The following is a 57,320-nucleotide window of genomic DNA, read 5'->3' as shown; positions in this document are numbered from 1 at the left end:
GCTGATCGTCAACACCGGCACCGGCAAAGGCAAGACTACGGCCGCGTTCGGCATGGCCGTGCGGGTGCTCGGACACGGCATGCGCCTTGGCGTCGTGCAGTTCATCAAGGGCGCGCTGCATACGTCGGAGCGCGACTTCCTCGGCGCGATCGCCAATTGCGATTTCGTCACGATGGGCGATGGCTACACGTGGAACACCCAGAACCGCGACGCCGACATCGCGACCGCGCGCAAAGGCTGGAACGAAGCGCGCCGGATGATCGAAAGCGGCGACTACCAGATGGTGATCCTCGACGAGCTGAACACGGTGCTGAAATACGAATACCTGCCGCTCGACGAAGTGCTGTCCGTGCTGAACGCGCGCCCCGCGATGCTGCACGTGGTGGTGACCGGCCGTCACGCGCCGGACGCATTGATCGAAGCCGCCGACCTCGTCACCGAGATGCGCATCGTCAAGCATCCATATCGCGAGCAAGGTGTGAAAGCACAGCGCGGCGTGGAGTTCTGAGCCATGTCCGCCTGCCCGGCCCTGTTCATTAGCGCGCCCGCTTCGGGGCAAGGCAAGACCACGATCACCGCGGGTCTCGCGCGTTATCACCGGCGGCTGGGGCGGCGCGTGCGCGTCTTCAAGACCGGGCCGGATTTTCTCGATCCGATGATTCTCGCGCGAGCGAGCGGCGCGCCGGTGCTATCGCTCGATCTATGGATGGTCGGTGAAGCGGCGTGCCGCACCCTGCTCGCGCAGGCGGCGTCCGAAGCCGATCTGATCCTGATCGAAGGTGTGATGGGGCTATTCGACGGCACGCCGAGCAGCGCGGATCTCGCGACCACCTTCGGCGTGCCGGTGCTCGCGGTGATTTCGGCGAAGGCGATGGCGCAGACTTTCGGCGCGGTCGCGTTCGGCCTCGCGCGCTTCAGGCCGCAGGTGCCGTTTCATGGCGTACTCGCCAATCGCGTCGGCTCCGCGCGGCACGCGCAGATGCTCGAAGTGGCGTTGCCGCCCGGCGTGCGCTGGTGCGGACACATCGCGGCCAGCGATGAAATCGCGCTGCCCGACCGCCACCTCGGCTTGCACCAGGCGGCGGAGATCGACGATCTCGACGCGCGGCAGGACCACGCGGCCGATACGCTCGCGCACACCGCGCTCACCGCATTGCCGCCGCCGGTCGACTTCGGCGCCGCTGCGCCGCAAGCATTGCCGCGCCTGCTGGAAGGCAAGCGCATCGCGATCGCCCGCGATGCCGCGTTCTCATTCATCTATCCGGCCAACGTCACGCTGCTGGAAGCACTCGGCGCGCGGATCGACTACTTCTCGCCGCTCGCGGACGAAGCGTTGCCTGAGCAAACGCATGCGCTCTATCTGCCAGGCGGCTATCCCGAACTGCACGCCGCGACGCTCGCCGGCAGCATGCGCAGCGCCGCCTCGATCCGCGCGCATGCGGCAGCCGGCAAGCCGGTGGTCGCCGAATGCGGCGGCATGCTCTATCTGCTCGAACGATTGACCGACACGCGCGGCACCAGCACGCCAATGCTCGGCCTCCTGCCTGGCCATGCAACGATGCAAGCGCGCTTCACCGCGCTCGGCATGCAACAGCTCGACAGTCCGCACGGCCCGCTGACCGGCCACACGTTTCACTACTCGACGCTGAGCACCTCACTCACACCGTTGCGCTCAGCCACCCGGCCGAACGGCGAGCCGCCGGGCGAGGCCGTGTATCGCGCGGGCTCGATCGTGGCGACCTATATGCACGCTTACTGGCCCTCCAACCCGGCCTTCACAGCCGCCCTGTTCCATGGCGAAGCCTTTTAACGACTCGGAGCGCGACGCCGTCTACCGCGCGATTTACGAACGCCGCGACATGCGCCACTTCGTGCGCGATCCGGTCGATCCCGTCGTGCTGCAACGCCTGCTCGACGCGGCGCATCACGCGCCGAGCGTCGGCTTCATGCAGCCGTGGCGGATCATGCGCATCACCGATGCGGCGTTGCGCACCGCTTTGCACGCCACAGTCGAAAGCGAACGGCTCGCCACCGCCGATGCGCTCGGCAAACGCCGCGACGAATTCATGAAGCTGAAAGTGGAAGGCATGCTGGAGTGCGGCGAACTGCTGGTGATCGCGCTGATGGATGGACGCGAGCGGCATATCTTCGGCCGCCGCACGTTGCCGGAGATGGACCTCGCGTCGGTGGCGTGCGCGATCCAGAACATGTGGCTGGCCGCACGCGCCGAAGGTCTCGGCATGGGCTGGGTGTCGCTGTTCGATGTCGACGCGGTCCGCACGCTGCTGCATATGCCAGCGGGCGCGCGGCCTGTGGCGATTCTGTGTCTGGGCCACGTCGACCGGTTCTACAGCGAGCCGATGCTCGAAACCGAACGCTGGGCAAGCCGCCTGCCACTCGCCGATTGCGTGTTCGAGAACCGCTGGCCGGATAGCGGCGCAACGCCCGAATAGTGGCCGCGTTCTAGCGGCTATAAGCGTACGCGGCTACAAGCGGCTACAAGCGACTACACACGTCTTCAGGCGGCTTGATGCGCCCGCTTGATACCTCGCGCCTGATATCTTCTTTACGCGACTTCACGGATCTACCGTTGGCAGCGGCTCGACCGAAATCACATTCGGCGCACCGCCCGCTTCGCCCATCTGGAGTTTCACCCGCCAGTCGGACGGCTCGTCGAACGGCAGCTTCGCCAGCGCGCTTTTCACGAGCAGCGGCATCGCCTGCAGCGGGTCCGCGTTGCGATCGGCGATGACCGCACTAACCTTGTAACGCTCCTCGCCGCCCATGCGGTCGAAAAACCGCAGCGTCAGCGAATGCCGGTACGCACGTCCACCGAACAGCGCGAACGGCGCTTCGGCGCGGCGCTCGCATTCGCCGGCCGCACACTCCTTCCCGCCGACGCTGATCGTGGCCGGCCGCGTGTCGTACGCAGCCGACAGCAGGTAATGCGCCGACTTGTCCGCCGCATTGACGAAGCCATGCTGCGCCAACGCATCGCGTAGCAGCGCCTCGACTCGCTGACGATTCGCGCTGTCGTCCTCCGAGGGCATGCGCGCGAACGCGTAGCTCGGTTCGCCTTGCAGCGCACGCGTGGCGCTGGCGGCGCCAGCGGTTCTGGCGGTATGCACGTCGGCATTCGGACCCGCGCAACCGGCAAGACTCGCCGCGGCCAGCGCGGCACAGATCAGGGTGACTTTTATCATCTTCGAGCTTAGATAAAGTGCATGTTGATACCTTAGGAGTGCGGCGCGACGGACGCACCGGACTGCGCGTCGTCGAGCGCCGGCAGGCAAATGGTGAAGGCCGTGCCTTCGCCGGGCGCGCTGACCACCACGACGTCGCCGCCATGGCGCGTCACGACGGTCTTCACGAACGCCATGCCGAGCCCCGCGCCGCCGACCTCCGGCCGCTCCTTTGCATGAAAGCGCCGGAAGCGCTCGAACAACCGCGCCTGCTGCTCCTTCGGGATGCCGTAGCCCTGGTCACGGATCGTGCATGACACGCGCCGCGGCGCACCGGGCACTGCCGTCGCCGTCCGGCCCTCGAGACTGCAGACGATGCGCGTCTCAGGCGGACTGTACTTGATTGCGTTGTTCAGAATGTTGACGAGCGCGCGCGTCATCAGCGAGCGGTCGACGCAGATCCAGTAGCCGTCGTCGGAGCCGGCGTCGACGTGGGCTTCAGTATGCAGTGTGATGTGCTTCGCGTGCGCCTGAGGCCAGACTTCATCGCTCGCGTTGATGATCAGCTCGGCGAAGCTCACTGCTTCGAGCACGTACGCTTGCGACTCGGCGCGCGCCAACTGCACGAAGTCGTCGGCAAGCGTGAGCGCGCGTCGCGCATAGCGTTCGATGTGCTCCAGCAGGCCGCGCGCCACCGCCGATTCGGCCCGGCGGCGCTCGATCTCGACCAGCGCGAGAATCGACGCTTGCGGCGAACGCATATCGTGCGACAGCAGCCGTAGCGCGTCTTCGCGCTGACGCTCAGCCGCGTGCAGCGCCGACACGTCGACCAGACCCGCGATCCAGCCGGTCGTCTCGCCTTGCGCATTGGTGCAGGTCGCAAAGCGCAGCAGATGGTCGCGCTGGTTGGCGTCGCGCACCTCGACGCCCTGTGCCATCAAGGCGGCGAATTCGTCGCGCGTTGGATCGAGAAGCTCGGGCCAGTGAGCATGCGCGAACCGATTGTGTTCCGCGTCCGACGCCGCGCCGTTGTCGATGGTCTTCACCAACGTCAGGCCGCCCAGCACCGCCTGCATCGGCCGGCCCTCCGGCAGCGGCGCGCCCAGGCGCGCGAAATGCGCCTTGGCCGCGTGGTTCGCGATCAACACGACACCTCGCAGGTCGCTGACCAGAATCGGCTCGGGCATGCTGTCGAGGCTGTCCCACACGAAGCGCTTCATGTCCTGCACCCGCTGCGCGGCCTGCGCCATCAGCGCCATATGTTGCGCCAGCACGTCGCCGCTAAACTCGCGGCGGCGCTGCGGTGTTTCCGGCAGCAGATGGGGTTCGTCGGCGAGACGTTGCAGTTCTTCGCGCAGGTAGGCCAGCGTCATTTCAAGGCGCCGCCAGTTCCAGATCGGATACACGATCACCATGCCGATGATCGCCGGCATCGGCGACAGCCAGAGCCGCGCGCCGTGCAGCAATGCGGCGCTGCCGGCCGTCGCGAGCACGCCCAGCCCGACAGTCAGCAGCAACGAACGAAGCGGCGACAACACCAGAAAGCCGGCCAGCAACGCGGCGAGCGGCAGCAGCGACGCCGCCAGCACCACCCAGCGCCCGGCAGGTTCGATCTCACGGCCAGTGAGCAGCGTATCGAGCACGTCCGCATGGATATACACGCCGGGCAGCGGGCCCAGATCGCCGGACACCGGCGTCGCGAACCTGTCGTACAGGCCAGACGCGGTCACGCCGATCACCACGATGCGCCCGCGCAACTTGTCTGCCTGCACGTCGCCGGCGAGCACGCTGGCGAAACTCAGCTTGGTGTAGTTTTCCGCGTTCAGCCCGAACGGGATCAGGAAGCGCCCTTCGTCGCCGTCGTCGCGTCTGCTGCGGCTCGCCGCTTCGAGCTGCGCCGGCCGGCGCGGCGCAGGGTTCAGGCGCAGCGTGCCACGCTCGACCGCGTCGGCGACCGGCACCATCAGTTGCGGCCAGCGTGAGCCGGCGTCGCCCTCGTACTGCGCGACGCTGCGCACGATGCCGTCGCTGTCCACCTCGAGGTTGATATGGCCGAGCCCTGCCGCCGCCTGCGCGAGCGGCGCCGCCGGTTCAATCGCGACGCGGCGCCCGCTGGCGTCGGGCGCGGTGAGCAGCACCGGCAGATAGGTCGGGCTCAGCGCGATCGCATGCGCGAGCTGTTCATCTTCGGGATTGGCCTCGGTGAACAGCACGTCGAAAATCACGGCGGCGGGCCCAGCCTTGGCGATCTCTTCGAGCAGCTTCGCATGGACGCTGCGCGGCCACGGCCAGCGGCCGAGTTGCGCGATGCTCGCATTGTCGATTTCGATCATGACGATGTCGGTCAGCAAAGGCTGCGTCCGCAGACTCAGAAAACGGTCGTACACCAGTTGATCGACGCCCGCACTCAGCCGGCCGAGCGAGCAGAGCAGAATCACCACGATGCCGAAGCAGCCGACGCTCAACCATTCGAACAGGAAACGCCAGCCGGCGCGCCGGCCGAGACGGGCACGCGGATCAAGGCTCAGACGCGTAGGGGTGGTCAACAAGAGGATGCGGGGTCCGGGGCCAGTAAGTGGGCCGGCTGGCTGGTGCGCCGGCCCTGTGAATCTGCCAGCGTCACTGTGCCAGCGTAAACGAGCGGACCGCGCTGCTCTTCTCGTAGAAGCGGCCGTTTTCGAATTGCTCGGCGACTATCGTCCAATAATAGACACCGGCCGGCAAATCGCTGATAACCAGCAGACCGCCCGACAGATCGGTACGGTCGACGAGAGGATGACGCAAATCGGGTGACGCGGCCAGCACAAAACGGAAGCGCGTATCGACGTCGGCGCGGCTGACGAACCAGCGGAATTCGTAGTCGCGGCTCCCGGCGTGCTGCGCCGCCGATACGTCCAGCCTGAACCGGCGTCGTTCGAACCCGTACACTTGCGGCAGGCCATCGAGTCCGTTGGCGGCGGTCGCGGCGATCCGGACAAAGTAGGTGCCGTCGGGCAAATTGCCGAAATCCGCATGCGGCTCGCTAACGCGCAGGTCGCGGATCAGGTCCAACTGGTCGGCGTCGTGCGCGATCTGCACGCGATAACCGACAGCGTGCCCGGCCGGCACGAGATCGAACGCGACCGTCTCACCGTCCTGAACCTTGGCAGGCTGGGCCAGTGTCGGCGCCGGCAGCAGTTCGACCGGCTCGCCGACCGCAGCGCCCGCACGCGTCACGTTGCCAAAGCGCGCCTTGACGAGTTGCTCGGAGGCCTGCAACGGCACGCCGGGCCGCGGTGCGGCGTGCTGACCCGCCGGATCGACGCCGACCGCGCCGTCGAGCACCGCCACCGCGGTGGTCTGTGCGTCGCTGTCGTAGGCCACCTTGAAACGCGTGCCGCGCACGCCCGCCACCACCGACGGCGACCGGATCTGGAAGCGATCGTCCTGCTTTGTCGCGTGAGTGACCTGGCTCTCGACTTCGCCGTGCTGCAGTTCGAGCACGCGGTCGCCAGCGCCAGTCAACCGGGTGTGCCGCAGCGTCCCGATATCCAGTTCACCGTCTGGCGCAACCGTGACGTACGAGCCGTCCGTCAACTCCAGCGTGACAAAGCCGTTCGGCCCGGTGCGCACGTGATCGCCTTCGGCGAGGGTCATGGCTGTCGTGAGCGGCACGTAGGGGCTCCTGCCGAACTTGTGCTCGGCCGTCCCGCTGGTCGCAATCACACGGGCCGTTTCATGGTCCTGCCTGAGTTTGTCGGCCGGCAGACGCAACGCGAGACCGGCCGGCATGCGGCGTGGCGCGGGCACATGGTTGAGGCGGCTCAACAACGCCCAGTCGGCCGGGCTGCTCAGATAGCGCTCGGCAATGTCGTAGAGCGAGTCGCCTTCGCGCGTCGTGTACGAGACATAGACGGGTACCACGGCAATGGAGCGCGGTTTCAAAGCGCGGGATACCGGCGATTGCGCCAACGCCGAACCGCACCAGCTGATTGCGAGCAGGCCGGCCATCGCCAGCCACGCGGCGGCGCGGCGGCTCGGCATTGCTGCGTTGCCGCCTACCGCGATATCCAGGGACAGCGTCACGCATCCCCCGCTTCGCGCGCTTCACCGGCCGCGGCGGGCGGCGTGCCGGCTTCGATCCGCTCGAGCCGGTAGCCATAGCCGTAGATCGGCGTCAGACGATAGCCGTGCTCCGGCCGCAGCCCGAGCTTGCTGCGCAGCATCGACACGTGCGTGTCCATCGTGCGCGACGGGATGTCGGTCGCCTGCTTCCAGATCACGTCGAGAATATGCGCGCGCGACAGCGGCCGGCTCAGGTGCTGGAACAGCAGCAGTGCGAGCTCGAACTCCTTCTGCGTGACGGACACCGTAGCGCCCCGCACCACCACGTGTTTGGCACCCAGATCGAACTCGAACTCACCGAACACTTCTTTCGTGGCCGGCGGTTTCAGGGAATAGGCGCGACGCAGCAGCGAGCCAACTCGCGCCAGCAACACTGCCGACGACACCGGCTTGACCATGTAGTCATCGGCGCCGGTGTTCAGTATCGACGTGATGTCACTTTCGCGGCCGCGGTTCGTCATGAACAGCACCGGCAAGCGCTCGGAGAGGCATTCGCGCACCCAGTGCAGCACCTCTTCGCCAGACATGTCAGGGACGTTCCAGTCGAGCACGAGCAGATCGAAGGTCTGGCGCCGCAACTGCCGCACCAGTTCGCGCCCGGCGGTGTACGTGTGACAGATATGACCGGCAGCTGTCAGCGTTTGGCAAACCAGATCGGCCTGAGCCGAATCGTCATCCAGAACTGCAATTCTCATAAAACCCCGCTACGCGACGTCGTCCTTCGTCACCGGTGGCCGGCTAACCAGCAAATGGCCGGGATGACGGCGTCAGGCCGACGATCCGGCGTGCAATTCGCTCTTTGGCTGCACACTTTTCGACTGGTTGTCCCTTGTCTGGCACACTGCATGACTGCATTCGCGCCACTCAATCAATGGATATATCAACCTTATCGCACTGATTATTAGGACAAGCCATCATATCGAAAACCCCCGCTCTATTTCCGGATGGCAGTCAACAGCCATCCATCGCGGCATCCGAATTGGAAGCCACATTCCGCGCATTCTTCAAGGTCTATCAAGGTCCACCGGCTACGGTATCGGCCTTCAAAGGCGGTCGTTCGGGTCGGCTGCTCTCGCTCGCACGGTAATTCGCCCGTCTGCCTATATCATGTCAAATCGTTCCGCTTCTGCGGTTATTGATTTTACAATTTGCAAGTCAGTATAAGAATAATCTCAAATTAAATCGTTTAAGAATCGTTAAATTCGAGTGGCCTTCATAAGTCCTTTGCGAAGGTCCAATGTGGGATTTTGCGCAGCGTGCGGGCAATATCTCTGGGGTGCGCCGGCTCACTCGCAAGCTTGCATTCAACGCTTAAAGCAAACGCGTCTGGATGGATGGCTGGCGAATGAGCCGATCGCCAGATTCGAGCTCTCTCGACCATACATCAGAAAAAAACGGCGTTACCTCGACCGAGGCCAACGCCGCTCAAACACTACACGCTCGCGGGGTCTAACCGCACGAGTAAATCAAAACTAATCGCTAAAAAAAGCAAGCTCAAGACGAAAGAAGTGCACTTGTAACCGCCGGCGGGTAGTTATTACGCGCGACGTACCCGATGGCAACGCGCAAGCCCCGCTCGGCGGGCCTTGAAATTCGTATGAATCGAAGCGCAGAAAAAGGGGAATTTACATACGCAGACTTTTTGTTACAGTCGGGCGCGGGTCGCGGCCAGGTGTCTGACGTTTGCTCTGCGGCCCAGCAGCGACGCCACTTACTGGCCTTGCTGCTGGTCCCGCTGCTGGCCTCTCGCGAATATGCCCGCTATCTGTCGCCTTCAATCCCCGGCATCGGTGCGAACAGTGCGTCGAGGTCGTCGTCGGAAAACTTGGCGGCGAGCGCCGCGTCTTCGGACAGAATGCTGTCGGCAAGCCCCGCCTTCTGCTCCTGTAATTCGACGATTTTTTCCTCGATACTGCCCGCCGCGATCAGCTTGTAGACGAACACCGGCTTGTCCTGCCCCAACCGATGCGCACGGTCCGTCGCCTGATTTTCGGCAGCCGGGTTCCACCACGGGTCGTAGTGAATCACGGTATCGGCCGCGGTCAGGTTCAGACCGACCCCGCCCGCCTTGAGGCTGATCAGGAACAGCGGCACGTCGCCCTGCTGGAAACGCTCGACCGGCGTGACGCGATCGGCCGTGTCGCCAGTCAGGACAACGTACGGAATCGCGGCTTCGTCGAGCGCTTCGGCGATCAGCGACAGCATGCCCGTGAACTGGGAGAACAACAGCACGCGCCGTCCTTCCTCGATCAATTCCGGCAGCATCGACAACAGCAGATCGAGCTTGGCCGAGCGCATCGCGCGCACGCCTTTGTCGCCTTTTTCCTTTTCCGGTTTCTCGCGCTTCGCAGTCGCACTGACAGCCATATCGTCAGCCGCCGCTTCATCCACCGCTTCATCTACGCGCCCGGCCTTGAGCATCCTGACGAGACGCGGATCGCAGCACACCTGGCGCAACTTCAACAGCGCGTCGAGCACGATGATGTGGCTGCGCGCGAGTCCCTGCGCGCTGACCGCGGCGCGTACCTTCTCCTGCATCGCCGTGCGCACGGTTTCATAGAGATCGCGCTGCGCGCCTTCCAGATCGACCGAGCACACGATGGTGGTCTTGGCCGGCAACTCCCTGGCAACCTCGTCCTTACGACGGCGCAGCATGAACGGCCGGATCCGGCGCGCCAGCAGTGCGCGGCGCACGCCATCGCCGGCTTTTTCGATCGGATTGCGCCAACGCCGGGTGAAGTCCTTCTGGCTGCCGAGAAAACCCGGCAGCAGAAAATCGAACTGCGACCACAGCTCGCCGAGATGATTCTCCAGTGGCGTGCCGGTCAGGCACAGCCGATGCCGCGCACGCAAGCCGCGGATCGCCTGCGCCGCCTTGGTGCTGGCGTTCTTCACGTACTGCGCCTCGTCGAGAATCAGCAGATGATAGTCGTGCTGCGCGAGAACCTTCTGATCGCGCCACAGCAACGCGTAAGTCGTCAGGATCAGTTCGTGTTCGCCGATCCGCTCGAAGCGCTCCCTGCGCTGCGGACCGTTGAGCACCAGCACTTTGAGCTCGGGAGCGAAGCGGCGCGCTTCGTCGCGCCAGTTGTGCACGAGCGTGGTCGGCACGACGATCAGCGCCGGCTGGGTGAGTCGTCCCGCTTCCTTCTCCGCGAGAATGTGCGCGAGCGTCTGCACGGTTTTGCCGAGCCCCATGTCGTCGGCCAGCACGCCGGCCAGATCCTGTTCGCGCAGAAACTGCATCCAGTTCAGGCCCTGCTGCTGATAGGCGCGCAGTTCCGCCTTCAGGCCGCGCGGCACCGGCACTTCGCGCAGGCCCGGTCCGGCTTGCAGACGCTGCGCGAGCTGGCGGATCGAATCGTCGCCGCGGAATTGCCAGCGGCCCGTGCTGTTCAGCGCGTCGAGCCGGCCGGCATCGACGGCGGGCACGCGCAGCGGCGCCCCTTCGGCGAGCGTGCCGCCGAGCGCGTCGAACAGATCGACCAGCACGCGCACCACCGGCTTCAGACGATCGGCGCGCAGGCGCAGACGCTTGTTTTCCTCGGTCTTCAGTTCGATCGGCTCGTCGTCGGCGATGCTTTCGAGCGCACCGCTCAACCAGCGCCGGTCGCGCCGGAACAGGTCGGCGAGCAGCGGCTCGAGCCGCACGTTGCGCTCGCCGATGCGAATCCCCATCTCCAGATCGAACCAGCCGTCGCCGGCCTGATGCGCGCTACCGTCGATCGCGTCGATCTCGATCACGTTGTAGCGGAACGCGGGCGCCATCGTTATGCGCCAGCCTTTGCTCACGAGCTCCGGCACAGCATCGTTGACGAACGCCGACCACGCGTCGGCATCGGGCAGCCCGAGCAGCGTGTCGGGCAGCAGCCGCGACCCGAAGACCCGGCTGGTCGGGACTTTCTGCAGGCCGGTCTTGCGCAGTTCGAGCAGGCGCTTTTTCTCGGCCTCGTAGCGTCGGCGGATATGGATCACGTCGCCGCCCGGCATCGGCACGAGCGTGACACTACTGTCGACGTTGATGCTGACGCCGTCGTAGTCGAAGCTCACGGCGGCCAGTTCGACCGCCTCGGACTTGCGCTGCCCCGTTTTCCCCGTGGACGACGGCGCGTGGCTGTTGAGCGCAAGCACCGGCACCGGCTCGACGTCGATCACGCGAATCGCGGACGCGTCGTGCGTGGGCGGCAGCGGCAGCCCGGGCGCGATCTCGCGCAGCACCGACGCAACCAGCGGCGCCTCGGCCAGCGAAATCGGCGGCATCGCGAGGTAATCAGGTAACTGCTTGAACGGCAGCGACGACTGGACGATGCCCGCTTCGTTCGCGACGCCGTCCACATACCAGACCGGCTCGGTCGGCAGCACCATCGTCGCACGCGGCTCGGTGCACAGCACGGGCCGCAGACGCTGGTCTGCAAGCGGTTCCCATTCGATCCGGCCAGGCCGGTCGGCGGCGCGGGCGAGCGGGGTCGGTCCGTGGTGACCCGGCTCGGGCTTGAACGCGAAGAACAGCCGCCCGGTCGCGATCAGCTTCTGCAGCATCTCCGCGCCGCTCGTGCCGCGCAGGACGAACTGGCCGAAATCCTCGCGTGCGCGGCCGAGCCACAAGCCGCGCAGGATCGACAGGTCTTCGTCGGACACGAATTTCGGTTGTTTGACGAGCGCCGCTTCCACGTTGCCCCAGGGTTCGCCGACTTCGGTGATCGCGCCGTCCGGGTGGCAGCGCGCGCGATACAGCACGACCTCGTGACGCATGTGGAAGTCAGACCAGTTGAGCCGGTAGGCAAGCGTCAGGGTGCGCGCGGCGCCGGCGTCCGCGACCGCATCGGCGGCCTCGGCGCGGGCGCGGAAACGTTCGAGCCAGCTCACCAGTTCGGGACGGACTCCGACCGGCGTGCCGACCTGACCGGGTTGGTCGCCCTGGTTCACGAGCGAGGACCATGAACCGCGCGTGGTCTCGCGGTTGACGTCCACCCTGCCATTCAGCTTGTCGTCGCCCGCGTTCTGTTCGACGCGGGTGATGTGGTCCATTTCGTCGTGATATTCGAGTTCGGCGAGCAGCAGCGCGGCGACGTGCTTGCAATCGCGGCCGACCGGGCATGTGCAGTCGCTCTGTGCCCAGGGCGAACGGCCATCCATACCGAATCGCACCCGGGTCCGGTACGGCAATGGTTGCGTGCCCTGCACGTCGCCGCTCAGCGTCGCGCCTTGCCATTTGACGTGGGTGACGGCGCCGACCGAGCGCGCCTTGGCGACGGTGTGATCACCGAGCCATTCCGCAATCCGTTCCCGATCAAAGAAAATTGACGACATCAGCGTCCCATTCCTCCTAGTCAACCGGCGAAGGCAATCGTGCGCGGACCCAGCGGCTGGCCGGACGCGCGGCGGCGTCGCGGCTGTCGGCGAGATTCTGTGCGGCACCAATTGCCTGTGATAACCGGCCATTTTACGCGTTGGCACGCAATGGCAGTGGCGCGGGTTCCGGATGGGAGCCCCACTCGACAGCGCACGGCCCGCCGCGCGCCGCTGTATGCGCGGCTGCCGGCCACCCTGCATGTGCAGACGTCTTACGATGCGCGCTCGGAACGGGTCGATTGTTAGCGATTCCTGATGGCCTGCGCGAGCCACGCTCGAAAATACGCCGTCGCGGCGGATCAAGCCATGAAACAGCGCCGCCGCGAGATGCAGCAGCAAGGTCGCGAACAACGCGAACGCGAGCCATGTGTGCAACGCGCGCAGCACCGCGAACAGCACGACGTCATGCGGCGCGATCGGCGGCAAATGCAACGGGCCATAGAGCGTGATCGGATGGCCCGCCGCGGACAGCATCGCCCAGCCGATCACCGGCATCGCGATCATCGGCGCATACAGCACGACGTGCGAAACCTTGGCCGCGATGCGGTGCGACGCTGGCATATCGGCGGGTGTTGAGGAAACGTGCGGCGCTCCGACGTGCGGGCGTGAGCCAGCCTGCCGTGTACGCAAAGCCGCCGGCCAGTGCCAGCACGAGCGCGCCGATCGCTGCGAGTCGGCATGGCACGCAGACGGGTTCGGCGTCGGGAATGGGCGGTTGTGTCACAAAGCCTCCTTGTGGGATAGATGCACTGACCGGCCAACCCAGGAGACAGCGATCTATTCCACTCGACGCCGGCGCGCCCGCTCCATTCACGCGCCGGCTGCCGATACTTCAATTGGCGCCACTTGCCGCCGCGCTACCGCTCGCGACGCGGCCGGCGGCCGCCGCTTGCGCGGCGAGCGCTTCCTTGTGCTGCTTAACCTGTTGCGCGAAGATCGGGTTGACATCCGGGTACGATGTGTCCGTGATGTAATCCAGACCGTTCTGCTGCGCCTCGATCAATTCCTGGTACACCTGAGCACGTGTCTTGCCCTCGGCAAAAGCGCTCGACGAAGCGACCAGAACGACAACAGACAAAGTGGCAATTGCAATCTTCTTCATGATGAACTCCGGTGAGGGTTGTGCAGGTTTGCATCAGGGAAAACCAGGGCGTTGCGGCTTTTATTCCTGCATCGACGACACCGAAAAAACATATTCCGAAAGCGGAATAAAAGAACCTGTGCATGGGTTTGCTCGCGATCCGTTGGCCTCGCCAGGACAGCGCGGCAGTGATGCCGCCGCATCGATCGCAGCGTTGCGAATAACCTGCAGAACGCGTGGAATAAACCCGCGCCTGCTTGTGTTCGCCCTTCGATAGCTGTAACCCGACGACTGCCGACACCATGACCTCCACCGATGTCCCTCCCGGCTCGCCACTCACCGAAGCCGACATTCAGGCCTACGCCGACGGCACGCTGAAGCCGGAACGCGCGGCATTTCTGCGCGACTATCTCGGCAAGGACCCAGGCGAAGCGCGCCGGGTAGCGTTTTACGACAGGCTGAACACGCAGATCCAGCAAGCCTTCCAGAGCGCCGACGAACCCCCGGCGACGCGTCGGGTCGACGGATCGCATCGCACGTTGCTGCGCATGAACCCGACCGGACGCCGACGCGGACCGCTCATCACAGTAGTCGTGCTGGTCTTGACACTGGCCGCCGCAAGCGGCTGGCTCGCCGCCACCCAGGTATCCGCGCAGGCGCTCGACAACGCCGCGGTGATGGCGCTGGCGGAAACCGCTGCGCGGCCGTTTTCCACGGCGACGCCGACTCGTACCGCTGCTGCCGCGCCCGATCTCAGCGCAATCGGCCTGCGGCTCGTCGAGCAACGGGTAGTGCCGCAGGGTCCCTTTCAGCGCGTCAACGAATTCATCTATCTGAATGGCGACACCCAGCCGATCGTGTTGATGTCGACGCTGACGCTGTTCGCGACGGCGCAGCCGCAATGGTCCGCACGCCGCATCGGTGCGATCCGGCTCCTGACGTGGACGGCGCACGGCCAGCGCTTCGTGGTGGCCGGTGACGCCCGCACCCACGGCCTGATGCGCGCCGCCGATGCGCTGACGATGCACTGACAGCGCGCAGAGCATCAACGACCCGTCACGCGCTCAACCAGACCAGCGGAATAAAATGTGCTCAGCCGTGTTTGCAACCCGAATGCCTGCCAGCCGAGGCGCCAGTCGCCGGCCCTATGTCTGCACGAGCTATGACTGCAACCAGCCCCACAACCGGAATGAAAAATGGATGTCCGTGACGAGTTGATGGAGCATGTGCCGCGTTTGCGGCGCTACGCACGAGCGCTGATCAACAATCGCGATCTCGCCGACGACCTCGTGCAGGACACGCTCGAACGCGCGCTCGGCCGCACCGATATGTTCCGGCCTGGCACCGACCTGCGCGCGTGGCTGTTCACGATCATGCACAACGTGTTCGCCAATCAGGCGCGCAAGGCATCGGCGCACGCGGTCCACGTGACCGTCGACGACGGCAGCATTGCCGAAAGCGAATTTGCGGTGCCGTCAAGCCAGACCCGCTCGCTGGAAATGCGCGACCTCGACTACGCGTTGCAGCGTTTGCCGCTCGAGCAGCGCGAAGTCGTGCTGCTGGTGGGACTCGAGGAAATGAGCTACGCCGACGTGGCGCTCGCGCTGAACATCCCGATCGGCACAGTGATGTCGCGGCTTTCACGTGGACGTGAGCGGCTTCGGGCATTGATGGCGGGCACACAGCCCGGTGCGAAATTACAGGTGGTGCGATGAGCGAGCAACAGATGCCGATCGGCGAAGAAGACCTGCACGCATATGTGGACGGCACACTCAGTGATGAGCGTCGGGTCGACGTGGAGCGTGCGCTCGAACAGAACCCTGAATTGGCCGCCCGCGTCAGCGATTATTTTTCGCTCAACAACCTGTTCCATCAACGCTATGACCGCGTGCTCGGCGAACCGGTGCCGAAGCGCTTGCGGGCGAGCGCGCGGCGCCGCTGGCGGATTGCCGCCAACTGGCCGCAGTTCGCCGCGCAGTTCGCCGGCATGGCGGCGGCGCTGCTGCTCGGGGTGGGTCTCGGATTCGGCACGCGTATCGGACAGGAGGCCGTCGCGCCGGTCGGCGCGGACCGTTCGGAGACGCGCCCGGTGAGCGCGAATGGCAGCGAGACGTTTGCGCGGCAGGCGGCTTTGGCGCACGTGGTCTATATGCCGGCCATCGACCGGCCGGCCGACATGAACGCCGATCGCGAACAGGATTTCGTGCAGTGGCTCGCTAACCGCCTTGGCACCAACGTGCATCCGCCGATGCTATCGAAGAGCGGGTTCAGTCTGTCGGGCGGACGCCTGTTACCCGGCGCGGATGGACCGACCGCGCAGTTCATGTATCGCGGGCCGAATGGAGAGCGCGTCACGCTTTGCATCTCGCACCGGCAGGCGAACGCGAACACGACCGCGTTCAAGCTGTATCAGGATGGCCCGGTGAATGTGTTCTACTGGGTCGACGGTGACTTTGGTTATGCGGTGTCGGGTGGGATCGATCGCAAGCAGCTATTGCAGCTCGCGCATGACGTCTACGCACAGTTGACCGGTGCCGCGCCGGGTTGATACCGCTTTGCCTTGCCTTGCTCTACCTTGCTTTACCTTGCTTTGCCTTGGTCCGCTACTGGCGTCCCGCATCGACGCGACGATCCGATGACGCAACGGCCGGCCCGGCGCGCAACAGCTCACGCGGCGTGATACCCAGCAATCGTCCCATCCAGTGCGCCATGTGGCTCTGATGCGCAAAGCCGGTGTCGAGCGCGATCTGACTCGCGTTGAGCTTGCCCTCGCGCAGCAGCGTTGTCGCGCGCTCCACTCTGCGCTGCACCACGTACCGATGCACGGGCATGCCAAGCGTGGCGCGAAACAGCACCTTGAAATGCGGCACGCTCAAGCCGGCCTGCGCAGCGAGGTCGCTCAACGTGAGCCGCTGGTCCAGATGCGCTTCGATGAACTCGATCACCCGCGCGGCCGTCTTCGGCGCGAGCGTGCGCCGTCTGTCTTCGAGCGCCGCCGCACCGCCGATCAGGCGCACCACCATCGCCGTGCATAGACTCTCGGCGTAAAGCGGATCGGACGCATCGTCCGCTTCGAGTTCGGCGCGTAGCGCCCAGGCAAGATGCTGAAAGCGCGGGTCGCGCATCTGCAAGCGCGGGCGAAGTTGCGCGTCGCCTGACTTCAGCGCCAGTTGCTCGACCGTGCGTTGCGCGAAATCTTCGCCGAACCAGACGCTGAAAATCGTGCAGTTGGCGTCATCGCTCCATTGCCCGGCGAGTCCGGCCGGAATCACGTCGACGTCGCCGTGCGCCTGAATCCGCGTATGGCGGCGTTCGTCGCAAATACAGTGCGCGTTGACCGGCGCGCCGACATGCACGCCCACCCGATGATGGATGGACGCCGGCATCCGGTGCAGCCCCGCCGACACCTTGACCAGCTCCGCGCCGAAGCCCTGCCAGCCGAGCATCTTGCTGGAGTACACCGCGATGCGTGAACCGCGGTGCGGTTCTGGCTGCGATTGCGTCATGGGTGTCGCGACGTTCATGGCTTCCCTCGTGATTGGCGGCACAACGTACGTGCATTGTGCGGTTTTTTTCGCTGACATGCCTGGCGCTACGAGATTGCACGCGCAACGCCGCGTCGCCGGAAAAAACGATCATCCGGATCTGCGTGAATTCATCCTTGCCTGCGCGCGTGCCGATCGCCGCGTCCCTAACATGACGCCATGTGACGCCATACGCGTCGATCATCAAAGGAGCGCAACGTGTTCGTGATTCTTGGAGCAGCCGGCCATGTGGGCCGGATGAGTGCGACGGCATTGCGTCGCGCGGGCCATGCGGTGCGCGCGGTCGTGCGCGATGAGAAGCAAAGCGCACCGCTCGCGGCGATCGGCTGCGAGTTGGCCGTCGCCGATCTGAACGACGCAGCGTCGGTTGCGCGCGCAATCGACGGAGCGCACGCAGTGCAGATGCTGTGTCCGGTGCCGCGTGCGCACGCCGATCCCGCCGCGGCGATGCGGCACATGATCGAGTCCGGAGTCGCGGCATTGCGCGCCGCGCCGCCGCGACACGTACTCGCACTGTCCGACTACGGCGCCGAACATCCGGACGGCACGGGCATCACGACGCTCTTCCACTACCTCGAAACGCAACTGCGAACGGTCGATTCGCAACTGACGTTTCTGCGCTCCGCCGAGCACATGGACAACTGGGCTCGCGTGATGCCGGCGGCGCTCGAGCACGGCGTGCTGCCAAGCCTGCATCATCCGCTGGACAAGCGGTTTCCGACCGTCGCCGCGCAAGATGTGGGCTTGCTCGCGGCCGAGCTGCTGCTCGACGCAAGGCCTCCACGAATGGCGCCGCGCGTCGTGAGCATCGAAAGTCAAGAGCGCGTGACCGCGCTGGACGTGGCGCGCACGCTTGCGCGTGTGTCGGGCCGACCGATTGCGGCGCGAGAAGTGCCGCGTAGCGAATGGGCCGCGGTGCTTCATCGCGCCGGGCTCGGCGAGCGACACGCGCGCCTGATCATCGAGCTGTGCGATGCGCACAACGCGGGACGCATCGATGTTGAAGCTCATGTCAGCGAACGGCGCTTTGGCGCCACCACACTGGCGCAGGAGTTTGCGGCCATGATGCCGCGCGTGACCCAGGCCGCGCATGTGCCTGCGGTCCGGTGAACGGCAATCGCGACGGGAGAAGATCCATGCAGACCTGCCCCTTGCTGCGCACATCGCCCAGAAACGGATCGCGGAACAACGCGGCTCAGCGCCGCGCGCCAACGCGCGTGAAGGCCCGCGCACGCCGTTGGCTCGCGATATCGGCAACGCTCTCCGAATGGACGGGTTGGCGCGCGCTGCACGATCTGCTCAGCGCGATCCCCGACAGCAATGACGATTTCAGTCTGTTCTGAGCAGGCGCGCCGGCCCGGCTATTCGTTTTCGTCGAAGTAGTGACCGAACTTGAGCTGCTTGGTGCGGATATAGCGCTCGTTCTCCTCGCGCATCGGGATCGCCAGCGCGACCCGCTCGCACACCGGAATGCCGTGCCTCGACAGCGTGTCGAACTTCTCCGGATTGTTGCTCATCAGCCGCACCGAGGTGACCTTCAGCGTGCGCAGGATGCCCGCGGCCGAGTCGTATTCGCGCGAATCGTCGGGCAGGCCGAGATCGAGATTGGCCTCGACGGTATCGCGCCCCTGCTCCTGCAGCGCATAGGCGCGAATCTTGTTCGACAGACCGATGCCGCGCCCTTCATGGCCGCGCAGATAGAGCAGCACGCCGCAGCCTTCGGCCGCGATATAGCGCAAGGCGAGGTCGAGCTGCTCGCCGCAGTCGCAACGGTACGAGCCGAGCACGTCGCCCGTGAGGCATTCGGAGTGCAGCCGCGTCAACACGGATGACTGGTTGGCGACATCGCCCATCACGAGCGCGAGATGTTCGGCGCCGCTTTCGATCACGCGAAACACATAGGAAGTGAACGTGCCGTAGCGCGTGGGAAGCGTGGCAGTGGCATCGAGAACGACGCATTCGCCGTTGATGGCGCCGTCTGCTACTGGCGATGGATCGTGAGACGTGAGCATGGCGTTGGACAAAGGTGCTGACATGAACCCGATCAAACCGGGATTAAGGTATGGACTGGGAGTTTACCGCTAATCCGCGCGGCATACCTGTATGCCCTTGCATGGCGCACGGCGCGCTGCCCGCTGGTGCGCCGCCATGCCACTCGAATGCGCGACGCGCCACGCGCTATTTCCCGGTGTACTGCGCCCGCGCGACGCGCCTATACTGGAATGGCCTGTCCCTCACGACAGCGCGCCGCGTTGGCGTGCTGCACTGCGAAACGGAGCCGCTCCATGACAAGTGTTGCCCAGCTTCTTAAAACGAAACCGACCCACACCATTGTCTACACGATCGGCGCCGACGATTCCGTCTACGAGGCGATCCGGTTGATGGCCGAAAAAGGTATCGGCGCGCTGGTCGTGACGGACGGCGACAGCATCGCCGGCATCGTCACCGAGCGCGACTATGCACGCAAGATCGTGCTGATGGACCGTTCGTCGAAGGCCACGCCGGTGCGCGACATCATGACCAAGGCCGTGCGCTTCGTGCGCCCCGACCAGAGCATCGAGGACTGCATGGCCCTCATGACCGAGCGCCGCATGCGCCATCTTCCGGTGATCGAGAACGAACGGCTGGTCGGCATGGTGTCGATTGGCGACCTGGTGAAGAACATCATCGCCGAACAGCAGTTCACCATTCAGCAACTCGAGTTTTATATTCACGGCGAGCGGCTGTGACGCGCACGCCACGCTGAACGCCGCGCGACCTTCTGCGCCAATGCGCCAGAGCACCCAAAAAAAGCCCAATCTTCTGGAAGGTTGGGCGAAGCTACCTTGCGGCAGCGGAGGTTCCTTGCACTGGCAAGCGCGAGGTGCGAGGTGCGGGCCGCATCGCGCGGCGGGATGTTCGTGCGTGCGGCGCAGCGTGCGCATCGCGCTGGTCAGGTCACTTCACTTCGACTTCACGATGCGGCGAGAACTGGCATGTGCGCCATCGACCATCACGGCGCACACGCCATTGCTTTCACTCCATCCATCACTTCAAGTTGCTGACTGCGTTGCGATGTGACGCCCAGTACGACGTATGCGCCGCACATCATCGGTTACCACCGGAATACACACCCCGCGGATCGGTCATTGACCACCGAAATACACAGCTTGCGGACCGGTCATTGGTTGGGTCATGTGACCCGCTTCCGAGGAACCGCTCATCGGCGCGCCATAACCGCTTGTATTGGCGACCGGCTCGGTCTGCGCCATCGCGGGATTCTGTGCGTCAATGCGGCGCTCGGCTGCCTGGATATCGGCGGGATAGCTGACGTCGTTGGACGCGGCCGGGTTGTAGCCTGCCTGTTGAAGCCGAATCAGTTCGTTGCGAACATCCGCACGGCTCACCGGTTGCTGGCTCGACTGGGCGAACGAAGCGACCGGGGCCGCCAGCACGGCTGCAATGGCGACTGCCTTGATGAGCGATTTCATGATGATTTACCTCCAGAACTGTTCTACTTGACGTCGCTCTCCACGCTGCGTGAGAAGCGAGTGACTTCAGTCTAGTCAGCAGAACGAAGAGGGAAAACCCTAGATTTCGCGATACATAATTGCCTCGTCCAGAAGAATGCTTTATGACTCGCCCAGACATGCGATCGAAACAGCCGATTCGCGGTAATAGTTGTCGGCGCCGCCACCCTTTGCGTCTGACGTTTCGCAAATACATCCGATGTGAGTGGCTTTTGCCAGCACGCACCGCGCCGGCAACCAGTTCTGCGCACGTGTTCACGCCCTGGAATGCGGCGTCAGCAACAGCTTGCGCGGCCCGCTGACGAACGCGCTGCCTGGTTCGAAAAAGCGCAGCGGTCGATGCATCTCGCGCGACAAACCGATGCGCGTCGTCACGCCGACCGACGCCTCGCCCTGCTCGATCACGCCGATCCACAGGCCACGCCCCGTGCACAGATCGTGGCCGTCGAACGATGGGCCGATGCCGCGCGCCATCGTCAGCCGACCGGGCCCGCGGGCGAGATCGCGCAGCGGCGCGCCCGGACGGCGCGCCTCCATGAATGCGAGCCCTTCGAGCGGCTCGATCGCGCGAAACAGGATGCCGGCGCCCGTCTGCTCGGCTTCCGCGGACATGTTGAGCATGTACGAAAGTCCGTAGGTCAGCCGCACATAAGCGTGGCCGGGCGCGAGAAACATCGAGCCGTTATGGGGACGGCGGCCCATAAACGCATGGCTGGTCGAATCGCCGACCGGATATGCCTCGGTCTCGACGACCCGGCCACTGATGCGCCCTTCAGGCAGATCGTGCACGAGGTATTTGCCGATCATGAAACGCGCCAGTTCGATCGTATCGACCGGCAAATCGTCACGATGCAATGGCAGGATGGGAAGTCGCTGATTTCGCATGCGGTCGGCCCTGATTCTGGAAGCGCACTACGCGAGACGTGAAGAATGGCACGGAGGAACGCGGCAAAGCCCGGACAAAACGCGCAACTAGCGCGGAACAAATGCGGAACAAGTGCGGAACAAACGGGCAACAAGCGCGCAACCTCTGCGTCCCGCCGGCCGTCAACTGATCAGTTTCGCATCAGACGATACCGCGAGACAGCGCCATCAACCTGCCTCGATCGGCCGATTCGTTGTACCAAAACCTCACTTCCGTGCCACGTTGCATCAACATGGCACCAATTGAGGTATCGTGTGCTTCGGCCTGCAGCACGGCCTTGCGACGCATGAACGAATTCGCACGGCTGGCCGTATCCGTTCCATTCAGTACTGATCCGATGTATTCGTAGGTGCAGCACACCGTCCCCATCCGGGGAATTAGTCCTTAAGACAACAGGAGAAAATTGAATGAAAGCATTCCCGGCAATCAAGATGATCGGCGGCGCGCTGATCGTTCTGGCGTCCATCAATGCCTACGCACAAGATGCTGCCAGCCCGGCCGAAGCGATGGCGCCGAGCGCCAAGCAGGTTACCAAGGAGGCTCATGCAGCGGACCGCGCTCTGTCGAAAAAGGTCCGCAGCGCGCTGGCGAAGACGAAGGGCGTGAGTGTGGCGCACATCACGGTGCGCGCGCACAGCGGTGACGTGACGCTGGCCGGCTCGGTGCCTGAGCAGTCGCAGATCGACGCCGCGACGCAAGCTGCGCAAGGCGTGGCTGGCGTGAAGTCGGTCAAGAACGCGCTGACGATTCGTGCAGAGGGCGGCCAGTAACCTAGGTAGATCGGCTGTAGAGAAACATGCGGGCGCCCATGTCCGAACGAATGACATGAGCGCCCGCAGTCAGTTTGAACCGGTTTCCGGTTCGCCGCTGCGCATCGCGATCCATCCGGTACGTCCGCGCAGGCCACCGGAACCGCCCCACACTGCAACGCCCGAAGCGCGCCATCGCGTGCAACCGGTCCTGCAAGAAGGTCTTGCAAGCGGGTCTTACACGCAGGTCTCGCAAGAATAACCACCGCGATGCAAGTCGCAGCCCCCATCTTCAGCGTGCCGCGTCGCCCCATTGATCTGGCGCCGCGCCCGCTTCAAACTCGGGTGGCGTCCGTGTGCCCCAGTCGGCGAACAAGCATCAATAGGAAGCCCGAATGACCGCCCCCACGACCGTTCTGCCCCGCTGGACCCTGGCTGTGCCGTTCATCGCGTGGATCGTGCTCGGCGCCGCGTATGCGATGCCGGACAACGTACTGTTGCTCGTGCTGGTCGGCGTGGCGTTGTGTGCGGCCGTCTTCGCAGCGGTGCACCACGCGGAAGTGGTCGCGCATCGCATCGGCGAGCCGTTCGGCACGCTGGTGCTGGCGGTAGCTGTCACCGTGATCGAGGTGGCGTTGATCGTCTCGGTGATGCTGACCTCCGGCCCTGAAAAGGCCGGGCTGGCGCGCGACACGGTGTTCGCCGCGGTGATGATCGTGTGTAACGGGATCGTCGGCATTTGCGTGACGGTGGGCGGCATCCGGCATCTGGAGCAGGACTTTCAGAGCCGCGGCGCGGCGGCCGCGCTGGCGGTGCTCGCGTCGTTGTCGGTGCTGACGCTCGTCATGCCGAACTACACGATCACCAGTGTCGGGCCGATCCTGTCGCCTTCGCAACTGGCGTTCGCCGGGGTTTCGTCGCTGGTGCTGTATGGCGTGTTCGTATTCGTGCAGACCGTGCGCCATCGCGATTACTTCCTTGCCGACGTGCCCGACGAAGATGTCCATGCCGCGCCGCCGGGCGCCAGCCTCGCACTGCTAGCCAGCGTGTTGCTGCTGGTCTGCCTCGTCGCGGTGGTGCTGCTCGCGAAGGTGCTGTCGCCGGTCGTGGAAGTCGCGGTCCAGAAAGCGGGCGCGCCGCCGGCGGTGGTCGGTATCGTGATCGCCTCGCTGGTGCTGTTGCCCGAAGGGCTGGCCGCGGTGCGCGCGGCGCGCGCCGATCGCCTGCAGAACAGCCTGAATCTCGCGCTCGGTTCGGCGCTGGCCAGTATCGGCCTGACTATTCCGACCGTCGCCGGCGTGTTTCTCGCCACCGGTCAGCCGCTCGTGCTCGGCATCAACGGCAAGGAAACCGTGTTGCTCGCGCTCACGCTGGTGGTCGCCACGCTCACGCTCAGCACCGGACGCACGACGATTCTGCAAGGCGCGGTGCATCTGTCGCTGTTCGCAGCGTATCTGTTTCTGTCGTTCGCGCCGTGAGGTGGCGTGGCGTGGCGTGGCGTGACGTGACGTGGCGTGATGTGACGTGACGTGACGTGACGTGACGTGGCGTGGCGTGAGGCCATGCGCCCACTACGCTGCGCCGGCCTACTCTTGCCAATGCGCGGCGATCCAGTCGCGGAACAGATTCAGCTTCTGCTGATGCGCGACTGACTCCGGATAGACGAAGTAATAGCGCCAGCCAGTCTTGAGCACCGTATCGAACGGCCGCACCAGCCGCTTCGCCGCGACGTCCTCGTCGATCAGCGCGAGATCGCTGATGGCGACGCCGAAGCCTTGCAATGCGGCGTTGGTCGCCATGTCGAGCGTGTCGAAGCTCGGGCCGAGTTCGGCGTCGACCGCTCCAGCATTCGCCGCATCCAGCTCGGTCACCCTGGCGAGCCACGTCTTCCAGTCGCGATGATCGCGCGTCGGATGGAGCAGCGTGTGGCGCGCCAGATCGCTCACGTGAGCGAGCGGCTTGTCCTTCAGCAGATCGGGCGCGCAAACCGGCGTCAGACGCTCCTCGAACAACGGCACCGCCTGCACGTCCGCACCCGGTGACGATCCGTAGATGATCGCCGCGTCGAACGGCTCGCTCTGGAAATCGACATCGTGTTGCCAGGTCGTGGTGATCTGCACATGCAGATCCGGGTATTCGCCCTGGAAGCGCATGATCTTCGGCAGCATCCAGCGCATCACGCAGGTCGGCACTTTCAGCGCGAGGTCGGTGCGCTGCCGCGTGAGCCGCAGCGAAATCTCCTCGATGCGCGCGAAGCTCTCCTTGACGGCCGGCAGCAGCATTTCGCCTTCGGCGGTCAGCGTCAAACCTTTCGCGTGACGCTTGAAGAGCGGGAACTTGTAGTAGTCCTCGAGCGCGATGATCTGCCGGCTGACCGCGCCTTGCGTCAGGCACAGATGGTCGGCGGCGCGCGTGAAGCTGCGATGGCGCGCGACGGTTTCGAAAATCTGCAGCGCGTTGAGCGGCGGAAGACGTCGCATCGGGTTATCCAGAATCAGAAAAAATCATTGCGCGGACGGCCCGGCGAAGATCGCCGGACACGCCCGTGAAGCCCACAGGATACGCGATCCGAATTGGCCGCACGAGATGCCTGCGGGCCGCCGCGCATGCATCCGGCTCATGCGGTCGTCCGGCGAGCGGGCGGCGCGCCGCGGCCCGCACCCCGGCGGCGCGCAACGCCGGCGCGAACGCACCAGAACCGAGCTTTGCTCATACCTGGGCGTGGACCACGACGCCCCGACGATGCCTGGACGTTAACCCGCATGCGCCACTGCCCCGGCGTTCCCGACAGTTGGCCGCGATCCGCCACGAACGCTCGCGCGAGAGCCCGAGCATGAGCTTACGTCATGCCGCCCATGCGGATATTTCGTTTGGCGCTGGATTTTGGCAAACCTACAGTGCATCCACACACGAGGCATCCGGCAATCGACGTGTGGCGGGCGGTGGGCAAACGCGCAACGCAGATCGGCGATGCGGCGACAGCGGTCACGGCGAATATCACGAGGCAACAGGCGTTCAACACAAGGAGACCGCCATGCAAGAGATCAAACGCGGTAGAAGGCAGGCCATCAAGACGATCGGTGCGGCGCTCGCGGCATCCACGTTGCCGATGCCGTTCATCAACCTGAGAGCGGCGGAACAGAACTTCAGCGGCAAGACCTTGCGTTTGCTGACCTGGTCGGACGATACCGGCGCGGCCGCGCTACGCAATATCGCCGCCACCTTCACGGCGAAGACCGGCGCGAAGGTGATCGCCGATCGCGCCGACGGCACCTCCGGCATGGTCGCCAAGGTCAAGGCCGCGGGCGAGCGCCCCACGTACGACGTCATCACGCTGGCCGGCGTCGGCGCGGCGGGCCTCGGCGACGCCGGCCTGCTGATGAAGCCCGATCTCGACAGGCTGCCGAACCTGAAGGAAGTCGCGCCGCAGTATCGCACCGGCGCGAACGGCTTCGGCATCGGCTATCTGTTGTGGTCGGACGGCTTGATCTACAACACGGCGACGGTCAAAAGCGCACCGACCTCGTATGAAGCACTGTGGGATCCGAAGTACGCCGGCCGCGTGTTCCTGCCGCCGCCCGAATGGGCCGAAGCGGTCGACCTCGCGATCATCGCCGCGAAGATGAACGGCGGCTCGCAACAGAACATCGAGCCGGGCTTCAAAAAGCTGATGCAACTGAAAGACCACGTGATGACGCTCGGCGAGAATCCGAACCAGGTGGCCGATCTGTTCCGCACCGGTTCGCTCGATATCGGCGGCATCTATTCGCCGGCGTTCTTCCCCGATCAGATCCGCAAGCCCGAGTACAAGATGGGCGTGACCTACGGCATGAAGGAAGGCTTCGCCACGCAATTGATGTTCACGGTGATCCCCAAGTCGCATCCGGGCGACAGCGATCTGATCCACGCCTTCATCAATCACTCACTCGACGCGGGCGTGCAAGGCCGCATGGCCGCCGACGTGCTGAATGGCCCGGTCAATTCGAAAGCGACAATTCCCGCCGCGAGCCGCGCGTTCGTGCCGAGCCCACAGCAGATCGCCGAGAAAGCCGTGCTGCATGACGACAAGGCACTCGCGGCCGTGCAGCCGGCATGGATCAAGCGCTACACCGAAATCTTCGCGGCATGACGATGATGCTCGCGCGCTTTTCGCGGCGTGGCTCATCGGCGTCGGATGCGTCTGCGGATGCGGCTGCGGACGTGGCGTCGGATGCAGCGTCGGCTGCAGCGTCGGCTGCAACGTCGGCTGCAACGTCGGCTGCGGCGTTGGTACCGGGCTCCGGACCGACGCCCGGTGTAGCCTGTGGCGCATCGGACCAACGCGCGGCCACGGCCGGCGCGAAAGCGCGGCCGTGGTTGTTGCTCACGCCGATCCTGCTGTTTCTCGCCGTCCTCGGCGCGGCCGCGCTCGTCGTGCTGCGCATGAGCTTCGGCACGCAAGGCAACGAATGGCGTGGCTTCACGCTGCAAAACTATGCCGACCTGCTCGATGGCTACTTCATCAAGTCGTTGTGGCTCACGTTGAGACTCGCGTTTCAAAGCATGATCTGCGCGGTGCTGCTGGCGATTCCCGTCGCCTTGGCGATGGCGCGCACCCAGTCGCGGCTCGCGCGACGGCTGCTGCTCGCCGGCGTACTGCTGCCGCTGCTCGTCAATCTGCTGCTGCAAGGCTACGGCTGGCTGATCATTCTCGGGCCGGCCGGCTTGCTCAATCATGCGCTGCTCGCGAGCGGCCTCGTGCAGCGTCCGGTGATGTGGTTGTATCGCGAGCATGGCGTGCTGCTCGGACTGATCCAGACGGCGTTTCCGCTCGCCGTGCTGCCGCTGTCGAGTGCGTTGCGCGCGGTCTCGACCGCCTATGAAGAAGCCGCCGCGACGCTAGGCGCGACGCGCTGGCAAACGCTGCGTCACGTGCTGCTGCCGCTCGCGATGCCCGGCCTCGTATCCGGTGCGCTGCTGGTGTTCGCGTACAACGCGAGTGCGTTCGCCGTGCCGTTGCTGCTTGGCGGACGCCGCGTGCCGATGCTCGCCGTGCTGGTTCACGACCAGGTCGCGCCACTGCTCAACTGGCCGGCGGCTTCCGCATCGGGCGTCGTGCTGATGGTCGCCACACTCACGGTGATGGCGCTTTCGCAGCGGCTCGTGCGCCGTACCGAGCGACTCGCCGGAGGGCCTCACGCATGAGCACGCCACTTCGCACCCCGGGCCTGCCGCAAGGTCCAGGTCCAGGTCCAGGTTCAGGTCCAGGTTCAGGTCCAGGTCCAGGTTCAGGTCCAGGTTCAGGTCCAGGTTCAGGTCCAGGTTCAGGTCCAGCGCGTTCGCCACGTTCGTCACTCCTGCCGCGTCTATCGAGCACGATGCCCGGCCAGCTCGGCAAGGTCACCGCGCTCGCCGCCGCGATCGTGCTGTTCCTCGCCGCGCTGCCGATCCTCACGATGATCGCAATGTCGTTCAGCGCGGCCGACACGCTGGAATTTCCGCCGCACGCATACGGCCTGCACTGGTATCGCGCGGCGTGGCACAGCTTCGTGTCGCCGGACGCGAGCGACACGCTGTCGATGGGCGCCGCGCTGACCACGAGCCTCGTCGTCGCGCTCTCGACGATGCTGATCGCTACGCTCGTCTCGGTGCCCGCCGCCTATGCGCTCTCGCGCTACCGCTTTCGCGGCAAGCCCGTGGTCGAGCAGCTGGTCGCGTTGCCGCTCGTCTATCCGCTGGTGATGCTCGGCCTGTCCCTGTTGCTCGTGTTCAACGTGCTGCCGGTCGAACTCGGCGTAGGCCGCCTGATCATCGCGCACGTGATTCTGGCGCTGCCGTTCACGGTGAAGAACTGCGCGGCGTCGGTCGCGTCGATCGGCCCGGAGTTCGAGGAAGCCGCCTGTGTGATGGGCGCGAGCCCCGGCCGCGCGCTCGTCGACGTGGTCTTGCCGTTGATGCGCCCCGGCATTCTGGCCGGCATGCTGTTCGCGTTCATCGTGTCGTTCAACGAGTTCACGGTGACCTTCTTCCTGTACAGCATCGATACGATGACGCTGCCGGTGTGGCTGTACAGCCGCACGGTGTCATCGCTCGATCCGACCGTGTTCTGTTTCGCCGTCGTCATCGTGGCGATCGACTTCGCGCTGATCTGGCTGCTCGAAAAGCTGATCGGCGACGAAGGGGTCGCGCTTTGAGCGCGCCCACTGCACGCGCACTCACGACGACACATTGCTGGAGCATCCGATGACCCATCTAACGTTGCAGGCCGTAACCCGCCGCTTCGGCGCGATCCATGCCGTCGACAGCGTCGATCTGAACGTGCCCGACGGCAAGCTGGTCTGCTTTCTCGGCCCGTCCGGCTGCGGCAAGACCACGCTGCTGCGGATGATCGCCGGGCTCGAGACGCCGAGTTCGGGCAGCATCCACTTCGCCGGCCGCGACATCACGCGACTGCCCGCCAATCAGCGCGACTTCGGCATGGTGTTCCAGTCGCTCGCGCTGTTTCCGCACATGACGGTCGCACAGAACGTCGCCTATCCGCTGAAGCTGCGCAAGGTTGCGAAGGACCAGCAGACGCGCCGCGTCGCCGAACTGCTGGAGCTGATCCAGCTGCCGCACATGGCGAACCGGCCGGTCACGCAGCTATCGGGCGGCCAGCGCCAGCGTGTCGCGATCGCGCGTGCGATCGCATCGCAGCCGCAACTGCTCCTGCTCGACGAACCGCTGTCCGCGCTCGACGCCAAGCTGCGCGAAGCGATGCAGGTGGAAATCCGCCTGCTGCAGCAACGCCTCGGCATCACGACGATCATGGTCACGCACGACCAGCGCGAAGCGATGACGATGGCCGATGAAATCGTCGTGATGGAGAAAGGACGCATCGCCCAGGTCGGCAAGCCGCTCGATATCTATCGCGATCCGGTCAGCGAGTTCGTCGCCGACTTCATCGGGCTCGGCAATATCCTGCCGGTCACCTGCGATGGCGCTGGCGGCGTGAATCTGCCGGGCGGCCGGCGCATCGCCGTCGCGCAGAGTGCGCGCGTGCCGGAACTCAGTACCGACATCCGCTTGCTGATCCGGCCGGAAGACATCTGCGTGAAGGCGGCGTCCGATACCGCCGGCCCGAACCAGCTGGCCGGCACGGTCACGTTTATTCGCGACGTCGGCGCGTCGCTCGAAGCCACCATCGATTGCACGGGCTTCACGCTGACCGCCGCGACCACGCCGCGCGAAACGCCCGGGCTCATGCCCGGCATGCCGGTGCTGGCGGAATTGCCGCCGCACGCATGCAAGCTGATCGCCGCACGCGCCGCGCACTGAACCACGCATTGAACCACGCACTGAACCGCCCATTGGACCGCGCACTGAACCACGCATTGAACCACTCGCACTGAAGCCGCTTATCGCAACCCATTCCAATACCGACGTTTTCGACAGAGGACCCATCATGAATCAGCGCCCCGCTACCCGCTCTTCCACTCGCCGCATGTTTGCCACGCTCGCCGCGACGCTCGCGTTCACCGGCCTCGGCGCGCTCTGCGCATTGCCGACGCCCGCCCATGCCGATGCGCTCGACAGCATCGCGAAGTCGGGCACGGTACGCATCGGCGTGTTCGAGGACTACCCGCCGTTCGGCTCGATCGGTCCGGACATGAAGCCGATGGGCTACGACATCGATGTCGCCAATCTGCTCGGCAAGGCGCTCAACGCCAAGGTCGAACTCGTGCCGGTTACGGGCGACAACCGCATGGCCTACCTCGCGGACCATAAGGCCGACATGCTGCTGTCCGTCGGCCAGACGCCGGAGCGCGAAAAGGTGATCGACTTCTCGCAGCCGTACGCGCCTTACTACCTCGCGGTGTTCGGCCCGAAATCGCTGCCCGTGAAAAACGCCGCCGACCTGGCCGGCAAGTCGATCTCGGTCGCGCGTGGCACGCTGGAAGATCTGAGCGTCACCAAGATCGCGCCGCCGAGCGCCAACATCAAACGTTTCGACGATCCGAACGGCGCAATTTCGGCGTTTCTTTCTGGTCAGGTACAGTTGATGGTAGTCGGCAACGACGTCGGTGCCACGATTCTCGCGCGTCATCCGGCCAACGATCCGGAGCAGAAGTTTTCGCTGTTCAGTTCGCCGGATCACGTCGGCCTGAACAAGAACGAACCGCGCCTGAAGCAGAAAGTCGACGAGACGATTGCCAAGGCTCGCACGGACGGCACGATGAACGCGATCTCGCAGAAGTGGCTGCGTGCGCCGCTGCCGGCCGACCTCTAAACCTTTTTTTGCGCGAATCGCCACGCGGGTCTCCAAAGGGGCTTGCTTCGGGGCGCCCCCAGGGGGACATCCCCGGGGCGCTCCTGCGAGGCTTCCAGTGGGGCGTTCGCGGCGGAGTCTGAACATACATGAGCGCCACACCATGACTTATGCGTTCGATTTCAGCGGCTTCGGCCTCTATGCGGGGATGCTGGCGCGCGGCGTCGCCGTGACCCTCGGGCTCACCGCCGTCTCCACCGTGCTTGGCGGGCTGGTCGGGATTGGCGGCGCGAGCATCGCGGTGGCCGGGCCGAAATGGGCGCGCTGGGTGGTGGCGAGTTACGTGGAGCTGATCCGCAATACGCCGTTCATCGTGCAGCTGTTTTTCGTGTTCTTCGGCTTGCCGAGCCTCGGCATCCATATCGACGAAATCCAGGCGGCGATTCTGGCGATGACCGTCAATCTCGGTGCATACGCGATCGAGATCGTGCGCGCCGGCATCGATTCGATTCCGCGCGGCCAGGTCCAGGCGGCGCACGCGCTCGGCCTGCACGGACGGCAGGTGTTTCGTTATGTCGTGCTGCCGCAGGCGCTCGCCAATGTGTTCCCCGCGCTGCTCAGCCAGGTGCTGATCGTGATGCTCGGCTCGGCGGTGGTGTCGCAGATCTCGGTGCCCGATCTGACCTATGCGGCCAACTTCATCCAGTCGCGCAACTTCCGCTCGTTCGAGAGCTACGTGATCATCACCGCGACCTATCTGCTGATGTCGATCGTATTGCGGCAGATCCTCAACCGGTTCGGACGCCGCCTGTTCGCGGGCCGGCTCGCACGCGGCGCCGACAGCGCGCCGTCCCGCTGGCGCACCCGCCTCACGTGGCGCGGCGCCCGCACCCTGCCGACGGAGCGTTGATCATGGTCGAATTCACGCTGTGGGACATCGCCCGCAATCTGTTGCTTGCCGCGCGCTGGACGGTGCTGCTGTCGTTGATCGCGTTCGTCGGCGGCGGCCTGGTCGGCCTGTTGCTGCTCGCGATGCGCGTCTCGCCGATCGCGTGGCTGCGCCGCATCGTCGTCCTGTATGTGGAAGTGTTTCAGGGCACGCCGCTGCTGATGCAGCTGTTTCTCGCGTTCTTCGGTCTGCCTTTGCTTGGCGTCGACGTATCGCCGTGGGTCGCGGCCACCGTCACGTTGACGCTTTATACCAGCGCATATCTGGTCGATATCTGGCGCGGTTGCGTGGAAGCCGTGCCGCGCGGCCAGTGGGCCGCGGGCGCGAGTCTCGGCATGACGTTCAGCCAGCAGTTGCGCTATATCGTGTGGCCGCAGGCGTTGAAGATCGGCGTCGCGCCAACGGTCGGTTTTCTCGTGCAGGTGGTGAAAAGCACCGCGCTCGCGTCGATCATCGGCTTCACCGAATTGACCAAGACCGGCACCATGATCACCAACGCCGCGTTCCGCCCGTTTCCGATCTACGGCATGGTCGCGATGATTTACTTCGCGATGTGCTTCCCGTTGACGTGGTATGCGCGCGTGCTCGAAAAGCGCCAGAAGATCGGGCAGCATCGTTGACGCCTAGCGAGCCGCTTGCGTCGACTTGCGCAGTTTCGCCACCTCGGCCGCAGTCACCGCTGGCGCACCGTTGTTCCAGCCGGCCCGCATGAAGCTGAGCACGTCGGCGATCTGCTGGTCATCGAGCACCGGCGCGAACCTGGGCATCGGAAACGCCGCCGGAACACCGCCGATCACCAGCTCGCCAGTGCCGTTCAAGGTGACGTTGATCAACGACGACGGGTCCTTCTCCAGCACGTTCGGATTGCCAGCCAACGGCGCCAGCATCGGCGCGAAGCCGCGTCCGTCGACGCCATGACAGTGCATGCAATACGCCGTATAGACACGCGCGCCGGCATCGCTCGCGGGACGGTTCAACGACACTCTGGTCGCTTGCGCGATCGTACGTGTAAGGCGGCGCACCGCTGCCGCCCGCCGGCGGCAATGACTTCAGATACGTCGTCATCGCCGCGACGTCGGCGTCGGTCATGGCTTGCGTGCTGTTGTTGATGACGCTGGTCATCGAACCGAATGACGACGCGTGCCGATTCGCGCCGGTCTTCAGGAACATCTGCAAATCATGATCGTTCCAGCGACCCAGCCCGACGTTGTGCTCGCCCGTCAGGTTCGCCGCGAACCAGCCGTCGAGCGCGGCGCCGGTCAGGAACGCACTGCCGCTCTCATCGAGCGCCTGCTCCTGGAACGCGATGCCGCGCGGCGTATGACACGAACCGCAGTGCCCGAGCCCCTGAACGAGGTAGGCGCCGCGATTCCATGCGCCATCCTTGCCCGGCTTGTCCTGATAGGCGCCCTTCTGCAGAAACGCGATGTTCCAGAGCTTCAGCGGCCAGCGCATGTTCAACGGCCATCCGATGTCCGGCTCGCGGTTCGCTTGCCGCACCGGCGCCACGTCACTCATGAAGAACGCGTATAGCGCCTTCATGTCGTCGTCGTTGACCTTCGCGTAGGACGGATACGGCATCGCCGGGTACAGGTTGTGGCCATCTTTCGCGACGCCCTCGCGCATCGCCCGGGCAAAGTCCTCTTCCGTATAGTTGCCGATGCCGGTCTGCGGGTCGGGCGTGATGTTGGTGGTGTAGATCTGGCCCATCGGCGTGCTCATCGGCAGGCCGCCCGCGAACGGCTTGCCTTTCGACGCGGTATGACAGGCGACGCAATCGCCGAGCTTCGCCAGATAGGCACCGCGTTGCACCGGCGCCGGGTCCATCTGCGCAGCGGCCGCATGAACCGGCGCCTGTGCGAAGAACGGCAGCGCTATGCATAACGCTGCGCCGAAACCCTTCAGTGTGTTTTTCATGACCGGGCTCCCGTCAGGCGGTTTGCAATTGGCGGCCGACCGGCAATTGCCGCAGCCGCTTGCCGGTGGCCGCGTAAATCGCGTTGGTCAAAGCGGGCGCGAGCGCCGCCGTGCCAGGTTCGCCGATCCCGCCTGGCGCCTCGCTGCTCTTCACGAGATGCACGTCGATCGGCGGCGTCTGATCGATGCGCAGCATCCTGTAGTCCGTGAAATTGTTCTGCTCGACGCGGCCGTCCTTGATCGTGATCTCGCCATACAGCGCCGCCGTGATGCCGAAAATGATGCCGCCCTGCACCTGCGCTTCGATCGTGTTCGGATTGACCGCCATGCCGCAATCGACCGCGCACACGACCCGCTTGACCGCGACCTCGCCCTGGTCGACCGCGACATCGACGACGATCGCAAAGAAGCTGCCGAACGCGTGCATCACCGACACGCCCCGCCCTTGCCTTTTCGGCAACGCACTGCCCCAACCCGCCGCCTGCGCGGCTTCGTTGAGCACATTGAGCGCGCGTGGTGTTTTGCCCAGCAAGTCCTGACGGTATTTGACCGGATCGATCTTCGCCTGCGCGGCGAGTTCGTCGATGAAGCTCTCCACCACGAAGGTGCCGCGCGTCGGCCCCACGCCGCGCCAGAACGCGGTGGGTATCGCGTGCGGTTCCTGGCGCACATAGTCGATCAGCTGGTTCGGAAAGTCGTAAGGCAGGTCCGCGGCGACTTCCACGGCGTCGGGGTCGAGGCCGTTCCTGAACGCGGGCGGCGCGAAACGCGCGAGGATCGACGAACCGACGATCCGATGCTGCCACGCGATCGGCTTGCCGTTCGCGTCGAGCCCGGCCGAAATTTTGTCGTAGTAGTACGGCCGGTACATGTCGTGCTGAATATCTTCTTCGCGCGTCCACAGCACCTTCACCGGCGTCGATACCTGCTTGCCGATCTTGACCGCCTGCGTGACCATGTCGAACTCGAGCCGCCGGCCGAAGCCGCCGCCGATCAGATGGTTGTGCACGACGATCTTGTCCGCGGGCAGCCCGGTGACCGCCACCGCGGCGTCCACCACCCGCGTCGGCACTTGCGAGCCGAGCCAGATTTCGCAGCCGTCGGCGCGCACGTGCACCGTGCAATTGACGGGCTCCATCGTCGCGTGTGCGAGGAACGGCTGCTGATACACCGCGTCGACGCGCGACTTCGCATTTGAAAATGCCTTGCCGACATCGCCGTCTTTACGCGCAACCGCGCCGTTGCGCTGTGAAGCATGGGCGAGATCGTCGACGATCTGCTTCATCGAAAGGTTCGCGCCCGCGCCTTCGTTCCACTTGATATCGAGCGCTTGCACGCCACGCTTTGCGGCCCACGTATGCTCGCCGATCACCGCGACCGCGTTGTCGAGCTTGACGACCTGGCGCACGCCGGGAATCTTCTTCGCGTTGGTATCGTCGACGCTCGCCAGCGTCCCGCCGAACACCGGGCAGTTCGCGATCGCCGCGTAGACCATGCCGGGCACCCGCACGTCCAGCCCGAACAGCGCGGTGCCATCCACCTTCTCCGGCGAGTCGAGGCGCTTCACCGGCGTGCCGATCAGCCTGAAATCTTTCGCGTCTTTCAACGGCACGTTCTGCGGCGCGGGCAGCGTGGCCGCGGCCTGCGCAAGTTGACCATAGCCGATGCTGCGATTGCTGGCCGCGTGTATCACCTGCCCGGCCTGCGCGTGACAGCTCGCCGGATCGACCTGCCATTGCTGCGCGGCCGCGTTGATCAACAGGATGCGCGCGGTGGCGCCGGCGCGGCGCATTGGCTCCCACGCAAAGCGGATCGATGTCGATCCGCCGGTGAGTTGGCCGCCGAGCAGCGGGTCCTTGAAGAGCTTTTCGTTGGGCGGCGCGTGATCGACCGTGACCGCGTCGAGCGGCACTTCGAGTTCTTCGGCAATCAGCATCGGAATCGATGTATAAACGCCCTGGCCCATTTCGACCTTCGGAATCACCAGCGTGACCTTGCCCGCGGTGTCGATCTGGATGAACGCGTTCGGCGCGAACACGCCGCCTTGCGGCGCTTCGATCGCATCGCCGCCGATCACCGATTTGCCAGCCTTCTGATCCTGGCTCGCGGCCGGCATGCTGAAGCCGAGCAGCAGGCCGCCGCCAGCCGCCGCGCCCACCGTCACGCCGAACGTCAGAAAGGCGCGGCGCGAGACACCGCCTGCGCGACCTTTCGATGACTGCGCGCCGTTCTGTGCATCGAGCAATCCCTGGGACATGTCAAACCCCCTTCGCGGCTTGCTTGATCGCCGCGCGGATGCGGTTGTACGTCCCACAGCGGCAGATGTTGCCGGCCATCGCGGCGTCGATATCCGCGTCGGTGGGATTGGGGTTGCTCGTGAGCAGCGACGCCGCCGACATCACCTGTCCCGACTGACAGTAGCCGCATTGCACGACGTCCAGTTGACGCCATGCCTGCTGCACCTTCTGCCCCGCGGGCGTGGTGCCGACTGCTTCGATCGTCGTGATTTTCCTGTTGCCGACTGCCGCCGCCGGCAGCACGCACGAACGCACCGCGACGCCATCGAGATGCACGGTGCATGCACCGCATTGGGCGATGCCGCAACCGAACTTGGTGCCGGTCAGGCCGACGAGATCGCGTAAGACCCATAACAGGGGCATGTCGGGTGGCGCGTCGACGGTGTGGATCTGACCGTTGATATTGAACGTTGTCATGAGCGGCTCCGGGTGGGACTTATTGTTGGTGAGGCTGTTTAGACAGGGACATCGAACCAAAACTTGAAGACTTGCTGTTTTCATTCAGCAAACCGAACTAATATGCGGCGCGATTGGCTTACGGTTGCAACACGCGCCGGAACAGAACGGCAAATTGTAGCCATGGAAAAGGAAATTCGCTTTGTACGTGAACGCGGCCGGCCGGCGTGAGAGATCTTGCGGACGCCTCGCGCGAGGTTGAAACGGCAGTCGGATCATTGGGTTACCATCGACGCATCGGCGTATCGGCGTATCGGCGTATCGGCGTATCCGTGCATCGGCGCGAGGCGGCGCGCTTCGCGCGAATACGCGATGCCTTGTTCAATCAATGGCGGGCGAGTTTGTTAGCATGACCTGAATGTGTAAGCTGAAGACACAAGCGGCCGGATCGATCCGACTGTGTGACCCGGATACATGAGCCGATTGCCCGGCTCGATCCAGCCAGACTATCCGAAGGAGCAGCACGATGAACGACCAGCAATGCACTCAATTCCTCTCGGACATTCGCAGACCGCTACTGGCGCTGCATAAGGCCATACTCGATCACGAACGCGTCGTGTATGAAAAGGAATTCGGCCCGGTGACACCCGCGGCGTTTCTGCAAGTGCTCATCAACGGTTCCGGGTTTCGCTGGCTCACGCCGCTTTCAACGGTCATTGCAAGCGTCGATGAAATCCTCGACGACAAGGAAGCCGACGCCGCCGACCGGCTCGCCGCGGCCGAAGCCGTCACCGGTCTGTTCTCGCCCGATCTGCCGGACAATCTGTTTCTGCCGCGCTACCTGCCGTTGTTGCAGGCCGATCCGGCGATCCTGCATCACCATGGCGAAGTGTCGCAACTGCTGCGCGGGGCTCAGGCGAAGTAGGCTGGAGCGCGCCGGCTCGGTCGCCTGAGTCCGATCGGCATGGTGCGAGTGTTCTTGCACTTGCACTTGCACCTGCACCTGCACTCGCACTCGCACTCGCACTCGCACTCGCACGGCGAACGATACGCCGCACACACCGGGCGCAGCGACGCATCGCAACAGCGATCGCGCCGCCTGCTCCCGAATTTCCTCACCATTGAAACGTCGGCTGGCGACCACCGAAGTAGGGGCCGCCCGAATGCGGCACTCGCTCACGGCAGACGAATGACCCGGTGTTCCGGCTTCCGCCCACACAAAATCCCCTTGTTTCAGGCTCATTCATGCTCGATTCGTCAGCATGCGAGTTTCCGACGCCGCGAGCGAGTCATTCAAACGGTCCCGCATGTCGCCCGCCTGGCAAAATGCCTGGCTTTGCTGAATAAAACAAAGGTGAGCTTCTGCGGGAGACATGCAAAGCCACCTACGAAAAGCCGCCCAGCACGCCGCGCGTTCCCCTGCTAAGGTAAGCGCACTCTCTCGCGATGCTCACCGCTATGCAAAACTGGCCGCTCCCCGAAAGCTATACGTTCCGCGATCAAACCGTGCGCTATCACGTCACCGGCAATGGCCCGCCGCTGGTGCTGGTTCACGGCACACCGTTCTCATCGTATGTGTGGCATCGCATCGCCCCGCATCTGGCGCACACGCGCACGGTCTATTACTACGACCTGCTCGGCTACGGTCGCTCGACGCAATGCGATGGCCAGGACGTGTCGCTCGGCATACAGAATGTGTTGCTGGCGGAACTGCTCGCGCATTGGAAGCTGCGCAGTCCGGACGTCATCGCGCATGATTTCGGCGGTGCGACGTCGTTACGTGCGCATCTGCTCGATCAGTGCGAGTACCGCAGTCTCACGCTGATCGATCCGGTCGCGGTCGCACCGTGGGGTTCGCCGTTCGTGCAGCATGTGCGCCAATACAGCGATGCGTTCACCGGACTGCCACCATACATCCACGAAGCGGTAGTGAAGGCATATCTGCGCGGCGCGATCGCCCGCGCGATTCCGGACGAGGAACTCGCGCCTTACGTGATGCCGTGGCTCGGCGCCACCGGACAAGCCGCGTTCTACCGACAGATCGCGCAGATGGATCAGCGCTACACCGATGAAGTCGAGGCGCGTTACGCGCAGTTGCGCTGCCCGGTGCAGATTCTGTGGGGCGAACAGGACCAGTGGATCCCGCTCGAACGCGGTCGTCAACTGGCCCGCGCGATACCGGCGGCGCACTTTCAGGCCGTGCCGCGTGCCGGCCACCTGATGCAGGAAGACGCGCCGGAAGCAATTGTCGCCGCGGCGCTGCGGTGGTTCCGCGGTGATTCGCCGTCGTGACGCAATGGCTCGAACGACGGCGCGTGACTAGCCGCGCCCTTGTGGCAAATACGGCAGCGGATCGATCGGCTTGCCGTCGCGGCGCAACTCGAAGCCCACGGACACGCGCGAGTTGTTTTCGTCGCCCATCTCCGCGATCTGCTGGCCCTGCCGAACGATGTCGCCGGTTTTGACCAGCAGCTTGCGGTTGTGCGAGTAGGCGGTCAAAAAGTCCTTGTTGTGCTGGACGATGATCAGACTGCCATAGCTGTTCAAACCGGTGCCGGCATACATCACTCTACCGTCGGCCGCGGCGCGCACCGGATCGCCCGGCTTGCCGCCGATTTCGATGCCGCGCGTTTCGCCCGGCTGGAATGCTTCGACCACGCGGCCGCCTGCGGGCCAGGCCAGCGCTACGCCCTTCGCGTGCCGCTCGGTCTGCTGCGTGACTTCACGCGCCTGTTCGGCGGAAAGTGCCGGCGACGCGGATTGCGCCGAGGCCGCCCCTTGCTGTGTCGTTGTAGACGCTTGCTGCGTCGTTGTAGACGCTTGCTGCGCCGCCGACGCGGAATTTGCCGCCCTGGCGGCCGCCGCCGCATTGGCCGCATTGGCCGCCCTGGCGGCCGCCGCCGCATTGGCCGCATTGACTGCCCGCACCGTGTCGGGCGATGCGACATGCAGCACCTGCCCCAACTTCAAACGCGACGATGCCTTCAGGCCGTTCCACGACTGCAACTGTTTGACGCTGCAATGATGACGCTGCGCGATGCGTGCCAACGTATCGCCACGCTTGACGCGATAAACGAGCGGCGGTGACTTTTTGAGCGACGTGCCCCCGTCGGCGCCGGTCGTGGTCGGCGTAGCAGCCGAAGCGGCATTGGCGTCCTGTCCTGCCGCCGGATTCGTCGCCGCCGCGCCGGACGCAGCGGCCGAAGCCGACGCCACGTCGCTCTGCCCGCCTTGCGGCCCCAGGTTCGCGCAGCCGCTCACCGCTAGCGCAATCCACGCGCCGGCCAGACCGGCCATCATCGTTCTGTCGAAACGCTTTCCCATCTTGTTCGACTCCTGCTCTATTCTTGGGCGCGCCGGATGCCGCCCCGTCGCACGCGAGGTGCGCGGTCTTGCGTCACGCGGCCTGATTCGTGACACGGCGAGGCCGCCTCGCGCAGCGCTCGCGTTGTGTCCAGCGGGGCAATCCAGTCTCGCCAACTTCTCGCTGCTATCGGAACGCCGTGTGTCCAGCATTTCGAATAGCCGATCCACCGCGAAAAAATCGGATTGCCGATTAAAATTCCAGCCGAATTGTAAAGTGGGTTTTAATAAAATCGCCCCGCCCCACACACTCTGATACAAACATTACGCACCGTATTGCCGACGTCCGTTGCACCCGCAACGACCGCCCCGCGATGCGCGCCACGGCTGATGCGGCAAGGCCGTGATGGCGGTCGTCGAGGGTTGCCGGCGGCGGCTCACACACGCATGCGCGCAACCGCACCGCATCTGGGTCGCGCAGTGCGATTCGCAAAGCGACTCCCGAGGTCCGGGCTTCCGCGTGCGCAAACATCGCAAGGCTGCAACCGTTGCATCAGCGGGTTCGGCAATCGACGACGCCCGCGCGTTGGCGCGATAGCGCCTGCATTAACGGCAGCACGCCACGAAAACTTGAATCGCCACCCATCAAGGCGGCAAGCGCAGGAAAGAGTGCATCGGCGCGCGGCCGGACCGACGCCGGTCCGGTTCGACAACGCGAGGGCCAAGCGCGGGCGAGCTAGCTAGCTGTAGTACTGCCCTTCGTACTTCACGTAGCCCACCGGATGATGTGTGAAGTGCAGCACCGGCAAGACGGGATTGGTATTGTCCTCGGTCGGATAGGCGCTGGCTTCGGGGATATATTCGCCTTGCGCCTCGATCGGCTGGCCGGCCTGAAGGCCGGGGATTTCCTGCGGCAGTCCTTCGTTGTCGCCGAAACGCACGGCGACGAAAACGTCGGTGCCCACCAGGTTCTGCGTCCCGCCCTCGAACTTCAGCACCTTGTCGATGTGGATCACGAAGTGCTGGTGATTGGCGCCGTGGTGATTTTCCGGGCTGTCGAATACCTTGCTGATGGTGCCTTGCACGCAAGCGAGCGGTGCGCCCAGCGAATGAACGTAGCGATGATGCGGAAGGATCTGTGTCGCGCGATTGCTCATGAAGTCTCCGTGAAAGGAAGCAGCTGGTCTGCAGCGAACGTGACGCGCGCCGCCTGGCGGCGGCGCGATACCGTTTGAGCGAGCCATCGCACGCGAGTTCATTGCTTCGATCAATGCCCGCTGTCCAGATGCGCCATCTGCATGTCGTCGTAGCGCGTGCCGGCCACGGCATCGGGGGGAATCGCCGCTTCGATGCGCGCGAGGTCATCGGCGCTCGGCGTCAGGGCTTCAGCGGCAAGCGCATCGGTCAACTGCGCCGCGCCGCCCCGGTAACCTGGCGCGCGACCAAACGCAACCGCGTGCCGCCGTGAAGCGCCTAGAACTTATGCCGGATCGCCGCGCGCACGACGACCTGCCTGGACGTCGACGACGGCGACTGCGTGCCGGGTATGAACGCGTTGTCGAGAATCGAAAAGGTCGGGTCGCCGGTGATCTGCTGATATTCGCCTTGCAGATAGACGTCGGTGCGCTTGGACAGGTTGTAGTCCGCCATCAGGCCGAACGTGTGAATGCGCGGCTTCACGCCGCCGTTCGACGCATCGTAGGTTTCCATCGTGTACACGTACTGCATGCCGACGAACAGCATCGGCGAAATCTGGTATTTGCCGTTCACCTCGAAGTTCTGATACTTCAGCGAGTTCAGCAGCACGCCCGGCGGCACGAGCGGCGTATCGCCGAGATAGCCGTTGCCGGTCGGGGCCAGATAGTTCGAATTGGTATAGACGAAGCCGGCCATCGCCGGGCCGAACGTGTAGGTAATGCCGCCGCCGAACACGCGCATGCGGGCCGCGATGAACCCCGCGTCGTTCGCACTGATCGCGCCATTCGGGCCGCTGCCGGGATTGTTGGCCTGCAGATACGCCGCGGCCACCAGCAAGCCGCCGTAGGCGTATTGGCCGCCTATGCTGTACGCGCGATTGTTCGCGAACCCGGTGGCGTTGCTGAAGCTGTAGGCGCCGCCGAACTGGAAGCCGGAGATCGACGGGCTGGCGTACTTGACCGTGTTGTTCAGGCGAAAGGTGTTGTTGGTGTTGTCGTTGTCGAGCGGATGCGAGAACAGCAGACCGGCCCAACTGCCGTTGGCCGTGGTCGGCGCCAGATAGTCGACCAGCGAATCGTACTGCCGGCCGAACGTCAGGCTGCCGTAGTATTCCGAGCTCAAGCCGACGAACGCCTGACGGCCGAACATCCGGCCGCCCTGGTTGAGCCGCCCGGAACTCAGATCGAAACCATTTTCGAGCAGGAAGATCGCTTTCAGACCGCCGCCGAGTTCCTCGGCCCCTTTCAGGCCCCAGCGGCTGCCTTGCGCAAAACCGCTCGCCAGTTCATAGACATGTCCGCGGCCGACATTGTTGGTGTAGTTGATGCCTTCATCAAGCACGCCATACAGCGTGACACTGGTCTGTGCCTGGGCTGGCGCGGCGGATATGACAAACACGGCGGCAAGCACGGTGGCAAGCACGGCGGCGGACACAGCGGCAGAGACAGCCAGCGCGAACACTTGCTTGTTCATGAAGATCTCCCTGCACTCGAGTGACGGGGACAACTCGAGCCGCCACTTTCTTCTTGATTCCTTGCGCTTGCCGGCACGCCGACCGTGCTGCACTCGACCCGCTGCGCTTTAAAGAAATCCTCACACGCCATTGGCTGGCCGTCCATTGGGGGCGCGCGTCGATCTTTTGAAATGTTGCTAAATCTCCACTGCGTGAGATCACCTCTTTTTATGCGACGCGACTTCAGGTAAGCGCGTCACGCGTCGCCCGTGCGGCGCCCAGCGGCTGTCTGCCCCGCCGCCGCGTTGCCGGGCGCACAGCGCGTCAGTCATGGAAAGAAATATAATCGACACCTTTCGCCGGCGACGCAGCGGAACTCCGCGCCGCCCCAAGGGTCATTTTTCTGCCTCCTGACACCGTGCCTTGCGAGGCCGGTCGAATGCGGCGACGTGGGTCACGCGAGCGCCGCAGCACCCAATCCAATTTCTATAAAGCCTTGTGAGACGCCTGCCGCGCTGGATCAGCGCGCCGTCGCACGGGGCTGCTTTTTACGCAAACAATGCAACAGTCACCCTCCCGTCTGATCGAGCTGGACTTTTTTCGCGGACTGGTCCTGCTGATCATCGTCGTCGATCACATCGGCGGCAGTATCCTGTCGCGCGTCACGCTGCACGCCTATGCGTTGTGCGATGCCGCCGAAGTCTTCGTGTTCCTCGGCGGCTTCGCGACCGCCACCGCCTATGCCGCGCTCGCCGAACGGCGCAACGAGACGATCGCGCGCAGCCGCTTTCTGCGGCGCTCGCTGGAAATCTATCGCGCGTTCCTCGTCACCGCCGCACTGATGCTGCTCGTCAGCTTCGTGCTGAGCGCGTTCAGCATCGACGGGCCGAATCTCGCCACCACCGATCTCGACGATCTGATCGACACTCCGGTCGCCGCGCTGCGCGACATCCTGCTGCTGCGCCGCCAGCCCTATCTCGCCGCGGTGCTGCCGATGTACGCGTTCTTCGCGCTGCTGGTGCCGATGGTCCTGCCGCTCGCGCGCAGCAAACCGTGGCTGCTGCTGGCCGGCAGTGTCGCGCTGTGGGCCGGCGCACCGGCGATCGACGCGTATCTGCCCGCCGCGCCGGACATGCACTGGGATTTCAACCCGTTCGCGTGGCAACTGCTGTTCGTGCTGGGCGTGCTCGCGCGCTGCCAGCCGGTCTATCAGCGGATCAGCGCGCACCGTCTCGGCTGGGTCGTCAGCGTACTGGCGTTCGCCGTGGTGGCCAGCGCGGCTTACTACAAGCTCCTTGTCGAACACGAACCGCTCGCGAGCAGCCTCAAGCAGAACCTGTCCTATTTGCGAGCGGTCAACTTCCTCGCGATTGCGTGGCTCGTCGCGAATCTGATCGAGCTCGGCTGGGCGAGGAAGCTCGCGCAATGGCTGCCGTGGGTCGGCCTGATCGGGCGCAAAGGGCTGCTGTGCTTCATCGCTGGCGCCGTGATCTCGCTGGTGGTCGACTCGGTACTGTATGCGGCCACCGACGGCTATCTGAACTATCCGCTCGGCCTGCTCGCGGACGCGATCGCGGTCGGTGCGCTGTGCGCCGTCGCGCTCGGCGCAGAGCCGCTCAAGCGCTGGGTCGGACGCTTCGTGGGCACGCGCCTGCGGACCTGGCCTTGAGCTTTGGGCTTTGAGCTGGACGCTGAGCGCAACACGTGCGCTCACCACCGCAGTCTCAAATCCGACGCCGATGCTGATAGCATGACGACCGCGCGAACTCCGCGTCAGCTTTCTATCCCGACATGCGTCCACTCCGCCATCTCGCACTGGTTTTGCTCTTCGCCGCCGGCCTGCCGGCGTTCGCCAGCACCGTGATCAGCCGCAGCTTCCATTCGGATACGCTCGGCCGCGACTGGAGCTACACGATCTACCTGCCGAGCGGCTATCGCCCGGACGCAGCGCGCATTCCGGTGCTCTATCTCCTGCATGGCAACAACGGCGACGCCAACGACTGGCTCACCCAGGGCCGCCTGCAAAGCGCCGCCGACACGCTGATCGAGCGCAAGGAGATGCCGCCGGTCGCGATCGTGATGCCGCAAGGGGGCACGGACTGGTACGTCGATCGCAAGGAGAAGATGGAGAGCGCGTTCTTCGACGATCTGCTGCCCGAGATCGAAGCACGCTATGCGGTAGCGACGCAACGTGGCGCACGAATGGTCGGCGGCGTGTCGATGGGCGGCTTCGGCGCGTTGCGCTACGCGCTGACGCGACCGGAACTGTTCTGCGGCGTGCTGCTGCTGAGTCCGGCGATCTACCCGAACGAGCCGCCGCGCACGTCGGCCGCGCGCCGCGTCGGCGTGTTCGGCGACCGGCAGTTCGATGCGCGCATCTGGCATGAGCTCAACTATCCGGCGCAGTGGGATCACTACATGAGCCAGCCGTACCGTCTGCCGATATTCATCGGCTCGGGCGACGACGACCTCGCGATCCAGGCCGATGCGTCGTCGTTGTACACGCATCTGAGGCTGGCGGGCAATCCGGCGACGCTGCGCATCATCGACGGCGGCCACACCTGGGATGTCTGGAGCGCGCTGTTGCCCGCCGCGCTGAAATACACGCTCGGCTGCGTGAAGCCGCCGGCGCTGGAGCATCCGTCGAACCAGCGGCCGTGACGGCTTCGATCGACCGGCGAAACAGGCGCGAAGTGCGTGCGAAAGGCCTCGCGCAAAGCGCCTTGAAGGCACACCCTTAAAGGGCTCATGAGGGGCTCATGAGGGGCTCATGAGGGGCTCATGAGGGGCTCATGAGAGGCTTATGAGAGGCTTATGAGAGGCTTATGAGAGGCTTATGAGTGGCACGCGAGAGGCACGCGAGCCACGCCTGAAATACGCAAAAAAACCGCGCGCCTAACGCACCAGATCGGTCCACATGACCATCAGCACCGTCATCAGCGCGGGGCCGATGAAGATGCCCAGCAGGCCAAACGTCTGCGCCCCGCCGAGAATGCCGAACAGCACGAGCAGGAACGGCAGCCGCGTCGAGTTGCCGATCAGCACCGGCCGCACGAAATGCTCGGCGACAAAGACGACGATCGAGCCGAACACGGCCAATCCGATGGCCGCGACCACCGAGCCTTGCGTCAGCAGCCACAACGCCGCGAGGCCAAACACAATCGGCGCGCAGAACGGCAGCATCGCGGCAATCGCCGTGATGAACGCGAGCAACGCGACGTGCGGCAAGCCGGTCACGAAATAGCCGACGCCCAGCAGCGCGCCCTCCCCGAGTCCGACCACCACCAGCCCCGACACCGTGCCGCGCACCGCCGCGGCCATGCGTTGCACGAGCGCGGCGCCATCGTCGCCGAAGCCGCGCCGCGCCGCCTTGATCAGCGAACCGGACAGCCGGGGCCCCGCCTGGAAAACCACGAACAGCGTGATCAGCATGAATCCGAACACCATCACCGCATGCACCGCACGTGCGCCGAAATGGCGGCCAAGCGTCATGACCGTGGTGCTGTGCAGCCCTTTCATTGCGGCCGAATCGCGCAAAGGCTGGCCGAGATTGGCCTGCCACCACGCCGAAATCTGCTGCACGCCGAACGGCAGACGCTCGATGAAATCCGGCATCGCGATACCGGTTTCCTGCACGCCCTTGAACCAGTCGTTCAGGTCATGCGCTTCGCGCAGCGCCTGGGCGATGCCAATGCCGACCGGCAGCACCACCAGCAACGCGATGGCCAGTGTGAGCAGCGCGGCGATCAGCGTGGTGCGGCCGCTGAACCAGCGGTGGCCCTCGACCATGCGCAGCAGCGGCCACAGCGCGATCGCGAGCACGCCCGCCCATGCGACCACCACGATGAAATCGCGCACCACCCACAACGCCAGCAACACCAGCCCGATATACAGCACGAGCGACGCCGCCTTCTGCTTTTTCAGGCGTTCCGGCGTAGTCGGCTGGTCGGGAAGGGTATTGGGTGGGCGTGAAATCATGTGAACTCTTGTTTGTCGGGAGATGTGCGCGAGCCGACCGGAAATTCGCAAACCCGCTACACTTGCGCTCGCCAATCGACAGCCCACATCTTAAAGGAAGCGCCGGCGCCCTTTGCGGGGCGGCACTGTCGTCGCGCTGCGGACAACACAGCGTTGCAAAAATCCTCGCTATTAAAAATTCGCCTCATACCGGCCTCGAAGGCCAGTCATCTCGAGCGATCTTCACGATCAAGCGGCATTATTGCTATTTGAAGAACAGTGTTTCAACCCGGGCAGAATGGCTATCCGGTGCGCGCGGGACTACATTCCGCACAGCACAATACGGAGCCGATGACAATGACCTTAGAGTCCATCCCCCTTGACGGTACCAATGGCGTACGCATCGAAATTCTCGAGCGCTCCGACACGACGCTGGTGATCCGCTGGGTAGAGCCGGGGCGTTGTCATTACGGCGAGCAGCGCTGGCGCCGCCGGTCCGCGCATACGTCCGGCACTTGCGCCGTGTCGCGCCGCAAGATTCGCCGCGGCGACGCGGTGTTCAAGCCGGCGGAACGGCCGGCGCCGTCGAACGCGTCCGCGATGATCTGTGCGGAGATCCTTGGCGCGCTGGCAGAGGCGGCCTGACCGCCCAATAGCCCGATAGCCCGATAGCCCGATCGTCCGATCGCGCGGTCGACTTCAGTCTGTCGCTTCACGCTGCTCGAGTCCGCTCCCGCCCTGCTGCGGCCTTGAGTGGCATATTTGCCGGCATTGAGCGCATAGCGCCGCCAGACCCCGCCGACCTCTCGCCCGCCTCGCCCATCTCGCCCGTCTCGCCCCTCTCCCCCGCCTCCCACCCGCCTTTCGCACGACCCGCACCGCGCCACCGGCGTCGCGCCGCGGGTCGCCCCCCAGCAAGTCGCCCCAGCGGCTCGCCCCATCTGATTGCGGCCCTGCGCCACGTGCGTTAAGGTGGACTTCATTGCGTCAGGTCAGCCGTCGGCTCCACGCGCCGCGCTATCGTGACCCGCCTTTCCACCCACCGCGCCGCGCCCGTTGCGGCGCCGTTTGAGGGCCCACCATGGCAGAAGACACGCAGGCAACCCGAATGGCCACCGCGCCGTCGGCTCCACCCGTCGCACCGCAACAGTTCTCCGTCGACGTACTGGTCGAGAAATACGCCAAGGGCGGCGAGCAATCGGCCGACGACGTCTTCAAACGCGTCGCCCGCGGCGTCGCCCAGGCCGAACCGCCGGAACTGCGCGAATCGGTGGAGGCGCTGTTCGTCGACAATCTGCGCCACGGCGCGCTAGGCGCCGGCCGCATCATGAGCGCGGCGGGCACCGGCATTGGCGCCACGCTGATCAACTGCTTCGTGCAACCGGTCGGCGACGCGATCCAGGGCGTCGACGAACAAGGCCTGCCCGGCATCTACGTCGCGTTGCTGCAGGCCGCCGAAACCATGCGCCGCGGCGGTGGCGTCGGCTACAACTTCTCGGCGATCCGACCCAAGGGGGCGCGCGTTCACACCACCAGTTCGTCGGCATCGGGACCGTGCAGCTACATGGATGTGTTCGACGCCTCCTGCCGCACCGTCGAAAGCGCCGGCTCGCGGCGCGGCGCGCAGATGGCCGTGCTCGACTGCAATCACCCCGACCTGCTCGAATTCATCGAAGCCAAACATTCGAAGGGCCGCTGGAACAACTTCAACGTGTCGGTCGGCGTGACCGATGAGTTCATGTGCGCCGTCGAAGAAGACCAGCCCTGGCAACTGGTGCATCGCGCCGAGCCGTCGCCGGCACTGCGCGCGGCCGGCGACGTGCGGCAACGCGAGGACGGCCTGTGGGTCTACAGCGAGCGGCCGGCCCGCGCGATCTGGGAGCGCATCATGCGCTCCACGTATGACGTCGCCGAGCCCGGCATCGTGTTCATCTCGCGGATGAACGAGGACAACAATCTGCGCGCCGTCGAGACCATTCGGGCCACCAACCCGTGCGGCGAGCAACCGCTGCCCGCATATGGCTGCTGCAATCTCGGGCCGTTGAACCTCACGCGCTTCGTGGTGGACCCGTTCGTGCAGATGCAAGGCCGCCAGCCTTCGTTCGACTGGGACGGCCTCGCGCAACGCACGCGCACGCAGGTGCGCTTTCTCGACAACGTACTCGACGTCACGCTGTGGCCGCTGCCGCAGCAATACGACGAGTCGCGCGCCAAACGGCGCATCGGTGTGGGCTTCACCGGCCTCGGCGACACGCTGGTGATGCTCGGCCTGCGCTACAACTCGCAGGAAGGCCGCGACTTTGCGGTGCGCATCGCGCGACTGATGCGCGACGAGGCGTATCGCGCGTCGGTGGAACTGGCGAAGGAGCGCGGCGCGTTTGCGCTGTTCGACGCCGAGCGCTATCTGGAGCCCGGCACGTTCGCGTCGCGTCTGCCCGACGACATTCAGCAGGCGATCCGCCGCGACGGCATCCGCAACAGCCACCTGCTGTCGATCGCGCCCACCGGCACCGTGAGCCTGGCGTTCGCGGACAACGCGTCGAACGGTATCGAGCCGGCCTTCTCGTGGACCTACACGCGCATGAAGATGATGGCCGACGGCGGGCGCGAATTATTCGACGTGGAAGACTACGCGTACCGGCTCTATCGCGAGCTCGGCGGCGACATCGGCAAGCTGCCGGACTATTTCATCAGCGCGCTGCAAATGTCGGCGCGCGACCACCTCGACATGATGGCGGCCGTCCAGCCTTATGTGGACACGTCGATCTCGAAGACTGTGAACGTGCCGGCCGACTACCCGTTCGAGGCCTTCGAAAGCCTCTACTTCGATGCGTGGAAAAGCGGCCTGAAGGGTCTCGCCACCTATCGTCCGAACGAAACGCTCGGCGCCGTGCTCAGCGTGAGTCCGTCGCAAGCGGACGACGTGCTCGCCGAAAGCGACCTCGACCCGCTGCGTATCGCGATCGATCATCGGCCCAGAGGCGAATTGCCGGCGATCATCGAGAAGGTCGAATATCTGACGCAGGCCGGCAAGAAGTCGCTCTACGTGGCGGTGTCGTTCATCGAGGTGACCGGGCGTCTCGCAGGCGAGGACGTGACCATCGAACGGCCGATCGAATTCTTCATTCCCACCGGCCAGCGCGACGAATCGCAGCAATGGATCACGGCGACGATGCGCTCGCTGTCGCTTGCCGCCCGAGGCGGGTTCGTCGCGCGCAACCTGCAGGACATGCGCAAGGTCTCGTGGGATCGCGGACAGGTCCGGCTCGGCGAAGTGCAACGTCTCGACGGACATCGCTCGCCACGCTGGCACGATTCGGAAGTGGCCGCGCTCGCGTTTGCGATCCAGCAGATTCTGCATCGGCGTGGCTTCCTCGACGCCGAGGGCAATCAGGTTCCGTCGCGCATGCTCACGCGTTTGCCGCGCGGACAGATGAAGGCGGAGCTGGCGTTGTCGGCGGACTTCGGCATCCGTCCGCCTCCCGCTGATGCCGATGATGCCGCGTTGACGCAGACCGGCGGCATGCTGGGACTGCATACGATGCAAGGCCGCAAATGCGGGTCTTGCGGAGCGAATGCGGTGATCCGCAAGGACGGATGTGATTTCTGTACCGCGTGCGGTGAAGTTGGGGCGTGTGGGTAAATGCCAGCGAGCGGGCCGGCGGGCGCTTGTGTGAGTTGCCCGAACGAAAGCGCCGACTGCTGCATGCGAAGCGGTATAGCCGCGGCGACCGATGGCAGTCCGTGGCCGGAGGGCGCTGCAGTGCTGCGTCATCATGCGGGTGCCGTCATACCCAGCCGGGAGGGCGCGTGGCATAATCTCGCACCATCCCATTCGGCATGTCATTGCGTCCCGTATGCTGCGCCGTCGTTTCCGGAAGATCGGCAGTCTTCCAGGATTGCTCGCAATCCTGATGACGTCGCTCGCGCCGGCGATCTCGCAGGCATTGGCCGCGCAAGATCACGTCGACGCGCTTCTGACGAGCTACTGCACCGCTCAATCCAAGACCCTTGAGGATTCGCGCGGCCAGGCTTCACACGATTCGATCTCGCATCTGGAGGCATGCGGCTACTGCAGCCTGCTGTCCCATACTCCAGCACTTCCGACGGCTGAAGCAACATTCGTCGCAACCGTTCGCGTCATTCAGCACCGCGAGGCGACCCGCTTCGAGAGCCTGCGTCGCGCATTGCCGCTCACGGCAGCAAAGCCCAGAGCACCGCCTTTCGCATCCTGATTCATCGTCATAGTTCGTGATGGAGAAACCCGTCACGTAATCTGCATGCGCCGCGCAAACGGTGGCGCATGCATCATGAACGTCGTGAAGGATGATCATGCGCCTCCATTGCTGCTCGGTCCTGTGCCGCGCGCACGCCTGGCCGTGCCTGCCGCGCTCGTCTGCGCGCTCGTCTGCGCGCTCGCCTTTCCCGCCGCCGTCCACGCGCACGCGATCGCGGGCGATCGTGTGTTCCCGGCCACGATGGCCGTCGACGATCCGGGCGTCGGCGACGAGATGAATTTTCAGTTTGGCCATATCAAGAACACGAACGACGACGGCAACGACGTCAACGTCAACGTCAACGCCGCGTCATTCGAATGGGACAAGCTGATCACGTCAAACCTCGCGTTCAGCATCGGCAGCACGTATATCAATCAGAACGCGCCTGAGGGCGGATCGGCGAAGGGGTTCGACAACCTCGAGGTCGGCCTGAAATATCTGGCGTACGTCAATCCGAAACACGAGTTCATGGTATCGGTCGGCGTGAAGGCGTCGCTCGGCGGCACCGGCGCCCGGTCGGTCAGCGATTCCTTCTCGACGATCTCGCCGGCCGTGTTCTTCGGCAAGGGCTTCGGCGACCTGCCGGACGCACTCAGGTATCTGCGTCCGCTGGCGCTCACCGGCGCGGTTTCGCCGAACTACACGACGAATGCGTCCGCGCCGGATTCGCTGGACTGGGGCCTCACGCTTCAGTACAGCATTCCGTACCTGCAGTCGTCCGTGAAGGACCTCGGCCTCGGCCAGCCGTTCAGCAACCTCGTGCCGATCGTCGAGTTCCCGATGAACACTTGCACCAGTGGCCCCTGCTCGGGACAGACGACCGGCACGATCAACCCCGGTCTGCTCTGGCTGACCCGCTGGGGCCAGTTCGGCGTCGAGGCGCAGATACCCGTCAACCGCGCGTCGGGCCGCCACACGGGCGTACTCTTGCAAGCGCACCTGTATCTGGACGACATCTTCCCCAACTCTATCGGCAAGCCGCTCATTCACCCATGAAAACCATCCATTGCATTCGCGGCGCGTTAGCGGCGCTCGTATTCGTCATTGTGCAGGTCGCGCAAGCCCATGCGTTTCCGAAAGTGCAGCAGCCGGCAGCAGGCGCCACGCTCACGACCGCGCCGCACGCGGTGTCGATCGAGTTCGACGAGGCCCTCGAGCCTGCGTTCAGTTCGATCACCGTCGCCGACAGCCAGGGCAAGTCCGTGGCCGAAGGCAAATCGGCCGTCGATGCCGGCAACCACAAGTTGATGAAAGTCGCGCTGTCGCCGCTCGCGTCCGGCACGTACGTCGTCACGTGGGTCGCCGTCGCCAACGATGGGCATCGCACGCAAGGTCACTACGCTTTCACGGTGAAGTGATGTCCGCTGCCGCATGCGTGTGGGGACGGGCGCCGCATTGCGAACCGGCCGCATGACTCGCGCCCGACGCGGCGCGTCGACAGCATGGGGCGGCCTGATTTCGATCTGACTTCGATATGGCGGGTTCCTGCCTGGAATGACGCCGTCAGATCGGCGTCAACACCGGCTCGCCCGCAAAGTGCCGCGTCGCGTTGCGCAGGAAGTTGTCGACCGAGGCCGTGATCGCCTCCGGCGAGCGGCCGCCCACATGCGGCGTCAGTACCACGTTGCGCAGCGCGAGCAACGCCTCGGGCGGCTGCGGTTCGCCTTCATAGACATCGAGCGCCGCGCCGGCAATCGTCCCGGAGCAAAGCGCCCGCGCCAGCGCTGCGGTGTCCACCACGCTGCCGCGCGACACATTGACGACGAACCCTTGCGCACCCAGCGCCGCGAGCACCGTCTCACCGATCAGATGCCGCGTGCCTGCCCCACCCGGCGTCGTCACCACCAGAAAATCACACCACTGTGCGAGCCCTTGCATGCTGTCGAAATAACGCAACGGCGAGTCTTCACGCGGCTTGCGATTGTGATAGCCGATCTCCATGTCGAAGCCGGCGCCGCGACGCGCCACCTTCTCGCCGATATTGCCAAGCCCGACGATCCCCAGGCGCTTGTTCGACACGTTCGGCTGCAACGGCAACGCGTCGCGCCACACGCCTGCGCGCGTGGCCTGATCGAGTTGCGGCACGTCGCGCACGATCGCAAGCAGCAATGCGAACGCATGATCGGCCACGCAGTGGTCGTTGGTGCCCGCGCCGTTGGCGAGCGCGATAGCGCGCGAACGGGCGTGGTCGACGGCAAGGTTTTCGTAGCCGGCGCCTAGCGCGCTGATCAGTTCGAGCTGCGGCATCTGGTCGATTTCCGCGGCGCTCAGCCCGGTCGTGCCGTTGGTCAGCACGGTGCGGATCGTCGCGCCGTGCGCGGAAATCGCGGCGTCGCGCTGCGCGGCGTCGGGTGCATAGATGACGTCGAACGCCCCCTCGATGCGAGCGCGACTAGTATCGTCGAGGTGAATCAGAACCAGCAGGGATGGCTTCATGACGGCGTGGCGGTCGGCAGCGTAGCAAAAGGAAATCCGTGGCCGTCGAGTGTAACAAGGCTCAAAAAACTAGGCGCAAAAAGGCGCGCTGCCGGCGGCGAGCGTGTGCACCCGGCTGCCATGCAACCCGCGGCCCGAGACTGCCACGAGCGGACCCGCAGCGAGGCGCGGGCTCCTCGTCAGTGCAACCGCCACCGCAATCGACCGCGCGCTCAACCCGGCAGCTTCGCAGCCAGCACGTCCACCTTGTTGATGCTCGGCGGCGACGCCAGCAACTCGCCGGCCTTCGCCATCAATGCAGCCGCCACCTTGCCGTTCAGATGCGCGTCGCGGCCGGCTTCGTCGGGAAAGGCGTCGAAAATGCCGAAGCTGGACGGCCCCAGCTTCAAAGCGAACCACGCAGTGGTGGCCGGCTCCTGTTCGACGAGCGGCAAGCCGCCGAGCAGAAACGCCTCGACCTCCTGTTCCTTGCCGGGCTTGGCTTCGAGATGAACGTACAGCGCGAGTTTGACCATGACACGACTCCTGATATGAGGCGCAGACAGTGGAACCGCTTTGCGAGCCTTCACAAAGCGCGAGGAAACACGCGGGATCGTTTTGCTATCTGACGAGTATAGGCCGCGGCGCTAAAACGGCAGGCGCGGCCGGTAGCGCGACCGGTTTGGGCTGCCGTGGCATCCGGTGCCGCATGCATGCGGCCGGCGCGCGTCCGCTACAATTGCACGCCCTGGAGTCATCGGCCGCCCGTTGCGGCCTGGAAAGCAAATCATGTCGACAATTCCCGCCTGCCCCCAATGCTCGATGGACAACACTTACCCGGACGGTGAAAATTACGTGTGCCCGGATTGCGCGCACGAATGGCCGATCAACGCCCCCGCCTCCGCCGACGAGACCAGCGAGCGCGTGATCAAGGACGCCAACGGCAACCCGCTGGCCGACGGCGACGCCGTGGTGCTGATCAAGGATCTGAAGGTGAAAGGCTCGTCGATCACGCTGAAAATGGGCACCAAGGTGAAGAGCATTCGCCTCGTCGGCGGCGATCATGAAGTGGACTGCAAAATGGACGCTGGCAACTTCATGTTGAAGGCGGCGTATCTGAAGAAGGTCTGATCGAACGAGCCAAGCCCGGGGCAGCGCCAACGAGGAGCGACACCGATGTTTTCTCATCTATTTGTCGGCATCAACCAATTCGAGCGTGCTTTCGATTTTTATCAGCCGCTGATGGACACGCTGGGCCTGCAACTCAAGTTCCGCGAGGACGACCCGGGCTGGGCCGGCTGGATGGCGGCCAATGCGCCGCGTCCATTGTTCCTGATCGGCAAGCCCTACGACGGCCGCCCCGCCGCAGCCGGCAATGGCCAGATGATCGCCCTGCTCGCTGCCGACCGCGCGACGGTCGATCGGGCGCATGCCGCTGCGCTCGCTCACGGTGGCGCTTGCGAGGGTCCGCCAGGTTTGCGTCCGCAGTATCACGCGAACTATTACGGCGCCTACTTTCGCGACCCCGACGGCAACAAGCTATGCGTCGTTTGTCACAAGCCCGAAACCCCGGCAATGCCTGCCGTGGCGCAAGGCAGCGACTAGGCGAGCGCAAAGCGCAATTCGAAGCGCGTCCCGCATTTGTCGGCGCGGCTTCGAAATAATCAGCTATCCTGACGAGTTATTCGCGCAAATCGACCGGCTCGCGTTCGACGCACAACGCCGCATGCTCCGCACAGGACAGAAGCAGAATCTTCTCCGCGATATGGCTCAAGCGGTTCAGCTCATCGAGATTCGGTTCGTCACACCGCGCTTGCGATACGCCTACACCGCGGTCACGTAGCGCGCCACCGGCTTCGACACGCGTGGCGGCGGCGCGTCATACACCGTGCGCATGCGCTTGACCTCGTCGACCGGACTCAGGCCGAACAGCCGCTTGAACTCGCGGCTGAATTGCGACGCACTCTCGTAGCCGACGCGCGCCGCGGCCGCGCCCGCATTCAAGCCATCCTGCACCATCAGCAAACGTGCATGATGCAAGCGGGTGGTCTTTACATATTGCATCGGCGAGGTCGCCGTCACCGCTTTGAACTGCGCATGAAACACCGCGAGGCTCATGCCTGCCTCGGCGGCGAGCGTATCGACGTCGAGCTGCCCGTGATAGTCGGCATGGATGCGCCGCAGTGCTTTCGCGATCCGGCCGAAATGATTCTGGTGCGTAAGCGCCGCGCGAATCGCATCGCCCTGCTCGCCGGTCAACACGCGATAACAGATTTCTCGCACCACGCCGGGCGCGAGAATGCGCGCGTCGAGCGGCGACGCCAACGCTTCCATCAGACGCTGCACGGCATTGCTCAGCGCCGGGTCGAGCAGCGTCGAATAGATGCCGGCCGGTTCGTGCTGCGTGGCGCCCTGCGTTTCGTTGAGCGCCATCAGCAATTCGGCCACCATGGTCAGATCAACGCGCACGGAGATCGCGAGAAACGGCTCCTGCTCACTCGCCTCGGTCTCGCACTCGAACGGCAACGGCACCGACAATACCAGGTACTGCTGCGCATCGTACTGGAACACCTGATCGCCGAGATAGCGCGCTTGCGGCCCTGGCAGACGATCACGATGCTTGGCTCGTACATGACCGGCATGCGCGGCATCGGACTGTTTGCGCGCATCAGGCTGACGCCTTCCAGGTTCGTGCGGGTCATGCCGGAATTGGGTGCAAGCGCGTCGAACAGGTCGAGCAAGCGCTGCTGCGCGGGATCGATCGTGACGGATTCAGCGGCGTGGACGGACATGACGATATAGTGACAGGCAAGAGAATAATGCCTGAAATTTAGCACCAAACAGCCTATCGCGCTTCCCGCCAGGAGTTTTAGGCAAATCTTCAAGACATTCAGGTATTCCCGGAGAGTTGACCCGCTCCTATCATGGGAACCCTGCCGGATCACCTTTCCCACGCTGCGCCGAGCCAGTTGCCCCACGGGGTCGATTCAATTATCGATTCAGTTGCCGACCCGATTATCGATTCACTGCGTCGACGAATCCGTCAGCCACGGCCCGGCTCGATGATCCCGGTTCATGGCAGGGTTGGTCGCATCGGCAACACCGGTTGCCCATCGCAGACGCCTTGCACCATCACCCTCTTTGCTGGAGCTATCCATGAGCACGACTTATGCCTATGCAGCGACCGCCGCAACCGCGCCGCTCGCCCCGTTCGAAATCCAGCGTCGCGAACTGCGCGCTCATGACGTGCAGATGGAAGTCCTGTTTTGCGGCGTGTGTCATTCCGATTTGCATCAGGCCCGCAATGAATGGAAGAACACGGTGTTTCCGGTGGTGCCGGGCCACGAGATCGTCGGCCGCGTGAGCGCGGTGGGTCCGGACGTGACGAAGTACAAGGCTGGCGATCTGGTTGGTGTCGGCTGCCTGGTCGATTCGTGCCGCACGTGCGCGAGTTGCGAGGAAGGTCTCGAGCAGTATTGCGAAAACGGTTTTGTCGGCACGTATAACGGTGTTGACCGTGTCGACGGTCAGATCACGTATGGCGGCTATTCCACGCAACTCGTCGTGGACGAGGCATTCACGCTGCGCATACCGGACCATCTCGACCCGGCCGGCGCCGCGCCATTGCTGTGCGCGGGCATCACGACGTATTCGCCGCTACGCACGTGGGGTGCTGGCCCCGGCAAGAAGGTCGGGATCGTTGGCCTCGGTGGCCTCGGCCACATGGGGGTGAAGCTTGCGCGCGCGATGGGGGCGCATGTCGTGCTGTTCACCACGTCGCCGTCGAAGATCGAAGACGCGAAGCGGCTTGGCGCGCACGAGGTGGTGATTTCGAAGCATCCGCAAGAGCTGGAAGCGCATCTGAACAGCTTCGATTTCATTCTGAATACCGTTGCCGCGCAGCACGATCTGAATCCGTTTCTTAGTCTGCTCAAGCGCGATGGCACGATGACGCTGGTCGGCGCGCCGGAGCACGATCATCCGTCGCCGCAGGTATTCAATCTGATCATGAAGCGTCGCCGCCTGGCGGGGTCGCTGATTGGCGGGATTGCGGAGACGCAGGAAATGCTGGATTTCTGCGGCGAACATGGGATTACTTCTGATATTGAGGTTATTCCGATGCAGGGGATTAATGTTGCTTATGAGCGGATGCTCAAGAGTGATGTGAAGTATCGGTTTGTGGTTGATATGGATTCCTTAAGGAAGTAGTGGTTTTTTTGCCCGCGCAGCGGCTTTTTTTTGCGCCTGCGGCGCGGGCTTTTGATTGGATATGGTTTTGCTGGCCGTGGGGATTCCTTCTTCTGCGGTGTTGTTGGTTTTTGTTTGTTGCTCTCTTTTTGCCTCGCTCTGTGGCTTTTTTGGTTGTGTGCCTTGTGGTGTGGGCCTTTTCTTGAGTTGCTTGTGGTGTTGGTCTTTCTTTGGGTTGTTTTGTGGTGTGGGCCTTTCCTTGATTTGCTTGTGGTCTGTCTCTTATACACATCTGAC

At 64.5% G+C, this 57,320-nt stretch carries 51 protein-coding genes and 2 pseudogenes (1 of these 53 running past the window's edge); 30 read left to right on the top strand and 23 right to left on the bottom strand.

The window, feature by feature from the left end; translation table 11 throughout:
• The 3 genes in view from cobO to bluB are tightly spaced (at most 3 nt apart) and all read left to right on the top strand, a layout consistent with a single transcriptional unit that may run on beyond the window.
• On the top strand, positions 1-508 hold the 3' portion of the coding sequence (cobO, locus tag BN2475_RS11095) for a cob(I)yrinic acid a,c-diamide adenosyltransferase (protein ID WP_094779575.1). It extends 95 nt beyond the left edge of the window; 508 of the gene's 603 nt are visible here — the last part of the coding sequence; its start codon lies beyond the left edge, outside the window; the stop codon is at positions 506-508.
• Positions 509-511: 3 nt separating this feature from the next.
• Entirely contained in the window at positions 512-1,810 is a 1,299-nt protein-coding gene (locus tag BN2475_RS11090; protein ID WP_094779574.1) for a cobyrinic acid a,c-diamide synthase CobB, read from the top strand.
• Positions 1,794-2,453: a 5,6-dimethylbenzimidazole synthase gene (gene bluB / locus BN2475_RS11085; protein ID WP_094779573.1), complete on the top strand. Its 660-nt coding sequence runs from the start codon at positions 1,794-1,796 to the stop codon at positions 2,451-2,453. Before BN2475_RS11090 ends, bluB begins: the two co-directional genes overlap by 17 nt.
• 123 nt (positions 2,454-2,576) lie before the next feature.
• Here the strand turns inward: bluB and BN2475_RS11080 are convergent, their stop codons facing one another.
• The 6 genes from BN2475_RS11080 to BN2475_RS11050 form a co-directional block, all read right to left on the bottom strand.
• Positions 2,577-3,203: a DUF4136 domain-containing protein gene (locus BN2475_RS11080; RefSeq protein ID WP_094779572.1), complete on the bottom strand. Its 627-nt coding sequence runs from the start codon at positions 3,201-3,203 to the stop codon at positions 2,577-2,579.
• Between the two features lie 32 nt (positions 3,204-3,235).
• On the bottom strand, positions 3,236-5,731 hold the full coding sequence (locus BN2475_RS11075) for a CHASE2 domain-containing protein (RefSeq protein ID WP_094779571.1): 2,496 nt from the start codon (positions 5,729-5,731) through the stop codon (positions 3,236-3,238).
• A gap of 70 nt (positions 5,732-5,801) precedes the next feature.
• Positions 5,802-7,205, bottom strand: coding sequence for a FecR family protein (locus tag BN2475_RS11070; protein WP_094779589.1), 1,404 nt, complete (start codon positions 7,203-7,205; stop codon positions 5,802-5,804).
• Positions 7,206-7,243: 38 nt separating this feature from the next.
• Positions 7,244-7,981, bottom strand: coding sequence for a response regulator transcription factor (locus BN2475_RS11065; protein WP_094779570.1), 738 nt, complete (start codon positions 7,979-7,981; stop codon positions 7,244-7,246).
• Positions 7,982-9,047: 1,066 nt separating this feature from the next.
• Positions 9,048-13,199 carry an SNF2-related protein gene (locus tag BN2475_RS11060; protein ID WP_094779569.1) on the bottom strand — a complete coding sequence of 1,384 codons (4,152 nt, stop codon included), beginning with the start codon at positions 13,197-13,199 and terminating at the stop codon, positions 9,048-9,050.
• Positions 13,200-13,470: 271 nt separating this feature from the next.
• Positions 13,471-13,740 (bottom strand): DUF4148 domain-containing protein, encoded by a 270-nt coding sequence (locus BN2475_RS11050; RefSeq protein WP_094779568.1) that lies wholly within the window; start codon positions 13,738-13,740, stop codon positions 13,471-13,473.
• A 281-nt stretch (positions 13,741-14,021) separates the two neighbouring features.
• On the opposite strand from BN2475_RS11050, the gene BN2475_RS11045 reads away from it, so the two are divergent.
• The 3 genes from BN2475_RS11045 (at position 14,022) to BN2475_RS11035 (ending at position 16,267) form a co-directional block, all read left to right on the top strand.
• Complete coding sequence (locus BN2475_RS11045; RefSeq protein WP_094779567.1) at positions 14,022-14,750, top strand: anti-sigma factor family protein; 729 nt, start codon at positions 14,022-14,024, stop codon at positions 14,748-14,750.
• 165 nt (positions 14,751-14,915) lie between these two features.
• The gene (locus BN2475_RS11040) at positions 14,916-15,434 is read left to right on the top strand and encodes a sigma-70 family RNA polymerase sigma factor (RefSeq protein ID WP_094779566.1); all 519 of its coding nucleotides are present in this window, start codon (positions 14,916-14,918) and stop codon (positions 15,432-15,434) included.
• The gene (locus tag BN2475_RS11035; RefSeq protein WP_094779565.1) at positions 15,431-16,267 is read left to right on the top strand and encodes an anti-sigma factor family protein; all 837 of its coding nucleotides are present in this window, start codon (positions 15,431-15,433) and stop codon (positions 16,265-16,267) included. Before BN2475_RS11040 ends, BN2475_RS11035 begins: the two co-directional genes overlap by 4 nt.
• A 55-nt stretch (positions 16,268-16,322) precedes the next feature.
• Here the strand turns inward: BN2475_RS11035 and BN2475_RS11030 are convergent, their stop codons facing one another.
• The gene (locus tag BN2475_RS11030) at positions 16,323-17,243 is read right to left on the bottom strand and encodes a helix-turn-helix domain-containing protein (RefSeq protein WP_094779564.1); all 921 of its coding nucleotides are present in this window, start codon (positions 17,241-17,243) and stop codon (positions 16,323-16,325) included.
• A gap of 219 nt (positions 17,244-17,462) precedes the next feature.
• Between BN2475_RS11030 and BN2475_RS11025 the strand changes: the two genes are divergently transcribed.
• Together BN2475_RS11025 and BN2475_RS11020 are read left to right on the top strand one after the other, a co-directional pair.
• Complete coding sequence (locus BN2475_RS11025; RefSeq protein WP_094779563.1) at positions 17,463-18,374, top strand: NmrA family NAD(P)-binding protein; 912 nt, start codon at positions 17,463-17,465, stop codon at positions 18,372-18,374.
• Positions 18,371-18,607 (top strand): hypothetical protein, encoded by a 237-nt coding sequence (locus BN2475_RS11020; protein WP_143325770.1) that lies wholly within the window; start codon positions 18,371-18,373, stop codon positions 18,605-18,607. Before BN2475_RS11025 ends, BN2475_RS11020 begins: the two co-directional genes overlap by 4 nt.
• An 18-nt stretch (positions 18,608-18,625) precedes the next feature.
• Here the strand turns inward: BN2475_RS11020 and ribA are convergent, their stop codons facing one another.
• Positions 18,626-19,276, bottom strand: a complete 651-nt coding sequence (gene ribA / locus BN2475_RS11015) for a GTP cyclohydrolase II (RefSeq protein WP_094779561.1) — start codon at positions 19,274-19,276, stop codon at positions 18,626-18,628.
• Positions 19,277-19,549: 273 nt separating this feature from the next.
• Between ribA and BN2475_RS11010 the strand changes: the two genes are divergently transcribed.
• On the top strand, positions 19,550-19,993 hold the full coding sequence (locus BN2475_RS11010; protein WP_094779560.1) for a CBS domain-containing protein: 444 nt from the start codon (positions 19,550-19,552) through the stop codon (positions 19,991-19,993).
• 396 nt (positions 19,994-20,389) lie between these two features.
• Here the strand turns inward: BN2475_RS11010 and BN2475_RS11005 are convergent, their stop codons facing one another.
• Positions 20,390-20,734, bottom strand: a complete 345-nt coding sequence (locus BN2475_RS11005; RefSeq protein ID WP_094779559.1) for a DUF4148 domain-containing protein — start codon at positions 20,732-20,734, stop codon at positions 20,390-20,392.
• A gap of 294 nt (positions 20,735-21,028) precedes the next feature.
• On the bottom strand, positions 21,029-21,658 hold the full coding sequence (locus tag BN2475_RS11000; RefSeq protein ID WP_094779558.1) for a DNA-3-methyladenine glycosylase: 630 nt from the start codon (positions 21,656-21,658) through the stop codon (positions 21,029-21,031).
• Between the two features lie 447 nt (positions 21,659-22,105).
• Here BN2475_RS11000 and BN2475_RS10990 point away from each other — a divergent pair, with 447 nt between their 5' ends.
• Together BN2475_RS10990 and BN2475_RS10980 are read left to right on the top strand one after the other, a co-directional pair.
• Entirely contained in the window at positions 22,106-22,468 is a 363-nt protein-coding gene (locus BN2475_RS10990) for a BON domain-containing protein (protein WP_094779556.1), read from the top strand.
• A gap of 374 nt (positions 22,469-22,842) precedes the next feature.
• Positions 22,843-23,925, top strand: coding sequence for a calcium:cation antiporter (locus tag BN2475_RS10980; RefSeq protein ID WP_094779554.1), 1,083 nt, complete (start codon positions 22,843-22,845; stop codon positions 23,923-23,925).
• A gap of 108 nt (positions 23,926-24,033) precedes the next feature.
• Here BN2475_RS10980 and BN2475_RS10975 read toward each other — a convergent pair whose 3' ends face one another.
• Positions 24,034-24,927, bottom strand: coding sequence for a LysR substrate-binding domain-containing protein (locus BN2475_RS10975; RefSeq protein ID WP_094779553.1), 894 nt, complete (start codon positions 24,925-24,927; stop codon positions 24,034-24,036).
• Between the two features lie 554 nt (positions 24,928-25,481).
• Between BN2475_RS10975 and BN2475_RS10970 the strand changes: the two genes are divergently transcribed.
• From BN2475_RS10970 to BN2475_RS10940, 7 genes are all read left to right on the top strand, one after another.
• Complete coding sequence (locus BN2475_RS10970; RefSeq protein ID WP_094779588.1) at positions 25,482-26,576, top strand: ABC transporter substrate-binding protein; 1,095 nt, start codon at positions 25,482-25,484, stop codon at positions 26,574-26,576.
• Positions 26,573-27,631 (top strand): ABC transporter permease, encoded by a 1,059-nt coding sequence (locus BN2475_RS10965; protein ID WP_174641930.1) that lies wholly within the window; start codon positions 26,573-26,575, stop codon positions 27,629-27,631. The genes BN2475_RS10970 and BN2475_RS10965 overlap by 4 nt, the downstream gene beginning before the upstream one ends.
• Positions 27,632-27,804: 173 nt before the next feature.
• Complete coding sequence (locus BN2475_RS10960) at positions 27,805-28,620, top strand: ABC transporter permease (RefSeq protein WP_245841260.1); 816 nt, start codon at positions 27,805-27,807, stop codon at positions 28,618-28,620.
• 49 nt (positions 28,621-28,669) lie between these two features.
• Positions 28,670-29,743 (top strand): ABC transporter ATP-binding protein, encoded by a 1,074-nt coding sequence (locus BN2475_RS10955; protein WP_094779585.1) that lies wholly within the window; start codon positions 28,670-28,672, stop codon positions 29,741-29,743.
• Between the two features lie 127 nt (positions 29,744-29,870).
• Positions 29,871-30,695: a transporter substrate-binding domain-containing protein gene (locus BN2475_RS10950; protein WP_094779552.1), complete on the top strand. Its 825-nt coding sequence runs from the start codon at positions 29,871-29,873 to the stop codon at positions 30,693-30,695.
• Between the two features lie 142 nt (positions 30,696-30,837).
• Positions 30,838-31,584: an amino acid ABC transporter permease gene (locus BN2475_RS10945; protein ID WP_094779551.1), complete on the top strand. Its 747-nt coding sequence runs from the start codon at positions 30,838-30,840 to the stop codon at positions 31,582-31,584.
• 2 nt (positions 31,585-31,586) lie between these two features.
• Positions 31,587-32,243 carry an amino acid ABC transporter permease gene (locus BN2475_RS10940; protein WP_094779550.1) on the top strand — a complete coding sequence of 219 codons (657 nt, stop codon included), beginning with the start codon at positions 31,587-31,589 and terminating at the stop codon, positions 32,241-32,243.
• A gap of 3 nt (positions 32,244-32,246) precedes the next feature.
• Here BN2475_RS10940 and BN2475_RS10935 read toward each other — a convergent pair.
• From BN2475_RS10935 to BN2475_RS10925, 3 genes and pseudogenes are all read right to left on the bottom strand, one after another.
• Positions 32,247-33,540: pseudogene (locus BN2475_RS10935) on the bottom strand (c-type cytochrome).
• Positions 33,541-33,553: 13 nt separating this feature from the next.
• Positions 33,554-35,797 carry a xanthine dehydrogenase family protein molybdopterin-binding subunit gene (locus tag BN2475_RS10930; RefSeq protein WP_094779549.1) on the bottom strand — a complete coding sequence of 748 codons (2,244 nt, stop codon included), beginning with the start codon at positions 35,795-35,797 and terminating at the stop codon, positions 33,554-33,556.
• A gap of 1 nt (position 35,798) precedes the next feature.
• Complete coding sequence (locus BN2475_RS10925; protein ID WP_094779548.1) at positions 35,799-36,254, bottom strand: (2Fe-2S)-binding protein; 456 nt, start codon at positions 36,252-36,254, stop codon at positions 35,799-35,801.
• Positions 36,255-36,759: 505 nt separating this feature from the next.
• Here BN2475_RS10925 and BN2475_RS10920 point away from each other — a divergent pair.
• Entirely contained in the window at positions 36,760-37,158 is a 399-nt protein-coding gene (locus BN2475_RS10920) for a hypothetical protein (RefSeq protein ID WP_094779547.1), read from the top strand.
• A gap of 533 nt (positions 37,159-37,691) precedes the next feature.
• Positions 37,692-38,525: an alpha/beta fold hydrolase gene (locus BN2475_RS10915; RefSeq protein ID WP_094779584.1), complete on the top strand. Its 834-nt coding sequence runs from the start codon at positions 37,692-37,694 to the stop codon at positions 38,523-38,525.
• 27 nt (positions 38,526-38,552) lie between these two features.
• Here the strand turns inward: BN2475_RS10915 and BN2475_RS10910 are convergent, their stop codons facing one another.
• The 4 genes from BN2475_RS10910 to BN2475_RS10890 all read right to left on the bottom strand — a co-directional run bounded on the left by BN2475_RS10910 (position 38,553) and on the right by BN2475_RS10890 (position 42,206).
• The gene (locus BN2475_RS10910) at positions 38,553-39,557 is read right to left on the bottom strand and encodes a M23 family metallopeptidase (protein WP_094779546.1); all 1,005 of its coding nucleotides are present in this window, start codon (positions 39,555-39,557) and stop codon (positions 38,553-38,555) included.
• Between the two features lie 719 nt (positions 39,558-40,276).
• On the bottom strand, positions 40,277-40,693 hold the full coding sequence (locus BN2475_RS10900; protein WP_094779544.1) for a hypothetical protein: 417 nt from the start codon (positions 40,691-40,693) through the stop codon (positions 40,277-40,279).
• Between the two features lie 110 nt (positions 40,694-40,803).
• Entirely contained in the window at positions 40,804-40,944 is a 141-nt protein-coding gene (locus BN2475_RS34240) for a hypothetical protein (RefSeq protein ID WP_159444545.1), read from the bottom strand.
• A 65-nt stretch (positions 40,945-41,009) separates the two neighbouring features.
• Entirely contained in the window at positions 41,010-42,206 is a 1,197-nt protein-coding gene (locus BN2475_RS10890) for a porin (RefSeq protein WP_094779542.1), read from the bottom strand.
• Positions 42,207-42,745: 539 nt separating this feature from the next.
• Between BN2475_RS10890 and BN2475_RS10885 the strand changes: the two genes are divergently transcribed.
• Complete coding sequence (locus BN2475_RS10885; RefSeq protein WP_094779541.1) at positions 42,746-43,855, top strand: OpgC domain-containing protein; 1,110 nt, start codon at positions 42,746-42,748, stop codon at positions 43,853-43,855.
• 122 nt (positions 43,856-43,977) lie between these two features.
• Positions 43,978-44,847: an alpha/beta hydrolase gene (locus tag BN2475_RS10880; RefSeq protein ID WP_094779540.1), complete on the top strand. Its 870-nt coding sequence runs from the start codon at positions 43,978-43,980 to the stop codon at positions 44,845-44,847.
• Positions 44,848-45,081: 234 nt separating this feature from the next.
• Here the strand turns inward: BN2475_RS10880 and BN2475_RS10875 are convergent, their stop codons facing one another.
• Complete coding sequence (locus BN2475_RS10875) at positions 45,082-46,164, bottom strand: AI-2E family transporter (protein ID WP_094779539.1); 1,083 nt, start codon at positions 46,162-46,164, stop codon at positions 45,082-45,084.
• Between the two features lie 336 nt (positions 46,165-46,500).
• On the opposite strand from BN2475_RS10875, the gene BN2475_RS10870 reads away from it, so the two are divergent.
• The 5 genes from BN2475_RS10870 (at position 46,501) to BN2475_RS10850 (ending at position 51,778) form a co-directional block, all read left to right on the top strand.
• Entirely contained in the window at positions 46,501-46,788 is a 288-nt protein-coding gene (locus tag BN2475_RS10870; RefSeq protein ID WP_094779583.1) for a DUF3331 domain-containing protein, read from the top strand.
• 436 nt (positions 46,789-47,224) lie between these two features.
• On the top strand, positions 47,225-49,786 hold the full coding sequence (locus tag BN2475_RS10865; RefSeq protein WP_094779538.1) for an adenosylcobalamin-dependent ribonucleoside-diphosphate reductase: 2,562 nt from the start codon (positions 47,225-47,227) through the stop codon (positions 49,784-49,786).
• Positions 49,787-50,000: 214 nt separating this feature from the next.
• The gene (locus tag BN2475_RS10860) at positions 50,001-50,378 is read left to right on the top strand and encodes a DUF2946 domain-containing protein (protein WP_094779537.1); all 378 of its coding nucleotides are present in this window, start codon (positions 50,001-50,003) and stop codon (positions 50,376-50,378) included.
• Between the two features lie 75 nt (positions 50,379-50,453).
• Positions 50,454-51,416 carry a hypothetical protein gene (locus BN2475_RS10855; protein ID WP_174641927.1) on the top strand — a complete coding sequence of 321 codons (963 nt, stop codon included), beginning with the start codon at positions 50,454-50,456 and terminating at the stop codon, positions 51,414-51,416.
• Positions 51,413-51,778, top strand: coding sequence for a copper resistance CopC family protein (locus tag BN2475_RS10850; protein ID WP_094779536.1), 366 nt, complete (start codon positions 51,413-51,415; stop codon positions 51,776-51,778). The genes BN2475_RS10855 and BN2475_RS10850 overlap by 4 nt, the downstream gene beginning before the upstream one ends.
• A gap of 145 nt (positions 51,779-51,923) precedes the next feature.
• Here BN2475_RS10850 and BN2475_RS10845 read toward each other — a convergent pair whose 3' ends face one another.
• A complete protein-coding gene (locus tag BN2475_RS10845; RefSeq protein ID WP_094779535.1) occupies positions 51,924-52,856 on the bottom strand; it encodes a 2-hydroxyacid dehydrogenase in 933 nt (310 codons plus the stop codon).
• Positions 52,857-53,068: 212 nt separating this feature from the next.
• Entirely contained in the window at positions 53,069-53,371 is a 303-nt protein-coding gene (locus tag BN2475_RS10840; RefSeq protein WP_094779534.1) for a putative quinol monooxygenase, read from the bottom strand.
• 253 nt (positions 53,372-53,624) lie between these two features.
• On the opposite strand from BN2475_RS10840, the gene BN2475_RS10835 reads away from it, so the two are divergent.
• Together BN2475_RS10835 and BN2475_RS10830 are read left to right on the top strand one after the other, a co-directional pair.
• Positions 53,625-53,966 carry a zinc ribbon domain-containing protein YjdM gene (locus tag BN2475_RS10835; protein ID WP_094779533.1) on the top strand — a complete coding sequence of 114 codons (342 nt, stop codon included), beginning with the start codon at positions 53,625-53,627 and terminating at the stop codon, positions 53,964-53,966.
• 45 nt (positions 53,967-54,011) lie between these two features.
• Positions 54,012-54,440: a VOC family protein gene (locus BN2475_RS10830; RefSeq protein WP_094779532.1), complete on the top strand. Its 429-nt coding sequence runs from the start codon at positions 54,012-54,014 to the stop codon at positions 54,438-54,440.
• A gap of 219 nt (positions 54,441-54,659) precedes the next feature.
• Here the strand turns inward: BN2475_RS10830 and BN2475_RS10825 are convergent.
• Positions 54,660-55,627 (bottom strand): annotated as a pseudogene (locus tag BN2475_RS10825) (AraC family transcriptional regulator).
• Positions 55,628-55,991: 364 nt separating this feature from the next.
• Between BN2475_RS10825 and BN2475_RS10820 the strand changes: the two are divergent.
• Positions 55,992-57,044, top strand: coding sequence for an NAD(P)-dependent alcohol dehydrogenase (locus tag BN2475_RS10820; protein WP_094779531.1), 1,053 nt, complete (start codon positions 55,992-55,994; stop codon positions 57,042-57,044).
• On the opposite strand, the gene BN2475_RS35005 is transcribed toward BN2475_RS10820, so the two are convergent.
• The coding region (locus BN2475_RS35005) for a hypothetical protein (protein ID WP_218023689.1) at positions 56,989-57,320 on the bottom strand (332 nt) is incomplete at its 5' end. The two genes, BN2475_RS10820 and BN2475_RS35005, sit on opposite strands and share 56 nt — an antisense overlap.

The sequence above is a fragment of the Paraburkholderia ribeironis genome (assembly GCF_900019265.1).
In the GTDB taxonomy this organism is placed as follows: Bacteria; Pseudomonadota; Gammaproteobacteria; order Burkholderiales; family Burkholderiaceae; genus Paraburkholderia; species Paraburkholderia ribeironis.
This window is presented reverse-complemented; position numbering and strand designations above follow the sequence as displayed.

Coding starts and splice junctions, on each gene's coding strand:
- BN2475_RS11090 (WP_094779574.1), top strand. CDS start 512: ATGTCCGCCTGCCCGGCCCTGTTCATTAGCGCGCCCGCTTCGGGGCAA.
- bluB (WP_094779573.1), top strand. CDS start 1,794: ATGGCGAAGCCTTTTAACGACTCGGAGCGCGACGCCGTCTACCGCGCG.
- BN2475_RS11080 (WP_094779572.1), bottom strand. CDS start 3,203: ATGATAAAAGTCACCCTGATCTGTGCCGCGCTGGCCGCGGCGAGTCTT.
- BN2475_RS11070 (WP_094779589.1), bottom strand. CDS start 7,205: ATGCCGAGCCGCCGCGCCGCCGCGTGGCTGGCGATGGCCGGCCTGCTC.
- BN2475_RS11065 (WP_094779570.1), bottom strand. CDS start 7,981: ATGAGAATTGCAGTTCTGGATGACGATTCGGCTCAGGCCGATCTGGTT.
- BN2475_RS11060 (WP_094779569.1), bottom strand. CDS start 13,199: ATGCCAGCGTCGCACCGCATCGCGGCCAAGGTTTCGCACGTCGTGCTG.
- BN2475_RS11050 (WP_094779568.1), bottom strand. CDS start 13,740: ATGAAGAAGATTGCAATTGCCACTTTGTCTGTTGTCGTTCTGGTCGCT.
- BN2475_RS11045 (WP_094779567.1), top strand. CDS start 14,022: ATGACCTCCACCGATGTCCCTCCCGGCTCGCCACTCACCGAAGCCGAC.
- BN2475_RS11040 (WP_094779566.1), top strand. CDS start 14,916: ATGGATGTCCGTGACGAGTTGATGGAGCATGTGCCGCGTTTGCGGCGC.
- BN2475_RS11035 (WP_094779565.1), top strand. CDS start 15,431: ATGAGCGAGCAACAGATGCCGATCGGCGAAGAAGACCTGCACGCATAT.
- BN2475_RS11030 (WP_094779564.1), bottom strand. CDS start 17,243: ATGAACGTCGCGACACCCATGACGCAATCGCAGCCAGAACCGCACCGC.
- ribA (WP_094779561.1), bottom strand. CDS start 19,276: ATGCTCACGTCTCACGATCCATCGCCAGTAGCAGACGGCGCCATCAAC.
- BN2475_RS11010 (WP_094779560.1), top strand. CDS start 19,550: ATGACAAGTGTTGCCCAGCTTCTTAAAACGAAACCGACCCACACCATT.
- BN2475_RS11005 (WP_094779559.1), bottom strand. CDS start 20,734: ATGAAATCGCTCATCAAGGCAGTCGCCATTGCAGCCGTGCTGGCGGCC.
- BN2475_RS11000 (WP_094779558.1), bottom strand. CDS start 21,658: ATGCGAAATCAGCGACTTCCCATCCTGCCATTGCATCGTGACGATTTG.
- BN2475_RS10990 (WP_094779556.1), top strand. CDS start 22,106: ATGAAAGCATTCCCGGCAATCAAGATGATCGGCGGCGCGCTGATCGTT.
- BN2475_RS10980 (WP_094779554.1), top strand. CDS start 22,843: ATGACCGCCCCCACGACCGTTCTGCCCCGCTGGACCCTGGCTGTGCCG.
- BN2475_RS10975 (WP_094779553.1), bottom strand. CDS start 24,927: ATGCGACGTCTTCCGCCGCTCAACGCGCTGCAGATTTTCGAAACCGTC.
- BN2475_RS10970 (WP_094779588.1), top strand. CDS start 25,482: ATGCAAGAGATCAAACGCGGTAGAAGGCAGGCCATCAAGACGATCGGT.
- BN2475_RS10965 (WP_174641930.1), top strand. CDS start 26,573: ATGACGATGATGCTCGCGCGCTTTTCGCGGCGTGGCTCATCGGCGTCG.
- BN2475_RS10960 (WP_245841260.1), top strand. CDS start 27,805: ATGCCCGGCCAGCTCGGCAAGGTCACCGCGCTCGCCGCCGCGATCGTG.
- BN2475_RS10955 (WP_094779585.1), top strand. CDS start 28,670: ATGACCCATCTAACGTTGCAGGCCGTAACCCGCCGCTTCGGCGCGATC.
- BN2475_RS10950 (WP_094779552.1), top strand. CDS start 29,871: ATGAATCAGCGCCCCGCTACCCGCTCTTCCACTCGCCGCATGTTTGCC.
- BN2475_RS10945 (WP_094779551.1), top strand. CDS start 30,838: ATGACTTATGCGTTCGATTTCAGCGGCTTCGGCCTCTATGCGGGGATG.
- BN2475_RS10940 (WP_094779550.1), top strand. CDS start 31,587: ATGGTCGAATTCACGCTGTGGGACATCGCCCGCAATCTGTTGCTTGCC.
- BN2475_RS10930 (WP_094779549.1), bottom strand. CDS start 35,797: ATGTCCCAGGGATTGCTCGATGCACAGAACGGCGCGCAGTCATCGAAA.
- BN2475_RS10925 (WP_094779548.1), bottom strand. CDS start 36,254: ATGACAACGTTCAATATCAACGGTCAGATCCACACCGTCGACGCGCCA.
- BN2475_RS10920 (WP_094779547.1), top strand. CDS start 36,760: ATGAACGACCAGCAATGCACTCAATTCCTCTCGGACATTCGCAGACCG.
- BN2475_RS10915 (WP_094779584.1), top strand. CDS start 37,692: ATGCAAAACTGGCCGCTCCCCGAAAGCTATACGTTCCGCGATCAAACC.
- BN2475_RS10910 (WP_094779546.1), bottom strand. CDS start 39,557: ATGGGAAAGCGTTTCGACAGAACGATGATGGCCGGTCTGGCCGGCGCG.
- BN2475_RS10900 (WP_094779544.1), bottom strand. CDS start 40,693: ATGAGCAATCGCGCGACACAGATCCTTCCGCATCATCGCTACGTTCAT.
- BN2475_RS10890 (WP_094779542.1), bottom strand. CDS start 42,206: ATGAACAAGCAAGTGTTCGCGCTGGCTGTCTCTGCCGCTGTGTCCGCC.
- BN2475_RS10885 (WP_094779541.1), top strand. CDS start 42,746: ATGCAACAGTCACCCTCCCGTCTGATCGAGCTGGACTTTTTTCGCGGA.
- BN2475_RS10880 (WP_094779540.1), top strand. CDS start 43,978: ATGCGTCCACTCCGCCATCTCGCACTGGTTTTGCTCTTCGCCGCCGGC.
- BN2475_RS10875 (WP_094779539.1), bottom strand. CDS start 46,164: ATGATTTCACGCCCACCCAATACCCTTCCCGACCAGCCGACTACGCCG.
- BN2475_RS10870 (WP_094779583.1), top strand. CDS start 46,501: ATGACCTTAGAGTCCATCCCCCTTGACGGTACCAATGGCGTACGCATC.
- BN2475_RS10865 (WP_094779538.1), top strand. CDS start 47,225: ATGGCAGAAGACACGCAGGCAACCCGAATGGCCACCGCGCCGTCGGCT.
- BN2475_RS10860 (WP_094779537.1), top strand. CDS start 50,001: ATGCTGCGCCGTCGTTTCCGGAAGATCGGCAGTCTTCCAGGATTGCTC.
- BN2475_RS10855 (WP_174641927.1), top strand. CDS start 50,454: ATGAACGTCGTGAAGGATGATCATGCGCCTCCATTGCTGCTCGGTCCT.
- BN2475_RS10850 (WP_094779536.1), top strand. CDS start 51,413: ATGAAAACCATCCATTGCATTCGCGGCGCGTTAGCGGCGCTCGTATTC.
- BN2475_RS10845 (WP_094779535.1), bottom strand. CDS start 52,856: ATGAAGCCATCCCTGCTGGTTCTGATTCACCTCGACGATACTAGTCGC.
- BN2475_RS10840 (WP_094779534.1), bottom strand. CDS start 53,371: ATGGTCAAACTCGCGCTGTACGTTCATCTCGAAGCCAAGCCCGGCAAG.
- BN2475_RS10835 (WP_094779533.1), top strand. CDS start 53,625: ATGTCGACAATTCCCGCCTGCCCCCAATGCTCGATGGACAACACTTAC.
- BN2475_RS10830 (WP_094779532.1), top strand. CDS start 54,012: ATGTTTTCTCATCTATTTGTCGGCATCAACCAATTCGAGCGTGCTTTC.
- BN2475_RS10820 (WP_094779531.1), top strand. CDS start 55,992: ATGAGCACGACTTATGCCTATGCAGCGACCGCCGCAACCGCGCCGCTC.